The sequence below is a fragment of the Duganella sp. GW821-FHT01E12 genome (assembly GCF_059422325.1).
In genome coordinates this window covers 119,430-174,146 of sequence record NZ_JBWKWR010000006.1, presented here as the reverse complement: position 1 = coordinate 174,146, position 54,717 = coordinate 119,430, and the positions used below count along the sequence as shown (strand labels likewise).

Annotated in this window: 57 protein-coding genes (1 of these 57 cut by a window edge); 19 read left to right on the top strand and 38 right to left on the bottom strand. The window is 65.4% G+C overall.

Annotated features, from left to right (window positions below; genetic code table 11):
* The 3 genes from AC07WS_RS18460 to AC07WS_RS18450 all read left to right on the top strand — a co-directional run.
* A protein-coding gene (locus AC07WS_RS18460; RefSeq protein WP_494730481.1) for a transporter substrate-binding domain-containing protein crosses the window boundary here: on the top strand, positions 1-653 show its 3' portion. 151 nt of this gene lie to the left of the window's left edge; only the last 653 of its 804 coding nucleotides appear in the window; the start codon falls outside the window, past its left edge; its stop codon occupies positions 651-653.
* Between the two features lie 2 nt (positions 654-655).
* Positions 656-1,321, top strand: coding sequence for an amino acid ABC transporter permease (locus AC07WS_RS18455; RefSeq protein ID WP_494730480.1), 666 nt, complete (start codon positions 656-658; stop codon positions 1,319-1,321).
* 67 nt (positions 1,322-1,388) lie between these two features.
* A complete protein-coding gene (locus AC07WS_RS18450; protein WP_494730479.1) occupies positions 1,389-3,584 on the top strand; it encodes a putative bifunctional diguanylate cyclase/phosphodiesterase in 2,196 nt (731 codons plus the stop codon).
* Positions 3,585-3,599: 15 nt separating this feature from the next.
* On the opposite strand, the gene AC07WS_RS18445 is transcribed toward AC07WS_RS18450, so the two are convergent.
* The 12 genes from AC07WS_RS18445 to flgB all read right to left on the bottom strand — a co-directional run bounded on the left by AC07WS_RS18445 (position 3,600) and on the right by flgB (position 13,662).
* Positions 3,600-4,640 carry a hypothetical protein gene (locus tag AC07WS_RS18445; protein ID WP_494730478.1) on the bottom strand — a complete coding sequence of 347 codons (1,041 nt, stop codon included), beginning with the start codon at positions 4,638-4,640 and terminating at the stop codon, positions 3,600-3,602.
* Between the two features lie 18 nt (positions 4,641-4,658).
* Complete coding sequence (gene flgL, locus AC07WS_RS18440; protein WP_494730477.1) at positions 4,659-5,570, bottom strand: flagellar hook-associated protein FlgL; 912 nt, start codon at positions 5,568-5,570, stop codon at positions 4,659-4,661.
* 11 nt (positions 5,571-5,581) lie between these two features.
* Positions 5,582-6,955 (bottom strand): flagellar hook-associated protein FlgK, encoded by a 1,374-nt coding sequence (flgK, locus tag AC07WS_RS18435; protein WP_494730476.1) that lies wholly within the window; start codon positions 6,953-6,955, stop codon positions 5,582-5,584.
* 93 nt (positions 6,956-7,048) lie between these two features.
* Positions 7,049-7,507, bottom strand: coding sequence for a rod-binding protein (locus tag AC07WS_RS18430; protein ID WP_494730475.1), 459 nt, complete (start codon positions 7,505-7,507; stop codon positions 7,049-7,051).
* Between the two features lie 8 nt (positions 7,508-7,515).
* Complete coding sequence (locus tag AC07WS_RS18425) at positions 7,516-8,655, bottom strand: flagellar basal body P-ring protein FlgI (RefSeq protein ID WP_494730474.1); 1,140 nt, start codon at positions 8,653-8,655, stop codon at positions 7,516-7,518.
* A gap of 28 nt (positions 8,656-8,683) precedes the next feature.
* Positions 8,684-9,364 (bottom strand): flagellar basal body L-ring protein FlgH, encoded by a 681-nt coding sequence (flgH, locus tag AC07WS_RS18420; RefSeq protein WP_494730473.1) that lies wholly within the window; start codon positions 9,362-9,364, stop codon positions 8,684-8,686.
* Entirely contained in the window at positions 9,364-10,155 is a 792-nt protein-coding gene (flgG, locus tag AC07WS_RS18415) for a flagellar basal-body rod protein FlgG (protein WP_175041667.1), read from the bottom strand. The genes flgH and flgG overlap by 1 nt, the downstream gene beginning before the upstream one ends.
* A 31-nt stretch (positions 10,156-10,186) precedes the next feature.
* Positions 10,187-10,912, bottom strand: coding sequence for a flagellar basal-body rod protein FlgF (flgF, locus tag AC07WS_RS18410; RefSeq protein ID WP_494730472.1), 726 nt, complete (start codon positions 10,910-10,912; stop codon positions 10,187-10,189).
* A gap of 14 nt (positions 10,913-10,926) precedes the next feature.
* Positions 10,927-12,162 (bottom strand): flagellar hook protein FlgE, encoded by a 1,236-nt coding sequence (locus tag AC07WS_RS18405; RefSeq protein WP_494730471.1) that lies wholly within the window; start codon positions 12,160-12,162, stop codon positions 10,927-10,929.
* Positions 12,163-12,176: 14 nt separating this feature from the next.
* Positions 12,177-12,863, bottom strand: coding sequence for a flagellar hook capping FlgD N-terminal domain-containing protein (locus tag AC07WS_RS18400; RefSeq protein WP_494730470.1), 687 nt, complete (start codon positions 12,861-12,863; stop codon positions 12,177-12,179).
* A gap of 3 nt (positions 12,864-12,866) precedes the next feature.
* Entirely contained in the window at positions 12,867-13,289 is a 423-nt protein-coding gene (gene flgC / locus AC07WS_RS18395) for a flagellar basal body rod protein FlgC (protein ID WP_494730469.1), read from the bottom strand.
* Between the two features lie 10 nt (positions 13,290-13,299).
* Entirely contained in the window at positions 13,300-13,662 is a 363-nt protein-coding gene (gene flgB, locus AC07WS_RS18390) for a flagellar basal body rod protein FlgB (protein ID WP_494730468.1), read from the bottom strand.
* Positions 13,663-13,835: 173 nt separating this feature from the next.
* Between flgB and flgA the strand changes: the two genes are divergently transcribed.
* Positions 13,836-14,549, top strand: coding sequence for a flagellar basal body P-ring formation chaperone FlgA (gene flgA / locus AC07WS_RS18385; protein WP_494730467.1), 714 nt, complete (start codon positions 13,836-13,838; stop codon positions 14,547-14,549).
* Here the strand turns inward: flgA and AC07WS_RS18380 are convergent.
* The 17 genes from AC07WS_RS18380 to fliE form a co-directional block, all read right to left on the bottom strand.
* Positions 14,530-15,303, bottom strand: a complete 774-nt coding sequence (locus AC07WS_RS18380; protein WP_494730466.1) for a glycoside hydrolase family 73 protein — start codon at positions 15,301-15,303, stop codon at positions 14,530-14,532. The two genes, flgA and AC07WS_RS18380, sit on opposite strands and share 20 nt — an antisense overlap.
* Positions 15,290-15,742: a flagellar export chaperone FlgN gene (flgN, locus tag AC07WS_RS18375; protein WP_494730465.1), complete on the bottom strand. Its 453-nt coding sequence runs from the start codon at positions 15,740-15,742 to the stop codon at positions 15,290-15,292. Before flgN ends, AC07WS_RS18380 begins: the two co-directional genes overlap by 14 nt.
* Positions 15,739-16,014: a flagellar biosynthesis anti-sigma factor FlgM gene (flgM, locus tag AC07WS_RS18370; RefSeq protein ID WP_494730464.1), complete on the bottom strand. Its 276-nt coding sequence runs from the start codon at positions 16,012-16,014 to the stop codon at positions 15,739-15,741. Before flgM ends, flgN begins: the two co-directional genes overlap by 4 nt.
* 38 nt (positions 16,015-16,052) lie before the next feature.
* On the bottom strand, positions 16,053-17,075 hold the full coding sequence (locus AC07WS_RS18365; protein WP_161098006.1) for a flagellar motor protein MotB: 1,023 nt from the start codon (positions 17,073-17,075) through the stop codon (positions 16,053-16,055).
* Positions 17,059-17,979, bottom strand: coding sequence for a flagellar motor stator protein MotA (gene motA, locus AC07WS_RS18360; RefSeq protein ID WP_117011420.1), 921 nt, complete (start codon positions 17,977-17,979; stop codon positions 17,059-17,061). The genes AC07WS_RS18365 and motA overlap by 17 nt, the downstream gene beginning before the upstream one ends.
* Before the next feature lie 53 nt (positions 17,980-18,032).
* Positions 18,033-18,770: a FliA/WhiG family RNA polymerase sigma factor gene (locus tag AC07WS_RS18355; RefSeq protein WP_494730463.1), complete on the bottom strand. Its 738-nt coding sequence runs from the start codon at positions 18,768-18,770 to the stop codon at positions 18,033-18,035.
* Between the two features lie 45 nt (positions 18,771-18,815).
* Entirely contained in the window at positions 18,816-19,304 is a 489-nt protein-coding gene (locus AC07WS_RS18350) for a flagellar basal body-associated FliL family protein (protein ID WP_494730462.1), read from the bottom strand.
* Positions 19,305-19,311: 7 nt separating this feature from the next.
* On the bottom strand, positions 19,312-20,862 hold the full coding sequence (locus tag AC07WS_RS18345) for a flagellar hook-length control protein FliK (protein ID WP_494730461.1): 1,551 nt from the start codon (positions 20,860-20,862) through the stop codon (positions 19,312-19,314).
* Complete coding sequence (locus tag AC07WS_RS18340) at positions 20,859-21,137, bottom strand: hypothetical protein (protein WP_494730460.1); 279 nt, start codon at positions 21,135-21,137, stop codon at positions 20,859-20,861. The genes AC07WS_RS18345 and AC07WS_RS18340 overlap by 4 nt, the downstream gene beginning before the upstream one ends.
* Before the next feature lie 31 nt (positions 21,138-21,168).
* Positions 21,169-21,558 carry a flagellar export chaperone FliS gene (gene fliS / locus AC07WS_RS18335; RefSeq protein ID WP_494730459.1) on the bottom strand — a complete coding sequence of 130 codons (390 nt, stop codon included), beginning with the start codon at positions 21,556-21,558 and terminating at the stop codon, positions 21,169-21,171.
* Positions 21,559-21,590: 32 nt separating this feature from the next.
* Entirely contained in the window at positions 21,591-23,003 is a 1,413-nt protein-coding gene (gene fliD / locus AC07WS_RS18330) for a flagellar filament capping protein FliD (RefSeq protein ID WP_494730458.1), read from the bottom strand.
* Between the two features lie 100 nt (positions 23,004-23,103).
* On the bottom strand, positions 23,104-23,535 hold the full coding sequence (gene fliJ, locus AC07WS_RS18325) for a flagellar export protein FliJ (protein ID WP_494730457.1): 432 nt from the start codon (positions 23,533-23,535) through the stop codon (positions 23,104-23,106).
* The gene (fliI, locus tag AC07WS_RS18320; protein WP_494730456.1) at positions 23,532-24,842 is read right to left on the bottom strand and encodes a flagellar protein export ATPase FliI; all 1,311 of its coding nucleotides are present in this window, start codon (positions 24,840-24,842) and stop codon (positions 23,532-23,534) included. Before fliI ends, fliJ begins: the two co-directional genes overlap by 4 nt.
* Entirely contained in the window at positions 24,839-25,549 is a 711-nt protein-coding gene (gene fliH, locus AC07WS_RS18315) for a flagellar assembly protein FliH (protein WP_494730455.1), read from the bottom strand. Before fliH ends, fliI begins: the two co-directional genes overlap by 4 nt.
* Entirely contained in the window at positions 25,546-26,592 is a 1,047-nt protein-coding gene (locus AC07WS_RS18310) for a flagellar motor switch protein FliG (protein ID WP_494730454.1), read from the bottom strand. The genes fliH and AC07WS_RS18310 overlap by 4 nt, the downstream gene beginning before the upstream one ends.
* Positions 26,576-28,345, bottom strand: a complete 1,770-nt coding sequence (gene fliF / locus AC07WS_RS18305; RefSeq protein ID WP_494730453.1) for a flagellar basal-body MS-ring/collar protein FliF — start codon at positions 28,343-28,345, stop codon at positions 26,576-26,578. Before fliF ends, AC07WS_RS18310 begins: the two co-directional genes overlap by 17 nt.
* 21 nt (positions 28,346-28,366) lie before the next feature.
* Positions 28,367-28,711: a flagellar hook-basal body complex protein FliE gene (fliE, locus tag AC07WS_RS18300; RefSeq protein ID WP_494730452.1), complete on the bottom strand. Its 345-nt coding sequence runs from the start codon at positions 28,709-28,711 to the stop codon at positions 28,367-28,369.
* A gap of 591 nt (positions 28,712-29,302) precedes the next feature.
* On the opposite strand from fliE, the gene AC07WS_RS18295 reads away from it, so the two are divergent.
* The 7 genes from AC07WS_RS18295 to AC07WS_RS18265 are packed head-to-tail and all read left to right on the top strand — an operon-like array spanning position 29,303 to position 35,633.
* Positions 29,303-30,181: a FliM/FliN family flagellar motor switch protein gene (locus AC07WS_RS18295; RefSeq protein ID WP_494730451.1), complete on the top strand. Its 879-nt coding sequence runs from the start codon at positions 29,303-29,305 to the stop codon at positions 30,179-30,181.
* A gap of 4 nt (positions 30,182-30,185) precedes the next feature.
* A complete protein-coding gene (locus tag AC07WS_RS18290) occupies positions 30,186-30,557 on the top strand; it encodes a FliM/FliN family flagellar motor switch protein (RefSeq protein WP_175001393.1) in 372 nt (123 codons plus the stop codon).
* The gene (gene fliP / locus AC07WS_RS18285) at positions 30,554-31,324 is read left to right on the top strand and encodes a flagellar type III secretion system pore protein FliP (protein WP_161093166.1); all 771 of its coding nucleotides are present in this window, start codon (positions 30,554-30,556) and stop codon (positions 31,322-31,324) included. The genes AC07WS_RS18290 and fliP overlap by 4 nt, the downstream gene beginning before the upstream one ends.
* Before the next feature lie 18 nt (positions 31,325-31,342).
* Positions 31,343-31,615 carry a flagellar biosynthesis protein FliQ gene (gene fliQ, locus AC07WS_RS18280; protein ID WP_008449457.1) on the top strand — a complete coding sequence of 91 codons (273 nt, stop codon included), beginning with the start codon at positions 31,343-31,345 and terminating at the stop codon, positions 31,613-31,615.
* A gap of 13 nt (positions 31,616-31,628) precedes the next feature.
* Entirely contained in the window at positions 31,629-32,417 is a 789-nt protein-coding gene (locus AC07WS_RS18275) for a flagellar biosynthetic protein FliR (RefSeq protein ID WP_161093167.1), read from the top strand.
* On the top strand, positions 32,410-33,549 hold the full coding sequence (locus AC07WS_RS18270; RefSeq protein ID WP_494730450.1) for an EscU/YscU/HrcU family type III secretion system export apparatus switch protein: 1,140 nt from the start codon (positions 32,410-32,412) through the stop codon (positions 33,547-33,549). Before AC07WS_RS18275 ends, AC07WS_RS18270 begins: the two co-directional genes overlap by 8 nt.
* Complete coding sequence (locus tag AC07WS_RS18265) at positions 33,546-35,633, top strand: flagellar biosynthesis protein FlhA (RefSeq protein ID WP_494730449.1); 2,088 nt, start codon at positions 33,546-33,548, stop codon at positions 35,631-35,633. Before AC07WS_RS18270 ends, AC07WS_RS18265 begins: the two co-directional genes overlap by 4 nt.
* A 125-nt stretch (positions 35,634-35,758) precedes the next feature.
* Here the strand turns inward: AC07WS_RS18265 and AC07WS_RS18260 are convergent, their stop codons facing one another.
* The 3 genes from AC07WS_RS18260 to AC07WS_RS18250 form a co-directional block, all read right to left on the bottom strand.
* Positions 35,759-36,709, bottom strand: coding sequence for a hypothetical protein (locus tag AC07WS_RS18260; protein ID WP_494730448.1), 951 nt, complete (start codon positions 36,707-36,709; stop codon positions 35,759-35,761).
* Positions 36,710-36,810: 101 nt separating this feature from the next.
* Entirely contained in the window at positions 36,811-37,719 is a 909-nt protein-coding gene (locus tag AC07WS_RS18255; protein WP_494730447.1) for a flagellin N-terminal helical domain-containing protein, read from the bottom strand.
* Positions 37,720-37,999: 280 nt separating this feature from the next.
* Positions 38,000-39,676, bottom strand: a complete 1,677-nt coding sequence (locus AC07WS_RS18250; protein ID WP_494730446.1) for an electron transfer flavoprotein-ubiquinone oxidoreductase — start codon at positions 39,674-39,676, stop codon at positions 38,000-38,002.
* Between the two features lie 204 nt (positions 39,677-39,880).
* Between AC07WS_RS18250 and AC07WS_RS18245 the strand changes: the two genes are divergently transcribed.
* Complete coding sequence (locus AC07WS_RS18245) at positions 39,881-40,657, top strand: SDR family oxidoreductase (protein WP_494730445.1); 777 nt, start codon at positions 39,881-39,883, stop codon at positions 40,655-40,657.
* On the opposite strand, the gene AC07WS_RS18240 is transcribed toward AC07WS_RS18245, so the two are convergent.
* Positions 40,658-41,218, bottom strand: a complete 561-nt coding sequence (locus tag AC07WS_RS18240; RefSeq protein WP_494730444.1) for a LuxR C-terminal-related transcriptional regulator — start codon at positions 41,216-41,218, stop codon at positions 40,658-40,660. It lies immediately after the preceding gene.
* Between the two features lie 128 nt (positions 41,219-41,346).
* Between AC07WS_RS18240 and AC07WS_RS18235 the strand changes: the two genes are divergently transcribed.
* From AC07WS_RS18235 to AC07WS_RS18225, 3 genes are all read left to right on the top strand, one after another.
* Positions 41,347-42,045 (top strand): CoA transferase subunit A, encoded by a 699-nt coding sequence (locus AC07WS_RS18235; RefSeq protein ID WP_008449436.1) that lies wholly within the window; start codon positions 41,347-41,349, stop codon positions 42,043-42,045.
* A 21-nt stretch (positions 42,046-42,066) separates the two neighbouring features.
* On the top strand, positions 42,067-42,717 hold the full coding sequence (locus tag AC07WS_RS18230) for a CoA transferase subunit B (protein WP_494730443.1): 651 nt from the start codon (positions 42,067-42,069) through the stop codon (positions 42,715-42,717).
* 154 nt (positions 42,718-42,871) lie between these two features.
* On the top strand, positions 42,872-45,286 hold the full coding sequence (locus tag AC07WS_RS18225) for a DUF3857 domain-containing transglutaminase family protein (protein WP_494730442.1): 2,415 nt from the start codon (positions 42,872-42,874) through the stop codon (positions 45,284-45,286).
* A 224-nt stretch (positions 45,287-45,510) separates the two neighbouring features.
* On the opposite strand, the gene AC07WS_RS18220 is transcribed toward AC07WS_RS18225, so the two are convergent.
* A complete protein-coding gene (locus AC07WS_RS18220) occupies positions 45,511-46,869 on the bottom strand; it encodes a dicarboxylate/amino acid:cation symporter (RefSeq protein ID WP_494730441.1) in 1,359 nt (452 codons plus the stop codon).
* 49 nt (positions 46,870-46,918) lie between these two features.
* Complete coding sequence (locus tag AC07WS_RS18215; RefSeq protein ID WP_161098353.1) at positions 46,919-47,713, bottom strand: 3-hydroxybutyrate dehydrogenase; 795 nt, start codon at positions 47,711-47,713, stop codon at positions 46,919-46,921.
* Positions 47,714-47,847: 134 nt separating this feature from the next.
* Between AC07WS_RS18215 and AC07WS_RS18210 the strand changes: the two genes are divergently transcribed.
* The 3 genes from AC07WS_RS18210 to AC07WS_RS18200 are packed head-to-tail and all read left to right on the top strand — an operon-like array spanning position 47,848 to position 51,359.
* Positions 47,848-48,726, top strand: a complete 879-nt coding sequence (locus tag AC07WS_RS18210; protein ID WP_494730440.1) for an alpha/beta fold hydrolase — start codon at positions 47,848-47,850, stop codon at positions 48,724-48,726.
* Between the two features lie 16 nt (positions 48,727-48,742).
* The gene (locus tag AC07WS_RS18205; protein ID WP_117011392.1) at positions 48,743-49,093 is read left to right on the top strand and encodes a RidA family protein; all 351 of its coding nucleotides are present in this window, start codon (positions 48,743-48,745) and stop codon (positions 49,091-49,093) included.
* A 7-nt stretch (positions 49,094-49,100) separates the two neighbouring features.
* Positions 49,101-51,359 (top strand): RelA/SpoT family protein, encoded by a 2,259-nt coding sequence (locus tag AC07WS_RS18200; RefSeq protein ID WP_494730439.1) that lies wholly within the window; start codon positions 49,101-49,103, stop codon positions 51,357-51,359.
* Here the strand turns inward: AC07WS_RS18200 and gstA are convergent.
* Positions 51,356-51,955, bottom strand: coding sequence for a glutathione transferase GstA (gstA, locus tag AC07WS_RS18195; RefSeq protein WP_494730438.1), 600 nt, complete (start codon positions 51,953-51,955; stop codon positions 51,356-51,358). The two genes, AC07WS_RS18200 and gstA, sit on opposite strands and share 4 nt — an antisense overlap.
* A 93-nt stretch (positions 51,956-52,048) precedes the next feature.
* Here gstA and AC07WS_RS18190 point away from each other — a divergent pair, with 93 nt between their 5' ends.
* A complete protein-coding gene (locus AC07WS_RS18190; protein WP_494730437.1) occupies positions 52,049-52,912 on the top strand; it encodes a LysR family transcriptional regulator in 864 nt (287 codons plus the stop codon).
* Positions 52,913-52,991: 79 nt separating this feature from the next.
* Here the strand turns inward: AC07WS_RS18190 and AC07WS_RS18185 are convergent, their stop codons facing one another.
* Positions 52,992-53,633 (bottom strand): CatA-like O-acetyltransferase, encoded by a 642-nt coding sequence (locus AC07WS_RS18185; RefSeq protein WP_494730436.1) that lies wholly within the window; start codon positions 53,631-53,633, stop codon positions 52,992-52,994.
* Positions 53,626-54,573: a cation diffusion facilitator family transporter gene (locus tag AC07WS_RS18180; protein WP_494730435.1), complete on the bottom strand. Its 948-nt coding sequence runs from the start codon at positions 54,571-54,573 to the stop codon at positions 53,626-53,628. The genes AC07WS_RS18185 and AC07WS_RS18180 overlap by 8 nt, the downstream gene beginning before the upstream one ends.
* Positions 54,574-54,717 lie beyond the last annotated feature (144 nt).

Sequence of the window (54,717 nt, the reverse complement as noted above, 5' to 3'; positions counted from 1 at the left end):
CGCCGTTCAACTACAAGGACCAGAAGAGCGGCGAACTGGCCGGCTACGACGTCGACGTGGCGCGCCTGCTGGCCGCCAGGCTGGGAGTGAAAGTGGAGTTCGTCAGCAGCGAGTGGGCCGGCATCCTGGCCGGGCTGTCGGCCAATAAATACGATGTGATCGTTTCGCAGGTCGGCATCAATCCCAAGCGCGAACAGGCTTTCGATTTTTCGGCGCCCTACATTTACTCGATGCCGCAGCTGATCGTGCGCAAGGACGAGAAGGCGGCCTACAAGGCGCTGGCCGACCTCAAGGGCAAGAAGCTGGGCGTGGGGCAGGGCAGCGTGTACGAGCAGCAGGCCAAGGCGGTGCCGGGCATCGAAGTGCGCAGCTACGCGGCCGCGCCGGACACCATGGCCGACCTGGCCAGCGGCCGCATCGACGCGGCGCTCAACGACAGCCTGATGTCGGCCTATCTGCTGAAGATATCCAAGCTGCCGATCAAGGCCGGCGCGCAGGTGGGCGCGGTCGAGCGCATGGGCATCCCTTTCCAGAAGGGCAATCCGCAATTCAAGCAGGCGCTCGACAAGGCGCTGGCCGACGCGGCCGCCGACGGCAGCCTCAAGGCGATCTCGCTGAAGTGGTTCGGCACTGACGTCAGCAAGGCGCCCTGAGCATGGACTGGCAGGGGCTGCTGGAGCTGCTGCAAGAGGCCGCGCCGGTCATGCTGCGCGGCGCCGGCTACACGGTGGAGTTCGCGCTGGCCTCGATGCTGGGCGGCCTGCTGATCGGCTTCCCGGTGGCGGTGCTGCGCATCCTGCCCTACCGCCTGCTGCGCTGGCCGGCCGGCGTGTACGTCAGCCTGATGCGCGGCACGCCGCTGCTGGTGCAGATGTTCGTCATCTATTACGGCCTGCCCAGCGTGGGCATCGAATTCACGCCGGTCACGGCCGGCGTCCTGGCGCTGAGCCTGAACGCGGGCGCCTTCCTGTCCGAGAGCCTGCGCGGCGCCATCCTCGCGGTCAGCAAGGGGCAGTGGGCGGCCAGCTACAGCCTGGGGCTGGGCTACTGGCCCACGCTGCGCCACGTGGTGCTGCCGCAGGCGCTGCGCATCGCGGTGCCGGCCATGAGCAATACCTTGATCAGCCTGATCAAGGATACCTCGTTGGTGTCGGTCATCACCATGACCGAGCTGATGTTGTCGACCAAGGAAGTGATCGCGACCACCTTCCGGCCGCTGCCGCTGTACCTGGCCGCCGCCGCCATCTATTGGCTGCTCAGTTTGTTGTTTGAAGCGCTGCAACGGCGCGCGGAACAACGCTTGAACCGCGCGCATCGCTGAGGCGTCGCCGCGCGCTCGACAGTGCGCGGCTTAAATGCTAGTCTGAACACCTACGCAAAGGGGTGGTATGGAGAAGCCTACGCACAATACCGAACTGCATGGCGGCCGGCAGCCGATCTCCGCCGAGCGCATCGACGGCTTGACCAATATGGCTATCGTGGACGAAGGCGGGGCCATGGCGGCGTTCGGCGAGCCGCCCACGGCCAGCGAACTGAGCGCCGAGCAAGCCTACTTCAACGATATCTACCTGCTGGCGCCGGTCGGCTATTTCGTGCTGGGCTTCGACACCACCATCCTGCAGATGAATGTGGTCGGCTCCGACCTGCTGGGCCTGCCGCGCAACAACCCGGCCAAGGTGTCGTTCCGCCAGTTCGTGGCGCCGCGTTTCCATGACGACTTCGACCGTTTCGTGCGGCAGGCGCTGAACAGCGCCCATCCCGAGCAATGCGCGTTGCAGATGACGCGGGCCCGCAACCAGCAGGGCTTTCCGGTCACGCTGCGCGCCAGCGCCGACAGCAGCGGCCAGGCCATCCGCGTGGTGCTGGAGATGGCCGAGGGCAAGCTGGCGGCGCTGGAGCGCAGCGAGGAACGCTTCCGCCGCATCGTCCACAGCGCCGAGGAAGGCATCTGGGAAATCGACGGCGCCGCCCGCACCAGCTTTGTCAACCCGAAGATGGCGGCCATGCTGGGCTACACCATCGAGGAGATGCTGGACCAGCCGCTGGTGGCGTTCATGGACGACGAGGGCCGCGCCATCCTGGAGCGCAATATCGCGCGCCGCCAGCAGGGCGTGGCCGAGCGCCACGAGTTCAAGTTCCTGCGCAGGGACGGCAGCGAGCTGTGGGCCACGCTGGCCACCAATCCCATCTTCGACGCCGAGGGCGCCTACCTGGGCGCGCTGGCGCTGGTGACCGACATCACCGACAGCCGCGCCACCACCGAGCGCATCTGGCACCAGGCCAATTTCGACGAGCTGACCGCGCTGCCCAACCGCCACATGTTCCAGGACCGGCTGGGCCAGGAGGTCAAGAAGGCGCAGCGCGAAGGCATGCAGCTGGCGCTGCTGTTCATCGACCTGGACGGCTTCAAGCAGGTCAACGACACGCTCGGCCACGCGCATGGCGACACGCTGCTGGTGGAGGCGGCACGCCGCATCGGCGCCTGCGTGCGCAACTCGGACACGGTGGCGCGGCTGGGCGGCGACGAGTTCACCGTGATCCTGTCCGGCATCGAGCAGGCGGCCGGCATCGAGCGCATCACGCAGACCATGCTGACGCTGCTGAACCGGCCGTTCGAGCTGGGCGCGGCCAATCCGTCGATCTCGGCCAGCATCGGCATCGCGCTGTATCCGTCGGACGCGGTGGTGCCGGAGGACTTGCTGCGCCAGGCCGACCAGGCCATGTACGCGGCCAAGGAGTCGGGCCGCAACCGCTACAGCTATTTCACGGCCGACCTGCAGCTGGCGGCGCAGGCGCGCCAGCAGGTGACGCTGGACTTGCGCCTGGCGCTGTCGGAGCGGCAGTTCGAGCTGCACTTCCAGCCCATCGTCAACCTGCAGAGCGGCATGATCGAGCGGGCCGAGGCGCTGCTGCGCTGGCGCCATCCGCAGCGCGGCCTGCTGGCGCCGGCCGAGTTTCTGCAGCATGCCGAATCGGGCGGGCTGATGATGGAGATCGGCGACTGGGTGTTCCGCCAGGCGGCGCTGCAGGCGCGCCGCTGGCAGGACGAGCTGGGGCCGGGCTTCCAGGTCAGCATCAACCAGTCGGCCGCGCAGTTCCGCGGCGACACCGCCCTGTATGTCGGCTGGCTCAACTACGCGGCCGAGCTGCAGCTGGCGCCGCGCAGCATCATCATCGAGATCACCGAGGGCGTGCTGATGGACGGCATCGCCAAGGTGTCCGACCGCCTGCGCGAGTTGCGCGAGATGGGCGTGCAGGTGGCGCTGGACAATTTCGGCACCGGCTATTCGTCGCTGTCCCACCTCAAGCACTTCGGCATCGATCTGCTCAAGCTGGACCACAGCTTCATCCAGCACCTGGCCAGCGACAGCGGCGACCTGGCGATGTGCGAGGCGCTGATCGTCATGGCGCACAAGCTGGGCTTGCGGGTGGTGGCGGAGGGCGTGGAGACGGCGGCGCAGAGCGGCCTGCTGGCGCTGGCCGGCTGCGATTATGCCCAGGGCTATGTGTATGCCGAGCCGATGCCGGCCGCGCAGTTCAGCGAGCTGGCCAGGCGCGGCCTGCCGCGCCTGGTGGTGGAGTGAGGCGGGGGCTGCCGACTAGCGCAGGCTGAGCAGCGAGATCACGCGCTCGCGGCTGATGCCGGCCAGCGCCGAGGTGATCGACAGCAGCGACTGGTAGCCGGGCTGCTTGGCGGTCGAGACGAAGTTCTGCGCCACCTGGTCCATGCCGTCGGTGGTGTCGCTGGGCGTGGCGTCCTGCACCCGGGCGCTCACCTGGTTGAGCGCGGTGTGCACCGAGGCGATCGCCTGTTCCACCTGCGCCAGCGCCTGCACCACTTGCTGCAGCGTGGCGCGGATGGCGTCCACGTCCGAGGTCTGCCAGTTGTCGGGATCGACCGCCGGCGTCTCGGCCTCGGCCTTCACACGGTTCAGCTGCCCGGTCGGGAAGCGGATGCCGCCGCCCTGCACGGCGATGGTGTCGCGCACATTGGTCCAAGACGATTCGGGGGTGGAAAATTCCAGCTGGCCGTCTTCGTTGAGGTCGGCGCGCACGCCGCTCGGCGCCAGCGCGTCGTCGAAGCGCTGGGCGATTTCCTCGTCCGACAGGCCGGGTTCCAGCACCACCGAGCGCAGGTTCTGGCCGCCGCCCAGCGAGATCGCCAGCACTTCGCGGCCGCCGGTGCGCAGGTTGCCGATGTTCATGCCGCGCACCGTGAAGCGGGTGGTGCTGGCCTTGTTGCTGAATTTGAGGCGGGCGTCCAGCGTGCCGCCGGAGGCCGCGCTGCGGTTGCGCCAGGTGTTGCTGAACTGGCGCACCCGCGCGTCCAGCGTGCCGTCGGCGCGCTGGCGGTTGGCCAGGCGGGCGCTCAGGTCGGCCTTCAGGTTGCGCAGCTGGGCCGCGCTCTGTTCCAGGAAGTCGAGCGCCTGCTGGGCGCCGGAGATGTCGCCCTGCAACGGCTGGTCCCAGTTGTTCAGGCCACGGCGCAGCGGCGCCGCCGAGGTCGGCGTCGGCGTGACCGGCGTGGCGGTGGCGGCGTTCTCGCCATTGAGCCCCAGCGCGGTGCCGTCCACCGCGCTGGCATTGCTGGCGTGGCCAGGAACAATGACGGTCGGGTTGGTGTTGGGCGAGATTTGCATAGGGTGCTCGGGTTGGGATTACAGGATGTTGAACAGCGACAGATTGCTGATCTTGGAATACGCCTTGTACGACGATTGCAGCGCCAGATTATAGCCGTTCAGTTCGGTCGCGGCCTCGCCGTAGTCCAGTTGGCCGATGTCCAGGATGGCCGTCTTGTTCGACAGGCTGACGTTGGCGTGGTTGCCGTCCAGCGTCTCGAGCACGTTCTGGGCGCCGCCGAAGTCGGCGATCTTGCCGGCGATCAGGTCCAGCGTGCTGCTGGCGCCGTCCATATTGGCGCCCAGCGCGGCCGTCAGCGAGGGCGAACCCACCGTCAGCGTCGGCGACGACAGTTCGTCGATGGTCGTGTCCATCTGGTTGAGCAGGTCTTCCAGGCCCTTGACGTCGACGTTGGTGGTCTGCGTGATGCCGTTGCCGACCACGGTCTTCTGCTGGTTCTGGTTGCCGGTGAAAGTGTAGCGCGAACCGACCGGCGCCGTCGCATCGTAGGTGATGGCCGGGGTGTCGGTCATGGTGCCGGAGAAGATGTAGCGGCCTTCCTGGTCCTTCTCGTTGGCGCTGTAGAGCAGGCTGTCACGCAGCGACGTCATCGGCTTGACCATGGACTTCAGGTCGGCGGCGGTGTTGCTGCCGTCCGAGGCCCAGACCAGCAGGTCGTGGCTCTGGGTGATGTCGTTGGTCATGCTCTGCAGATAGGTCTCGTTGGTCGACAGGCGGATCTTGACGGCCGCGATGTTGTCGCGGTACTGGCCGACGATGGCTTCCTCGCGCTCCAGGCGCGACAGGCGGACGTTGCCGACCGGATCGTCGGACGGCAGCTGGATCCGGTCGCCGGACGCCATCTGCGAGGTGATCCGGGCCAGATTGCTCTGGTTCTCTTGCAGGCCGCGGTTCATGGTGGCCTGGAACTGGCTGGTGGCGATACGCATACAGGCTCTCCTTAACCGAACATGTGCAAGGTGGCGTCAAACAGGGTGTTGGCGACCGCGATCACCTTCATGTTGGCCTGGTACATATTCTGGAACTCGACCAGGTTGATCGCCTCCTCGTCGGTGTTGACCGCGCTGGTCGATTTCCAGTCGTCCTCGGATTGCTGGCGCACCGTGGTGGCGGTGTTGAGCTGGGCCTGGTTCTGCTGGCTGTCGATGCCCAGCTTGCCGACCACCTGGGTGTCGGCGTCGCCCAGCAGCACGCTGCCCAGCGAGGTCAGCGTGATCGGCTGGGTCTTGATGGCCACCAGTTGCTGCAGGTTGCCGCTGTCGCCGGGCAGGCCGTCGCTGGAGAAGGCCAGGTCGGCGGTCTTGAAGCCGCTGGTCACTTGCAGCAGGCCGGTGGCGCTGGCCGAGTTGAACGACAACAAGGCCGTGCCGGGAACGCCGGGGCTGGTGAAGCCGGCCGCCAGCTGGGTGTTGACCTTGTCGGACATCTGCTGGGCGATCTCGAAGATCGATTTCTGCAGCGGCTTCAGGGTGTTTTCCTGGTAGTCCGCCAGGCCGCCCAGCTGGCCGCCGACCTTGGTGTCGTCGAGCTTGAAGGTGGTGTTGGCAAAGCTCAGCGTCAGCTGCTGCGTGCCGCTGCTGCTGTCGAAGTTCAGCTTGCCGTACAGATTGCTGACCACCAGCGGCTGGCCGCTCTTGAGCGAGACGCTGGCGGTGCCGTCCGGGTTGTTGATCACCTCCACGCCCACCTGCGAGGCCACCTTGTCGATCAGCTGTTCGCGCTGGTCGATCAGGGCCGAGGTGTTGGTGCCGTTGGCGCCGATGGAAATGACCTGCTGGTTCAGCGCGGCGATGCCGGCCAGCGATTCGTTCAGGCCCGGCAGGATCGCCGAGCGCTGCTGCTGGACCGAGATCAGCTGGTTGGCGGTGACGTTGTAGATGCTGTTGAACTGCTGCGACATGGAGTCGGCCGCGGTGATGACCTGCTGGCGCAGCGGCGTCGAGGTCGGATCGACGCCGGCCGCGTTGAGCGCCTTGAAGAAATTGTCGATGCCGTAGCTGATGCTGGATTTGTCATCGCTCATGACCTTTTCCATCTGGGTCAGGTAGGGCTGGACCTGGGTGTGCTGGCCCAGGTCGGAGGCGGCGCGCCACATCTGCTGGGACTTGTAGGAGTCGCTGAAACGCAGCAGCGAGCCGATCTTGACGCCGTTGCCCGGGCTCATGCCGGACGAGCCGTCACCGGCGCTGGCCTGCAGCAGCACGCCCTGGCGGGTGTAGCCCTTGGTTTGTGCGTTGGCGATGTTTTGGCTGACCGTGTTCAGGGCAGCCTGGGCGGCCAGGGCGCCGGACAGTGCGTTGTAAGAGATGCTCATATTGCAAGGGTCTTTCCTGGTGAAGGCCGGAGGACCAGTCGCTTGCAGTGTCGAGGGGCGTCAACTGGTCCGTTAACCGTAAAAGGCGACGGTTTACTGCACCGGATTAAGCGTTACGGAAATATTTTGCGGCTCGGCAATATTCGACGCCGGCGCGGCGGCCCGGCCCGGCAGGCTGGCGTGCATCGCCGCCGGCGTGCCGCCCGGCGGCAGCAGCTGGCGCAGGATGGCGTCGGCCACGCCGAAGGCGCGCTGGCCGGCCAGCTGGTCGGCCACCAGGTTGTCGGCCATGTCCAGCATGTCCTCGTTGATCTTGTCCTTGAACACGCTGTCCTCGGCCGCCAGCTCGCGCGTGCCGGAACGCATCTGGTGCAGCATGTGGCCGATGAAGAAGCTCTCGAACTTGACCGCCGCCTCGGTGGCCTTGGCGCGGTACTTGGGGTCGACGCCGTCGTCCACGGCGGGGGCGGCCACGGCCGGCGTCTCGCTGAGCTTGTCGGCCACGCCGATGCGCATGGTGCTGCCGTCGAATTTGCTGGGATCGAAGTTCATGGCTTTCCTTAGATGACGACCAGTTCGCCTTCGATGGCGCCGGCCTGGTCCAGCGCCTGCAGGATGGCCATGATGTCGTCCGGCGAGGCGCCCAGGCTGTTGACCACGTCGATGATCGCTTGCAGCTTGGCCCCGGCCGGCCATTTGAACATCTGGCCCGAGCCCTGGTCGACGCTGACCTGCGATTGCGGCGTGGCCACGGTGTTGCCCTGCGCCAGGGCGTTCGGCTGGCTGACCTTGGTCGATTCGGAGATCACCACCTTCAGCGAGCCGTGGGTGACGGCGGCCGCGCGCACCCGCAGGCCCTCGGCGATCACCACGGTGCCGGTGCGCGAGTTGAACACCACCTTGGGCGAGTCGTCGCCGACGTCGATCGACAGCGCCTCCAGCTTGGCCATGAAGGCCACGCGCTGGGTCGGGTTGGCCGGGGCCACCACGTCGATGCTGGTGGCGTCGGTGGTGGTGGCGATGTCGCCGAAGCGTTTGTTGATCGAGTCGACGATGTTGATCGCGGTCTGGAAGTGCGGGTGGCGCAGCGACAGGCGCACGGTGGGCTTGGTGGCGAAGTCGGTGGCGATTTCGCGCTCGATCGCCGCGCCGCTGGGGATGCGGCCGGAGGTCGGGGTGTTGACCGTGACCGAGGAGCCGCTCTTGCCGGCCGCGCTGAAGCCGCCCACCACCACGTTGCCCTGGGCCAGCGCGTAGACCTCGTTGTCGGCCGCGCGCAGCGGCGTGAGCAGCAGGGCGCCGCCGCGCAGGCTCTTGGCGTCGCCCATCGAGGACACCACCACGTCGATGTTCTGGCCCTTGCGGTAGCCGGGCGGGAACACCGCCGACACCATCACGGTGGCCACGTTCTTGGACTTGGCGTCGGTGCCGTCGGGCACCTTGACGCCGAACTGCTTGAGCATGTTGATCACCGACTGGCTGGCGAACTTGACCTGGGTCGAATCGCCGCTGCCGTTCAGGCCGACCACCAGGCCGTAGCCCACCAGCGGGTTGTCGCGCATGCCTTCGACGGCCACCAGGTTGCGCAGCACCTGCGCGGCCTGGGCCGGCGCGGGGAGGGCGGCGCCGGCGGCGACACAGAAGGCCAGCGGCAGGGCCAGCAGGCGGTGGAGTAAGCTGAGGCGCTTGCGGAAATTCATGGGTTCACCTATCAAAAACTACGGCCGGTCAGAACGGCATCAGCGGACCGTTGAAGAAGCGCGACAGCCAGCCGGCCGACTGCGTGTCGGCCAGCGTGCCCTGCGCCGAGTAGGCGATGCGGGCGTTGGCGATGCGCAGCGACGACACCTGGTTGTCGGCGTCGATGTCGGCCGCGCGCAGGTAGCCGCGCAGGCGGACGAATTCCTCGCCCTGGTTCAGGGTCAGGGTCTTTTCGCCGGACACGCGCAGCAGGCCGTTGGGCAGCACTTCCTGCACGATCACGGTGATGGCGCCGGTCAGCGCGTTCTGCTGGGTGCTGGTGGCGTCGCCGGCGAAGGTGTTGGAGGCGCCGAGGCCGACCGCGCCCTTGCCGAAGGTCTTGCCCAGCAGGTTGGGGGCGACGATGTTGTCGGCCGAATTCTTGGAGTAGCTGGTGCCGGCCTTCTTGCTGGCCTGCGTGGTTTCCTGCAGGTTGACGGTGACCACGTCGCCGACGCGGAAGGCGCGGCTGTCCGAGGTCAGCGACAGGCCCAGGTCGGGGCTGTAGACGCCGCCCGACGTGCCTTTCGGGCCGATCACGCGCGACACGGTGGGCGGCTCGTCGGACGGGCCGGGCCGCACCGGCGGCGGCTGCAGCGCGGCGCAGCCGGCCAGCAGCGCGGCCAGCACGCACAGCGCGCCGGCCTGGGTGGAACGGACGGCTTTCATTATCGCGCGGCCTGCGACAGGTACTGCAGCATGTTGTCGGCGGCCGACAGCACCTTGGTGTTCATCTCGTAGGTGCGCTGGGCGGCGATCATGTCGACCATCTCCTCGACCACCTGCACGTTCGAACCCTCCAGCGTGCCCTGCTTGAGCTTGCCCCACTGGGCGTCGCCCGGCTTGCCGTCGGTCGGCGTGCCGCTGGACGGCGTCTCGGCAAACAGGTTCTCGCCCAGGGCCAACAGGCCGGTCGGGTTGATGAAGCTGGTCAGGGTCAGCTGGCCCAATTGGCTGGCGGTGGTGTTGCCGGCCAGCGTGGCCGAGACCACGCCGTCCTCGCCGATGGTCAGCGAGGTGGCGTTGGCCGGGATGGTGATCTGCGGGATCAGCGGCAGGCCGTGGGCGTTGACCAGGATGCCGTTGGCGTCGACCTGCAGCTGGCCGGCGCGGGTGTAGGCGGTCTCGCCGTTGGGCTGGCGCACCGACAGGAAACCGTTGCCCATCACCGCCACGTCGAGCTGGTTGCCGGTGGTCTGCAGCGAACCCTGGCTGAACACTTTTTGCGTGCCCACCATGTGCACGCCGTTGCCCAGCTGGACGCCGGACGGCGCCAGCGTGTTGTTGTCGGCGCGCTGGGTGCCGGGCTGCTGTTCGATCGAATAGAACAGGTCCTCGAACACCACGCGGTCGCGCTTGAAGCCGACGGTGTTGGCGTTGGCCAGGTTGTTGGCGATGGCTTGCAGTTTTTCGTCCTGCGCCTGCACGCCGGTTTTGCTGATCCACATTGCTGGATTCATGATTTCTCCCTTGTGTGTAACGTGGACCGGCTCAGCCGCCGATCAGGCGGTTACCGGTTTCGGCCATCGAATCGCTGGCCTTGAACAACTTCATCTGGATCTCGAAGGTACGGTTCAAGCTCATGGTGGCGACCATTTCCTCCACCGCCGAGACATTGCTGCCTTCCAGGTGGCCGGGCTTGACCACCACGGTGGCGTCGGTGGCCAGCGGCTGGCCGCTGCGCGCCACCAGCAGGCCGGCCTCGTTCTTGGTCAGCTCCGACGCTTCGGCCTTGACCAGCTTGAGCTTGTCGATGGTCTGCATGGTGGTGGTGCCGGGGCTCTGGATCGACACCGTGCCGTCGGCGCCGACCGCGATCTTGCTGTACTCGGGCAGGGTGATCGGGCCGCCTTCGCCCAGCACCACGTTGCCGTTGATCTTGAGCGTGCCGGTCTCGTCGAGCGTCATCGCGCCGGCGCGGGTGTAGGCCTCGCCGGTCGGGCCCTGCACCGCGAAGTAGCCGTTGCCGGAGATGGCCACGTCCAGGTCGCGGCCGGTGGCCTTGAGCGTGCCCTGGCGGGTCGACACCGCGTTGGCCTGCAGCTGCGACATGTGGCGGTCGTCGTAGCCGTAGCCGTTGACCGCCTGCGCCGCCGACAGCTCCATATTGGCGCGGAAGCCGCCGGTTTCGATGTTCGCCAGGTTGTTGGCGTGTACCTGCTGGCCGCGCAGGGCCCGTTCGGCCCCGCTCATGGCGGTGTAGATCAGCGCATCCATGGGTCAGCTTGTCCTTAGATGGCTTGCATCAGCGATTGCAGCATGGTGCTCTCGGTCTGGATGACCTTGGAGTTGGCCTGGTAGTTGCGCTGCGACGTCATCAGGCCGACCAGCTCGGAGGTGATGTCGACGTTGGACTGCTCCAGCGAGGCCACGGTGAGCGTGCCGTTCATGCCGACGCCGGGATTGTCGATGTTGGGCTGGCCGGAAGCCACCGACTCGATCCAGCTGGTGTCGCTGACCGCGGTCAGCGAGCCCTCGTCGGCGAAGGTGGCCAGCGACAGCATGCCGATCGGTTGCTTCTGGCCGTTGGTGTACTTGGCGATGATCGAGCCGTCGTCGCCCAGGTCGATGCCCTGGTAGGTGCCGGAGGCGTAGCCGTTGGCGTTGTTGGTGGCGGTGGTCGCTTCGCCGGCAAAGCCGGTGGTGCCGGTGTAGTTCAGCGCGATCGAGCCGAGCTTGGCGCCGTTGGCCAGCGTGAAGCCGGTCAGGTCGACCGCGAAGGTGCCGTTGTCCGGCGACGCGGCCGGGGTGGTCATCTGGCCGTTGGCGTCGGTCACGATGGTGGTCGAGGAGCCGGACGGCAGGCCGTCGACCAGGTAGTTGACGGTCACGTCGGTGGCGTTGGCGCGCGAGAAATACTGGGTCAGCGTGTGCTGGCCGCCCAGCGTGTCGTAGATCACGGTGGCCTTGGCCATGTTGAATGAGGCCGGGTCGGGCGGGGTGGCCGGGGTGGCGATGGTCGGGTCGAAGGCCACGGCCGGCACGGTCCAGTCGGCCGACAGGTTGCCGACGTAGTTCATTTTCTGCGTCATCACGGCCGGGATGGCGCCGGTCGGGATCTTCAGGTCGCCCTGGGCGCCCTTGACCGTGGTGCCTGGCGTGATGACGTTGCCCTGCACGCGGCGGCCGGAAGCGTCGACCACATAGCCGTCCTTGGAGCCGCTGAAGATGCCCACGCGGCTAAACTGCGTGACGCCGGTGTTGACGTCGCGCGAGACGAAGAAGCCGCGGCCGTTGATCGAGGCGTCCAGCGAGCGGCCGGTGTTGAGGATGCCGCCCTGCTGGTTGATGCTTTGCGTGTGCGAGCCGACCATGACGCCGGTCGGCTGGTCGCCCGCCACCAGCGACGAGAAGTTGGCGCGCGACGACTTGAAGCCGTAGGTGCCGGCGTTGGCGATGTTGTGGCTGGTAACGTCCAGCGCTTCGTTGATGGCCTGGATGCCAGACAATGCGATATCGAAACTCATGATGGATACCTTCCTTAGAGACTAGATTGGGTGGCAGAAGCGGAGGATTTACCGTTGAAAGCGGTGATGGCGGTCGGCGCGACTTCGCCGATGTTGCCGATGTTCAGTACGACGCTGCCGGACGAGGACAGGCGCACGCTGTTGAGGCGGCCCTGCAGGTCGATCGGCGGGTTTTCCTTGGTGCTGGTCTCGACCGTCATGGTGTAGCTGCCGGCCGGCAGACCCAGCGCGGTGGGGTCGATGGTGAACGGCACGGTGCCGGCCGCCGCCACGCCCAGCGTGACGTTGTGCTTGGTGCCGTCGCTGCCGGTCAGCACCACGCGGGTGTTGGAGCTGGTGGCCGCCAGCGTCATCTGGCCGCTGACCTTGGTCTTGCCGTCGGTGTTCAGCGTGCCGGTCTCGGCCATGACATCCGAACCAACCTGGGCGCCGAGCGCCAGCACCTGCATGCTTTGCAGCACGCTGGCGTTGGAACTGGTCAGCGTGGACAGGTTCTGCAGCGACTCGGTCTGCGACAGCTGGGTCAGCTGCTGGACGAACTGGGCCGGATCGGTGGGCGACAGCGGGTCCTGGTTCTTGATCTGCGCCACCAACAGCTTGGTGAACATGTCCGAGGTCGCGCTGGCGCTGTTGCCGGTGATGCTGCTGCCGGTGGCGGGGGCATTGGTGCTGCTGCCGTTGTTGAGGAGACTGACTGTCATGGCTTAACCTTCACCGAGTTTGAGGAGGGATTGCTGCATCGTGCGGATACGGCCCAGCACTTCGACATTGGTCTCGAAGGCGCGCGAGGCCGACATCATGTCGGTCATCTCGGCCACCTGGTTGACGTTGGGGTAGAACACCATGCCGTCGGCGTTGGCCATCGGATGGCCGGGCTCGTAGACCTTGCGCAGCGGCTCGTTCGATTCGACCACGTCCAGCACCTGCACCTTGCCGCCGCTGTTGCCCATGTCGTTGAAGTTGTCGGCCATGACGGCCGCGAACACCGGCTTGCGGGCGCGGTAGGTGTCGGCTTCGGTGCCGGCCACGGAATCGGCGTTGGCCAGGTTGCTGGCGATGGTATTGAGGCGCACCGACTGGGCGGCCATGGCCGAGCCGGCGATCTCTGAAATATTCTTGAAGGACATGTGGCGCTCCTTATTGACCGTTGATGGCCTTGGCCAGGCCCTTGAGGCTCATGTTGACGAAGGTCAGGCTGGTCTGGAAGTCCGAGGCGTTCTGCGAGAACGCCGCCTGCTCGACGCCGATCTCGACGGTGTTGCCGTCGCGGGTCGGGTGGAAGGGCACGCGGTACATCATGGCGGCATCGTCGTCGCCGCCGATGTCGCCGCCGGCCTCGGCCTGGGTGTTGGCCAGCGTGGCGGCGAAGTCCATGTCGCGCGCCTGGAAGCCGGGCGTGTTCTCGTTGGCGATGTTGGAGGCCAGGATGCGCGTGCGCTCGGCCCGCAGGTGCAGCGCGTCGGCGTGCACGCCCACCGCATCTTTGAAATTAATCGCCATGTTCTTCCCCTGTGTAAGCATTGCTGTAAAACGATGTTGCATGAGTGAAAACCGCCGGCGCCGGGGTAGAATGGCGCCCGGGTGCGGCATGCACCCAAGACGTTCCGGCTCCCGGCATCATAGTAGAGGTATTGCCCATGTTCAACAAAAGTATTGTAACCGCTTTGAGTGCAATGTTGCTGTTTTGCACTCCATTTTCTCCGGCTTTTTCCGCGTCCGCGCCGACCGCCGCCGAACAGGTGCCGCTGGCGGTGGAGGCGGCCGCGCGCACCCATGTGCAGCGCTGGGCCGACAGCAGCGGCCTGGTGGAGCCGAAATTCGAGCTGACCGTCGTGCGCGGCAGCAGGCCGCTGGCCGCATGCAGACAGGCTGTGACGGTCGAAGCGCTCGATACGCGGCTGCCCAGCCGCATGCGTTTCGCCGCCGTCTGCGCCGGCGCGGAAGGCTGGCGGTACGAGTTCGTGGTGCGCACGCAGATCTCGGCGCGCATTGCCGTCATGGCAAGCGATGTGCCATCGGGGAAAGTATTGACCGACGAGGACGTGTTGCTTGAGCGCCACGATATCTCCGGCCTGGCCGACAGCGTGTCCGATCCGCAGGAGGTGGTGGGGCTGGCCGGGCGGCGCGCGCTGCGCAGCGGCGAGGTGTTGCGGATGGCCTTGCTGAGCGAGCCCACCGTGGTCAAGCGCGGCGACGCGGTGCGCATCGTGGCCAGGCGCGAGCAGATCGAGGTCAGCATGGCCGGCGAGGCGCTCGACAGCGGCGCGCGCGGCACGCTGGTGCGGGTGCGCAACGCCAACGGCACCGTGATCCGCGCCCGGGTGACGGGCGCGGCGACGGTGGAGCCGGTCGATATGCCCGTGTCCACTAATTCCCCGACGCAGTGAGCTTGCCGCCGGCGCGTTGCAGCTGCGCCGCCAGTTTGCTGAGTTTGTCCGCGTAGTTCGGATCGGTGGCGTAGCCGCCCTGCGCCAGGCCGTGCGCGAAGGCGCGGGCGTCGCTGCCGGTGTTGAGCGCGGCCTGGTAGCGCGGGTTGCCGGTCAGCAGATCGGCGTAGTCGCGGAAGGCGCTGGCGGTGTCGGGATAGCTGCGGAAGCGCTCGACCTTCTTGAGCATGGCGCCGTGTTCGAATTCGGTGGTGCTGGCGGCCGCCACCGCGCCTTGCCAGCCGCCGCCGGCCTTGATGCCGAACAGGTTGTTGCTGTCGGCGCCGCCCTGGCGCAGCGGATTGCGGCCCCAGCCCGATTCCAGCGCCGCGTGGGCGGCGACGATGTCGGGCGAGACGCCCAGCTTGCCGGCGGTCTCCTCGGCCCAGGGCTTGATCGAGGCCAGGAATTGCTGCTGCAGTGCGGGATCGACGCCGCCGTCGATGGCGCCGGCGCCCTGGTGGCGCAGCGCCATGGCCTGCAGGTTCATGGCCGGCGTGGCGCCATTGGCGCCATGGGCGGCCGGGGCGGGGGAGCCGAAGCCGCCGCCCTGGGCGATGAAGGCGCTGAGGTCGTGCTGGACTTGCTGGAAAGTGGAGGCGAACGCCCCCGGCGACGCCATGCCGCCCAGCGCCGCGGTGGGGCGGCTGGCGCTCATGTTCGATACGGTGGCAGCCGTGGGTGCGGTCGATTGCATCCGGTCAAGCTGGTGCATAAATCTGCTCCTCGCCATGCAGCACGCGCTGCATGATGCTGTACTGTTCTACCAGCAAGTCGCTATTGCGCTTGCCCAGACGCTTGCATTCGATAACCATCTGTTCCAGGGTGGTCCAGTCGTTCTCCATTCTCTCCCGTGCCGAATTTTTCAGCAAGGCAAAAGCCTGCAACATGGTGCCGTCGGGCCCCAATAAGCGTTGTACCAGCGCCACGCGCTGCGTGCGGCGCGCCTGCATCACGTCCACCAGCGCGGAAATGGCCTCGGCCACGGCGGTCAGCTGCGGCCCCTGGTGGCGCACGGCGGCGTCGAATTGCTGGTCCAGCAGGGCGCGCAGCCCGGCGTAGGCCAGCAGGTCGTCGGCGACGCCGGCCAGCAGCTGGCGCATGGCGTCCTGGCGCGAGGCCGGGGCGGACGTCGGGCTTGCGGCATCGCTCACTTCTCGCTCCCGTGGAAGCGCTGGATCAGGCCGGCTAGCTTGGCCGGGTCGAACGGCAGCTCGCCCTTGGCCAGCGCGTCGCGCAGCTGGTCGACTTTTTCCTGGTCGATTTCCGGCATCTCGCGCATCGCCTGCAGCGCCGGCTGCATCACCGCCGATTGCAGCGGCGCCTGCGCGGCCGCCGGCGCGAGCGCCTCGGCGGCTTCGGCCGGGGCCGCTTCCGCCACGCGCTGGACGGCGACGCCGTCGGGACTTCCTGTGGAGATTCTCATACGTGTGCCTCGGGTTGGCTTGGTTTCCATACGTCGTATTATTTGTGGCGGCGCGGGTCGCGCAGCGGGCTGTCGCCGCCGAGCTTGCTGCGCAGTTTTTCCAGCAGGGTGGCGTCGGGCAGCGCCGTGTCGACATCCTCGGTCAGCGCGCTGCTGCCCTCCGGCATGCCGAACATGGTGGCGATCGACTTGGCCTGCGCCGTGGTCAGGATCAGCAATTCGATGCGGCGGTTGACGCCGGCGTCGGCGCGCTTGGTGTCGAGCGGCGCGCGGTCGGCCATGCCCACCACCTGCAGCACCGATTCCGGGTTCATGGTGCCGGCCAGCAGCTGCGAGCGGGCCGACATGGCGCGGTTGGCCGACAGCGTCCAGTTGGAGAAGGCCGCGTAGCTGCGGTCGGCGTACTGCAGCGAGTCGGTGTGGCCGACGATCAGCATCTGGTTCTCCATCTGCCGGAACAGCGGGCCCATCTTGCGCAGCAGGGCGCGGAACTTGTCGGTCGGCACGGCCGAGCCGCGCATGAACATGCCCTGGTGGTCGGTGTCGTGCAGCATCACGCGCAGGCCGTAGGGCGTGATCACCGATTCCAGGTTGCTGGTCAGGCCGGCCTCGGCGCTCATCTTGGTCAGCGCCTTGGACAGCGCCGCCAGGTCGCTCGGGCTGTCGTACTTGATCTTGGGCGTCTCGACCACCGGCTCGGCCTCGCCGGTGACCTTGGTGTGGGCCTCGCCCTTGGCCTTGGCGTCGCCCGGCTCCTCGGTGCTGCCGGTGTGCGGCATCGGGAAGCGGTCGATCAGGCTGCCGCGCGGGCCGCCCACCTGCTCGGGCATGACGCCCTTGCCCTGGTCGGTCTTGGCGCCGTCCGCCTCGGTCAGGATCTGCTCGAGCGACTCGAAGTTGCGGGCCGCCATCAGCCACAGCACCAGGAACAAGCACATCAGCGCCAGGCAGAAGTCCGCGAAGGCCACCTTCCAGGCGCCGCCGTGGTCGTCGTGCTTGTGCTTGCCACCGCCGCGCTTGACGATGGTTTGCTCATGGCCCTTGTCATGCGACTTTAGCACCGCGGCCTCCTCTGCGCGAGCTGTCCTCGGCCGGCGCGCTGTCGCGGCCTTCCAGGTCGTTGATCCAGCGTTCCAGCTGGGCGAAGCTCGGCTTGATGTTGAGCTGGACCAGGCGGCGGCCGGCGTCGATCGCCAGCAGCGGCGGCTTGCCGGCCACGTGCGTCACCAGCACCACCTTGACGGTTTCCTTGTTCGACGCTTCCTGGTTGACCAGCTGCTTCATCATGCTGGAGATCGGGTCGAGGATGCCGTAGCAGAAGAAGATGCCGATGAAGGTGCCGACCATGGCCGCGCCGACGTGCTCGGCGATCTCGCCCGAGGTCGCGCCCTCGCTGACGGTGTTCATGGTGATCACGATGCCCAGCACGGCGGCCAGAATACCGAAGCCCGGCATCGCCTCGCCGATCTTGGCCAGCGACTTGGCCGGCTGCTCGAGCTCGGTGTGGATGGCCTCCAGTTCCTGCTCCAGCACGCCTTCGAGCTCGTGGGCGTTGATCTTGCCCATGGCCATCAGGCGGAAGTTGTCGACGATGAAGGCGAGCAGCTTGGGCTCCTCCAGCACGCGCGGGTAGCGCTGGAACAGCGGGCTGTCCTTGGGCGCCTCGACGTGGGCGTCGAGCGCCTTGAGGCCGCCGGCGGCCAGTTGCAGCAGCTCGTACATCAGCAGCAGCAACTGGCGCTGGAACTCGGAGTCGTATTTTTTGCGGAACACGATCTTCTTGATCTGGGTGACCGCCTCCTTCAGCACGTGGCTGGGGTTGCCGATCACCAGCGCGCCGAAGCCGGCGCCGGCAATCACGATCAGCTCGATCGGTTGCCAGATCTGATGGAAGGCGCCGCCCATCATGAAGAAGCCACCGAAAACACTGCCTAAAACTATGAGGATGCCGACTATTTGCTGCATGATGATTCGCCTTTCCGCGTCATTTTTCTAATCTTGCTTGCGCCCGCTCTGGATCAGGCGCTTTGCAATACTGCCTTCATCTTGCCCAGCGCCGCCTTGTTGAGCTGACAGACGCGGGCGTCGGTCAGGTCCAGCACGGCGGCGATTTCCTTGTAGCTGAGCTCGAATTCGTAATACATCTGCACCACCCGCTGCTCGCGCTCGTCGAGGCCGCGCAGCGCCTGCTCCAGGCTGCGCCGCACCACCAGCTGGTCTTCCGGGCTGGGCGCGCTGTCGTGGCTGACGCTGTCCTGCAGCACCTCGTCGAAGCTGGCGATCAGCTCGGCGTTCTCGTCGAGCTGGTAGGCCTGGTAGGCTTCCGATGTCAGGTTCAGGCCGCTCATGATTTCCTGCTCGCTCGGTTCGTGGCCCAGGGTGCGGGTCAGCGCGCGCACGGCGTCGCGCAGCTTGTGGCTTTGCTGGCGCACCGCGCGCGGGCGCCAGTCCTGGCGCCGCAGTTCGTCGAGGATGGCGCCGCGCACCCGCAGGCTGGCGTAGCTGCCGAAGGCGGCGTCGGGTTCGCCGTAGCGGCGCAGCGCCTCCAGCAAGCCCATCAGGCCGATCTGTTCCATGTCGTCGCGGTCGATGGCGCCGGCGATCTGCGAATTGAGCTGGCGCACGATGCGCTTGACCAGCGGGGCGTAGGACAGCAGGTGTTTCTGCTCGTCGGCCACGCTGTGCGCGGCCGGCGTACCGCCGGGCTCGCCATAATTTTCGGCGTAAGCGTCCGCATATTGCTCTAGATAGGCCATGCCCGCTCCACTGGTCGCACCACTCGTTTTCATGCTTGCCGCAACCTACTCAATGATCAGCTTGCCAATCATGACTTCGGAAAAGGGTTTTTCCCGGCCCTCGTGCTCATAGGTGGCGTCGAAGGCTTTGTTCAGCTCGGCCGCGAACTGGTCGATGGTCATCACTTGCGCGGTGGCCATCGGCAGGTTGGACAGCGTGCGCACCGCCACGCTGCGCAACATCGGCAATTGTTCCTTGGCTTCCTTCTCTTTCTTTTCGCTGGTGGTGATCACCAGGTCGGCCGACATGTAGTGCGACAGCGTGTCGCCGGGCTGGCGCTTGAGCATGATGACCACCTTATCCACCGTCAGGTATTTCGGCGCCGACTTGTCTTCCTTTTCTTCCTTCTTGACCGGCTTCTTGGCCGGCTTGCCGTCGGCCGTGACCGCCGGCTCCTCTTTGCCTTTCGACATGTACCAGACTGCGCCGCCGGCCACCGCTGCGCCGACCACGGCCACCAGCACCAGCGTTATGATCATTTTCATGTTCTTCATCTACTGATTACTCCCGCTCGGACGTCATGGCAAAGGTGGTCGTGTCGTCGTCGGACAGGGCGCGGCCCGGCGTGCGGCCCTCGTCCTGGTCGCGCTGCTGGCCGTTGCGCCCGCCGCTGTCGGCCTGGGCCTGGGCGCGCGAGGACGAGACCGTGACCGAGACGTCGGCATACTGGCGGGTCGACAAGTCCTGGCGCACGCTGTCGCCGATGGTGTTGAGCTGGCGCAGCACCTCGCTGTGGTTGGCGCTCAGGTTCACCTGCAGCGAGCCGCCGCTGTGGCGGATCGAAATTTCGATGCTGCCCATATTGGGCGGCTCCAGCCGGATCACGGCGTGGTCGTTATTGCGTTGCAGCTGCACTTGCAGGCGGTCGCCCAGCGCTTCGCGCAGCGGCTGCTGCCACTGTTCCGGCGCGCCGGCCAGCTTGACCACGGCGGCCGGGGCCGGCGTGGCGCTCTGCGGATTCTGGCTGAAGCCGACGCTGTTGCCGACCGGGGCGGGCGCGGGCGCGCTGCTGCGGCCGACGCTGTCGTCCTTGGCTGCGGACGCGACGGCTGCGGTGGCGCTGGCGGCGCTGTAGTCGCTGGCATCGCTGGCGGCCGGGGCGGCATCGGCGCTGCGCGGCGCCACGCGCGGCAGGACCGGCGTGAAGGCGGCGGTCAGCACCGGCGCGGCGGCCGGGGCAGGGACCGGGCTGGCGGCGGGCGCGGCCGGAGCGGGACCGGCGGCCGGGGCCGGCGTGTCCGACTGGCTCTGCTGGACTTGCGCGCCCAGCGCGGCGCTGTTGGCCATGGCGTAAATGTTTTGCGGCGTGACCACCGGCGTGGCGGTGGCGGGCGCCGGCGTCGGCGTCGGCACGGCGGCGGTGACGGCGGCGTCGTCGCTCGACGGCGCCGGCGCGGACGGCAGCGGCGCCGCAGTGACGGCCACGCCGGCGGCCGACAGGTTCAGGCGGGTGGCGGCGCTGTTCAGGGTCGAGGTGGCGCCCACCGCATCGGTGCGCACGGGGCCGGCGGTGCCGGTGGTGCTCGGGCCGGCGGGCGCCACGGGCAGCGGCGCGGGATTATTCAGCAGCGCACCCAGCATGGCCGGCACCAGCGTATCGGCGGCGGGGGCGGCGGCTGTATCGGTGCCGTCGTCGGCGCCGGCCGCACTGTCGGCGCCGCTGGCGGCCGGGGTCCATGCGGTGTCGGACGCCAGCGGATCGGCCAGTTGCAGCAGCTGGGCAAACAGCGGCGCGCCGCCCTGGGCCTCGTCGGCGGCGGGCTCGGCGGCGTCGCGGGCCGGATGGCTGACCGGATCGTTCTGGCTGGCCGGGACGGCGCTGCGCGTCGTTTGGGCCGGCTTGGGCTGGGCGCTGACCAGCTGGGGTTTGTTGTTGCCGCCCTGCGGCGGCGCCTTGGGCGGAACCCGGCCGACCGGGCTGGCGCCGGCGTTATGACCGGGCAGCGGCGTCGGCATGCTGTCGCGGCCGCCGGGATTGGCGGCCACCGGAGCGGTCAGTTCGGCTTTCGCGGCTTTTGCCGCGGCCGTGGCGCTGGAGAGTGTCATGGTCATGCTTGGATTCCGGTTTCTAACTGTTCGCTGTCTAGGGCATATGCCAGCCAGCCTTCTTTGTTGGCCTGCATCTCGTGCAGGCGCCGTCCCAGCTCTTCAGTGGCGGCGTTGCATGCGCGTACTGCTTCTTCGTGGAGCTCGCGCAGCGCCGCCAGGGCGGCCCGCTCGCTGCTGCTCCACTGGCCCTGCGCCGCCATCTGCGGCAGCGCGGTGGCCATCAACGTGTTCATCGCCGCCAGCGTCTTCCAGTCCTGGGACGCGATGGCGGCGCTCATTTTTTGCGCCATCTGCAGCAAAGTGCGTTGCCTATCCATTTTTGGCCTGTACACCCAGCCAGCCCTTTTTGATGGTGGTCAGCAACGTCGTCACTTCGTCGATGATGGTCGGGTCCAGGCTGACGCCGGCCGTGTACAGGCGGCCGGCGCAGTAGTCGTACAGGCGGCCGAGGTTTTCCACCACCTCGCCGCCGTTGTCGAAGTCAAGCGAACTGGACAGACCGTTGATGATGTCGGTGCACTTGTTCAGGCTGTTGGCCTTGAGCTCGTAGCGCTTGCCGACGATGTGGCCGCGCGCGCGCGCCAGCTCTTCGAGCAAGCCGTCGGTCAGCACCAGCACCAGTTCGATCGGCGACGCCCGTGCCACCTGGGCGTCCAGATTGGTGGAGTGATAACTGCTGTAAGCTTCCTGGTTCAACATGGTGTTCACCGTACTGGTTGTGGTTCGTTAACTTAATTGCTGCTTGGCGAGAACATCGCCGTAAACATATTCGACGTGCTGGTCATCGACGCCTGCAGCTGCTGCAGCGCGCTGAACTGGGCCAGGTAGCGCTTGTAGGAATTGTCGAACTGGGTCTGCAGCGCCACCTGGCGCTTGGCGACGTCGTCCTGCACCTTGGTGGCGGCGGTTTTGCGGCCGCTGATCAGGCCGGTGGCGGAGTTGGTCCAGGTGGTCACCAGCTTGTTCATCTTGCCCAGCACGCCGGCGTCCACGCCCAGGCCGGCGCGGCCGAACAGCGTGTCGATCTTGCCCGGATCGGCGGCCACGGTCTTCTGCAGGCGGGTGGCGTCCAGCGTCAAGGTGCCGTCGCGCGCGGCGGTGATGCCAAAGCTGATCAGCGACTTGCCGCCGGTGACGGCGCGCAGCGTCGAGCCCAGCGCGGCGCGCAGCGCGGCCACGCCGGAATCGTTGTACAGCGCGGCGTCCTGCGAGCGCGGCGTGCTGTCGGTGGGCGAGGTGGGGGTGTGGTCGCCCGGCGCGGTCACCGCCTGGAGCACGCCCAGCAGCTTGTTGTAGGCGTCGACGAAGGCCTGCACGTTGGCGGCGGTGGTGGTGCTGTCGGGGCCGATGGTCAGCTGCACCGGCGTCGCGCCCGGCGTCTGCGCCTGCTTGATGGTGAACTTGACGTTGTCGATGGCGGTGAAGGTGTTGGAAGCCTGGGTGATCTTGGTGCCGGTGTTCTGGTCGCCCATCCAGACGATGGCGTCCTTGGCCACGGACTCGACTTTTTGGGTCGACAGGTCGGACTGCAGGCCGGCGTCGGCCAGGCCGGACACGTCGATCGACGCCACGGCGTTGTTGGCGCCGGTCTGGTTCGAGGTCATCACCAGCTTGGTCTGGCCGTTGACCGTCATGGTCGAGGCGGTGACGCGGGAACTGTTGGTGGCGGCCACGTTGATCGCGGCGGCGATCTCCTTGGCCGACAGCTTGCCGTCCATATTGCTGTCGGCGTTGGCCAGGTCGACCTGGAAGTTGGAGCCGTCGGCCAGCATCACCTTCAGCGAGCCGGCGTTGGTGGCGGCGCTGTCGTTGACGTTGTACGACACCTGGCCGGCGGTGGCCAGCTGCTCGACGTAGAAGGCGTAGGTGCCGGCCGCGGCGTTGGCGCTGGCGGTGCCGGTGGCGATCGCGGTGTTGCTGCTGGTGGCGGCGGCGGCGCTGACGGCGCTGGTGCCGGTCACCAGCGCCTGCATCGACGACTGGAAGGCGCTCAGCGCGCTGCCCAGCGTGGTGAGGGCGGAGACGGTGGCGGTCGCCTTGGCGTTACGGGCGTCCAGATTGGCCTTGGTCGGCGCCACATACGCATTGGCCAGGTTGGTTGCCGTGGTTTGCGGGTCGTAAGTTGGACTGCTGATGACTGCCATGATCGTGCTCCCGGTAAGGATGATTGAAGTGTACCCTGATATAAGGCGACCTTAATCGTTTCCCTATGAAAATATTTCTAACTATTTTTTCGCCACAGCCTTATTTCTGGCCGCGTATCCATAGTTGCGTTGCCAATTCATCATGTTGCTTGCGTTCCTGCACATTTTGCTGGGCCAGCACCACTTTTTGCTGCTTGCTGAGCACCTTGCCCAGCACCTCGCGCTTGGCCCAGGCCGCGTTGAGCGCCTGCTGCGACACGGCCATGTCGGCCTCGTGCATGTGCAGGTCGAGCCGGTGGTTGTCGGCCATCTGCATCACGGCCTGCTTGTAGTCGCCGCAGTTGCCGGCCAGCGCAGGATGCAGGTTGCCGCTGGGACCGCTGTTGGTGTACAGCCCGGTCAGACGCTCCAGGTTTTTCTGATAACGTTCCCGCAGGCTTTCCTTCTCCGCCAGCTCGGTTTGCAGGCGCTCCACCTCGGTGTTGCGCAGGGCCACGAGCGTGGACAGGTTACGGATGTTGTGTTGGCTCATGTCATCAGCTTTTCAAGTTGGTTGATGCACGGTGCGAAGGGCGCTTCTTCCTTGGTGCCCTGGCACAGGAAATCCTCGACCTTGGGGTGCAGCTGCACCGCCTTGTCGGTGACCGGGTCGGCGCCCGGCACGTAGGCGCCCAGCGGGATCAGGTCGCGCACGCGGTCGTGGCGTGCCATGCTGGCCTTGAGCGCGCGCGCCGCCAGCAGGTGTTCGTGGGTGATGACCTGGCTCATGCAGCGGCTGATCGAGGCGCCGATGTCGATCGCCGGGTAGTGGCCGCGCTCGGCCAATTCGCGGGTCAGCACGATGTGCCCGTCGAGCACGGCGCGGGCGGTGTCGACCACCGGGTCCTGCTGGTCGTCGCCCTCGGCCAGCACGGTGTAGATCGCGCTCATGCTGCCGTTCTGGTTCTCGCCGTTGCCTGCCGATTCGATCAGCTGCGGCAGCGCCGAGAACACCGACGGCGGATAACCCTTGGTGGCCGGCGGCTCGCCCAGCGCCAGCGCCACCTCGCGCAGCGCCATCGCGTAGCGGGTCAGCGAATCGACCAGCAGCAGCACGTTCTTGCCCTGGTCGCGGTAGTGGGCCGCGATCGAGTGGCACAGCTCGGTGGCCATGATGCGCATCAGCGGGCTTTCGTCGGCCGGCGCGATCACCAGCACGGCTTTCGACAGGCCGTCCTTGCCGAGCGACATTTCGACGAATTCGCGCACCTCGCGCGAACGTTCGCCGATCAGGCCGACCACCACCACGTCGGCCACGGTCTGCCGGGTCATCAGGCCCAGCAGCACGGACTTGCCGACGCCGGAGCCGGCCATCAGGCCCACGCGCTGGCCCTTGCCCAGGGTCAGCATGGCGTTGATGGCGCGCACGCCGACGTCGAGCGCCTCGGTGACCGGTTTTTTCTTCAGCGGATGGATGCGCGGCGGCAGCGGTTCGAGCGGGAAGTCGCCGGACAGCTTGCCCAGGCCGTCGATCGGCTCGCCCAGGCCGTTGACCATGCGGCCCAGCCAGCTCGAGCCTATCTGCAGGCTCACTTTTTCGTTGGACGGCAGCACGCGCGCGCCGGTGGTCAGGCCGATGGCCTTCTTGAACGGCATCAGGAACGACAGCTTGTCGCGGAAACCCACCACCTGCGCGTCCAGCCATTCGCCGCCGACTGTCTCAATCTGGCAACGCTGGCCGGTGTGCAAGGGACAACCGACCGCCTCCAGCAGCAAACCGGACGCCCCCACCAGGCGACCGGTCGGGGTCGCCATGGGCACGGAACCCAGTTCGAGATTGCGTAAGGCGTCAGCGATCACTCTTCGATCTCCGGTTCATCGCCGCCGTCGGCGGCTTGAAGTTGATTATCGACCTGTTCCATGACAGCCGCAAGACGTTGATGACATCCGGCATCAACTTCATTGTCGCCGGCCTTGATGCGGCATTCGCCCACTTCCAGGCGGGCGTCCGGGATCAGGTTCCAGCGCTTGGAGCGTTTCGGGTCCAGCTCGGCGATGCGCTTGAGCTCCTCCGGATTGAGGAAGACGTCGATCTCCTCGCGGGTGGGCGGCATCGACGCCAGCGTCTCCTCGACCAGGGCCATCAGCTGCACCGGCTGCAGCGCCAGCTCGGCGCGGATCACCTGGCGCGCCACCTTGGCCACCAGGTCGACCACTTCCTTGCGCTGGGCGGCGCGGTAGTCGGAACGCAGTTTTTTCAGGCTTTTCAGCATGGCGTCCACCGGGCGCGCCATCTGGTCGTAGGCCACCAGGGTTTCGTGGCGGCCTTCCTCGCGGCCTTGCTCCTGGCCGGACGCGCGGCCGGCCTCGAAGCCGTCCTCCTGGCCGCGCGCCAGGCCGATCTCGTAACCGTCGCGCTGGCCCTGTTCGAAGCCCTCGCTGACCGAGGCGGCCCACTGCGCGCCGCCGTCGCCGCTCTGGCTGTGGCTGTGCGCCACGGCGCGCTGGTGCGCCAGGTTGGTGAACTGCGCCAGCGGCGGGAAGCGGTAAGCGCGGAACTGCTTCATTCGATCACCTGTTCGGCGAACAGCTGGATCTCGATCTCGCCGACGTCGGCCAGCGCCTTGACGGTGGCCATGATTTCCTGGCGGGTCTGCTCGATGCGCGACAGCGGCATCGGGCCGGCGCGCCGCATCATGTCCTCGAAGGCTTGCGCCTGGCGTTTCGGCATGGTCTTGAGGATGGCGTCGCGGATCGACACTTCGGCGCCCTTGAGCGCGATCGCCCACTGCTCCAGCGGCACTTCCTCGATGATGCGGGTGATCGCCACCTCGGACTGGTTGCCGAGGATGAAGAAGTCGTACATCGACAGCTCGATCTTGGACACCACCTCCGGATCGTGGGCGCGCAGCAGCTCGACCATCTGCGCGCGGTTGCTCGGCAGGCGGTTGAGGATCTCGGCGGCCTGGCGTATGCCTTCCACGCTGGTGCTCTGCGAATCGAAGGAGGACAGGCAGCGCATCACCAGCTCGTCGAGTTCGAGCAGCAGGTCGCGGTCGACTTCCTCCATGCGCGCCAGGTTCAGCAGCACCAGGTCGCGGCCGTCGGCCGGCAGCGCGTCGATGATCTGGCCGGCCAGCGCCGGCGGCAGGAAGGCCAGGAACACCGCCTGCATCTGCACGTGCTCGTTGGAGATGTACTCGGCCAGCCACTTGGGCGAGGCCCACTGCAGGCGCGCCATCTTGGGCCGCAGCTCGTCGCCGTAGATGTTGTTGAGCACGGTGTTGGCGAGGTCGCCGCCCAGCGCCAGGTCCAGCGAGCGCTTCAGGTAGCTGCGCGAGGCGCCGTGCACGCCGGACTGCTGGCGGTAGTCGTCGAAGAAGGTCTGCATCGCGGTCTTGACGGACTCGACCTTGATGCCGCTCATGCGCGACATGACCTGGGTCACCTCCAGCAATTCCTCGCGCGACAGGCAGCGCAGCACGGCCGCGGCCGGCTCCTCGCCTATGCTCAGCAGCACGATGGCAGCCTGCTCCACCGGCGACAGCTGGGCGTTGTGGACTGCGTTGCCGTAGTCTTCGTCGTTCTGCATGTTATTGAGTTCGGCCATTTTTCTGCATCCATTGTTTGACGACTTCGGCGACACGTTCCGGTTCTTTGGCGGCCAGCACTTTCAGGTGGTCGACCATGACGTCGACGGCCGAGCCTGGCGGCGGCAGGTCGTAGTTTTCCAGCAGCGGCACCACCGGCATGCCCGGCTGGACGGTGGCGCCCGGCAGGGCAGGGGCCGCGCCCGGCGTGCCCGGCGCGCCCTGGCCGGCCAGTGCCGGCGCTGCCGCGGCGGCTGCCTCCTTGGCTTCCTTGGCGGCCGCCACGGCGGCCTGCTCGGCGGCGCGGCGCTCGGCGGCGATGCGCGCCAGTTCCTGCGGCGCCGGCGTGAAGCGCACCGTGGCCAGGCGCATCAGCGGACGCAGCAGCAGCAGGTAGCCGAGGATGATGCCAACCGCGTACATCACGTAGGAGCTGATGTCGACCACGTTGTCGCGTTCCTGCCACCATGGGGTCATCGCCGCTTTCGGCGGGAAGTTCATGGCCGACACCACCAGCTGGTCGCCGCGCTCGGTGTTGATGCCCAGGCCGTTGCGCAGGATCTTGTCGATGTTGGCGATTTCGTTGGCGCTCCAGCCGGTCTTGGGCGTGGGCGAGGCGGCCTGGGCCAGCACCACGGCCACGCTCAGCTTCTCCAGGCGGCCACGGCTGCGCTTGGTCTGGGTGATGCTGCGGTCGTAGGCGTACTGGCGGGTGGTGGCGTTCTTGCGCGCGGTGCCGTCGGCCGGGTTGTTGGGATCGTTGGCGGCGGCCGGCTTGGCGGCGTCGGCCGGATTGGCGTTGGCCGGCGGCGGACGGTTAGACAGCGTGCCCGGCACGCCCTGCGCCACGCGGTTGCGGTCCATCTCCTCGCGCATCGCCTCGCTGGTGACTTTCGGATCGGCGCCGTATTTCTCCACCGTCTCCTCGACCTTGTCGTTGTCGACCACGGCCATCACGCTCATGCGGAAGTTGTCGTCGCCGATGACCGGGCCCAGCAGGTTGCGGACGTTGGCCTTGACCTCGTCTTGGATGCGCTTGCCGTTCTCGTTGCTGGCGGCGCCGGCGTCGAAGCCGTCGGCCAGGTCGACGTGCGAGGACAGCAGGTTGCCGGCCTGGTCGACCACGCTCACGCGCTGCGGGCTCAGGCTGGCGACGCTGCCGGCCACCATGTTCACCACGGCGGCGATCGCCTCCGGCGCCATCGTGTGGCCGGGTTTCAGCGCCAGCACCACCGAGGCCGACGACTTCTCGCCGTCGGACGACACGAAGGAGGTCGACTTGGCGATCGACAGGTGCACGCGCGCGTGGGCGATGGCGTCCAGCGTCATGATCGATTGCGCCAGCTCGCCCTCCAGGCCGCGGCGGAAGCGCACGTCCTGCACGAACTGGGACACGCCCAGCGGGTCGTTCTTGTCCATCAGCTCCAGGCCGGCCGGCAGCTGGGCGGTCACGCCCTTGGCGGCCAGCAGCATGCGCACCTTGCCCAGCATGGAGTTGGGCACCAGCACCTGGCCGCTGTCGGGATGCAGGCGGTAGGGGATGTGGTCGGCGTCGAGCACGGTCATCATGTCGGCGGCGGCGACCTTCTCGTGCGCGCCGAACACCGGCTTGTAGCCCGCCTGCACGTTCCACAGGTACATCAGCACCATGGCGGTCACGCCTATCGCCAGCAACAGCAGCGGGTACAGGTTTTTCAGCAGGTTGGGCGGCAGGGACAGCGCGACGGGGCTGGCGCGCCAGCGCTCGAAGGCGGACTTGATGGGGTTGATCACGTTGGTGGCTTTCGCGAAGACTTACAGCGGTAATTTGATGAGTTCGTCCACGGCGCCCATCACTTTGTTGCGCACTTGCATCAACATCGAGAAGGACAGGCTGGCTTCCTGGCTCGACAGCATGGCGCCGACCAGGTCGTCGCTCTTGCCGGCGTCGACATCGGACATCTGCTGGGCAGCGTTGGCGTCGGCATCGTTGACCTTGTGGACCGCGTCCTTCATCGACTGGGCGAAGGAGAAGGCGGGCTGGGCGTCGCCGGCGCCGTACTGGGCGGCCGGGGCCACGGTCTGGGTGGCCAGGTTCTGCGCCGCGTTGGTGAGCGACGCGAGGTCGGCTTGTATCAGGTTAGAGATTCCGTTACTCATCTTGCTATCTCCCGTTCATGCAACGTTAGTCCCATATGTCTACCATAGCCAGATTGCCAGAAAGCAGCAAGTCCCGCGTTGTTTATCTGTGGGTAGCTGTTCTCAATCAAACGACATATCGATGTGTATGTCACAGTCTTGTAAGAAAGGCAGCGTATGGATGCCGATCCGGAGCGGGACTGTGGTGCCGCGGTGGAGTGGAAGTCACAATTGACGACACATAGGAGCGAAGCTGGGCGCCGTACCGCCGCCACGCGGCGCAGACTGTTTTCCTGTGGCAAATATCGTTATAAATCATTCACTAAGCGCCATTTATTCATGTGTGTTGCAGAGCAGCGTCAAACGACTGGAGCGGGTTAAGCTTACTGGCTAGCAATATTCTTGTAAAGGCTTATTTGCCACAAGGAATTACTCGTAAAATATTGTTGGTTGGAAATAATGTGAATTTTGATGTATCCTGTGCTACCGACATCGCATGACTTTAAGTTACGATAGGTAATATTCCCCAAATAGTGCGCTGGAAGTAACCAGTTTTTAGCTGGATAGTGCGATGATGGCGACGTAGCGAAGAATTTCCGACATGGCGAAAACATGACAACGACTAAACAGACAGCGCCACCTCAAGTTCTGGACCCATGCCTGCTGGGGCGGCCGGTGCACTTGCTGCACATCTTTGCCGCCCAGCTGCGCGACGACCTGTCCCAGGCCATGCGGCTGAACATGAACCGCCGCTACTGGGGCGGTTTCCAGGTCGAGGACGTGGCGTTCAGCCGGCTCGAGGGCGACGAGATCCGCAGCCGCTGGCTCAGCTTTGCCGCGCCGGCCGGCCACATCGCCTTCTCGCTGGAGCGCAAGGTGCTGCTGAGCGTGCTGAACTTCCGCTACGGCAGCGGCAAGGCCGACGCCGCCGCGCTGGACGAGAACACGGTGCGGGTCACCGCCACCGAGGAGCGCCTGGCAGTGGTGCTGGGACAACAGTTGGCCGGCACCCTGGCCGGCCGCATCGAGCTGAACCTGCCGGTGCTGGACAAGCCGGCCCCGGCCGAAGGCGAGCCGGAGGTGGCCGACAGCGAATTCAAGCCGGCCCCCGGCTCCCATCCGCCCAAGGGCAGCTGGATCATCACCGTCACGCTGGCCGACATCGCCAGCGGCGCCACCGGCAAGTACTGGTTCGCGCTGGACAAGGTGCTGATGGCCAGCGTGCTGCGCGGCCTGCTGCGCGACCGCGACGCCGGCAAGAAGGCCAAGGCCGTCGCGCCGCTGGCGCAGCGCCTGCAGGTGGGCCTGGTCGGCCGCCTGGCCAGCAAGGAAGTGCCGCTGGGCAGCCTCTACGATTTACAGGTCGGCGACGTGATCCCGATCAGCCTGAACAGAGCGGACGTGCTGCTGGAAGATTCCCGCATCTTCACGGCCGCCGTGACCGAACACAAAGGCAAACTCTGTTTAACCTCTTTTGAAGACGCCGAATAACATGATGAACATGAACGTAGCCAACCCTAGCGACGCCCTGTTGGAAGACCTGTCCGAAGAAATGATCATCGACCAGGTCGGCACCGAGCTGACCGACGTGCCGGCCACGCCGGTGCGGCGCGACCTGCCGGCCATGATGCGCAAGATCCCCGTGACGCTGACGCTGGAGGTGGGTTCGGCCCGCATTTCGCTGCAGGACCTGATGGCGATCGGCCCGGACAGCGTGGTCGAGCTCGACGTGCTGGCCGGCGAGCCGCTGGTGATCAAGGTCAACGGCACCGCCATCGGCCGCGCCGAGGTGGTGGTGGCGGGCGAGAACTACGGCCTTAAAGTGATCGACCTGGACGGCCTCAATCTCGACATGATGACTCCATGACCTGGAGCATGACGCCGCGCCGCCGCCTGGCCGGCCTGACTGGCTTGGCCGGCTTAGCCGGCCTGGCCCTGTGCGCCGCCGGTCCCGCGCACGCGGTCGACCTGCTGGCCAACGTGGTGCCCGGCGCGAAAACCGAGCTGACGGTCAAGACCCAGATCCTGATCATCATGACCTTGCTGGGCTTGCTCCCGGTGATGGTGATGATGATGACCAGCTTCACCCGCTTCGTCATCGTGCTGTCGCTGCTGCGCCAGGCGCTGGGGCTGCAGCAGGGCCTGCCCAACCGCATCATCACCGGCGTGGCGCTGATCCTGACCCTGCTGGTGATGCGCCCGATCGGCGACCAGATATGGAAGGACGCCTTCGTGCCCTACGACCAGGACAAGATCGGCCTGGAGACCGCGCTGCAGATCGCCGAGAAGCCGGTGGCGCGCTTCATGCTCGCCCAGACCAGCAAGGCCGCGCTGCAGCAGATCGCCCACCTGGCCGGCGAGGACAAGATCACCGAGCCGTCGCAGCACGCCTTCACCGTCAAGCTGGCCGCGTTCGTGCTGTCGGAGTTGAAGACCGCGTTCCAGATCGGCTGCATGCTGTTCATTCCCTTCCTGGTGATCGACCTGGTGGTGTCGTCGGTGCTGATGGCGATGGGCATGATGATGCTGTCGCCGCTGGTGATTTCATTGCCGTTCAAGCTGCTGCTGTTTGTGCTGGTGGACGGCTGGACCCTGACCGTCAACACGCTCGTGACCAGCGTGCAGGCGTACTGAAAACGATAGGCGGCTACTATGCTCACTCCCGAAGTTGCCGTCGACCTGGTGGTCGAATCGCTGCACATCGTCATGCTGCTGGTGGTGATCCTGGTCGTGCCCGGCCTGATCACCGGCCTGGTGGTGGCGCTGGTGCAGGCCGCCACGCAGATCAACGAGCAGACGCTGAGCTTTTTGCCCAGGCTGCTGGTGACGCTGCTGGCCATCATCCTGATGGGACGCTGGATGGCCGGCTACCTGATGGATTTCTGCGTCTCCATCTTCACCCGCGCGGCCACGCTGGTCGGCTAGCTTCCTCGCCGTCATGGAACCGATACTGAGCCAGCTGCTGCCCCTGCTCACCGCGCTGTGGTGGCCGTTCTGCCGCATCCTGGCGATGTTCATCGGCGCCCCGGTGCTGGGCGAGGCGGTCACGCCGGTCACGGTGCGCATCCTGATCGCGCTGGTGCTGGCCATTCTGATGCTGCCGCTGACCACCGGCGCCGGCGCCGCCACCATCGATCCCTTCTCCATGGGCGGCATCGCCGCCAGCGCCGAGCAGGCCTTGATCGGCTTCGTGCTGGGCCTGGCCTTCCACTTCGCCATGTCGGTGATCAGCGTGCTCGGCTTCATGGTGTCGTCGCAGATGGGCTTCTCGATGGCGGTGATGAACGACCCGATGAACGGCCAGTCGTCGGACGTAGTGTCGGCGCTGCTGTCGGTGCTGTCGATCATCGTGTTCTTCGCCATCGACGGCCACCTGGTGATCGCCAACGTCATCGGCCAGAGCTTCAAGGCCTGGCCGCTGGGCCACGGCTACCAGCCGCTGCTGCTCAACGCGATCGCCTACAACGTCGCCTGGATTTTTTCCGCCGCCATGCTGCTGGCCATCCCGGTGGTGTTTTCCACGCTGGTGGTGCAGCTGGGCTTCGGCCTGCTCAACCGCGTGGCGCCGGCGCTCAACCTGTTCGCGCTGGGCTTCTCGGTGATCACCATCTTCGGCCTGATGATGCTGGCCCAGGTGGTGCGCTTCATTCCCGATCACTATGTGCGCATGACCAATATGGTGCTGGAGCTGATCCGCCAGCAGATGCAGGCGGCGGTCCATGGCTGACCAGGACAGCGCCGACAAGACAGAGAAGGCTTCACAACAGAAGCTCAAGAAGTCGCGCCAGGAAGGGCAGGTGGTGCGCTCGCGCGACCTGTCGACCGCGATCGGCATCCTGGTCAGCCTGAAGCTGTTCGTCTACCTGCTGCCGGACTACCTGGCCGAGTTCCTGGAGATCTTCCATCAGAGCTATGGGCCGCTGGGCGCCACCGGTTCGATCGACAACGCCATGTCCACCGTGTTTAGCTCGTCGATGTGGTTGTTGATCAAGATGGTGCTGCCGCTGTTCGTGGTGCCGTTCTTCATCGTGCTGGGCGCGATGGTGCCGGGCGGCTGGGTGATCACCACCAAGCACTGGGAACCCAAGATGGAACGGCTGAGCCCGGCCGCCAACCTGGGCCGGCTGTTCAGCGCCAAGCACGGTGTCGAGTTCCTGATCTCGCTGGCCAAGGCCGGCGTGCTGATCGCCGTGCTGATCCACGTGGCCCGTTCGACCGTGCAGAACTACACGCAGCTGCAGCACATGCCGATGGGCCAGGCCATGATGTCGGGTTCGAATTTGATGCTCGACAGCTTGATGTCGCTGGTCGCGGTGTTTATCATCTTCGCTTTGATCGACGTGCCGGCGCAGGCGTATTTCTTCGCCAAGAACCAGCGCATGTCCAAGCAGGACCAGAAGGAGGAGCACAAGTCGACCGAGGGCCGGCCCGAGGTCAAGAGCCGCATCCGCCAGCTGCAGCGGGCGATGGCGCGGCGCAGCGCGCGCAAGACGGTGCCGACCGCCGACGTGGTGATCGTCAACCCGGAGCACTACGCGGTGGCGCTCAAGTATGACCAGAACCGTGCCGAAGCACCGTATGTGGTGGCCAAGGGCATCGACGAGATGGCCTTGTACATCCGCCAGCTGGCGGCCGAGTTCAAGATCGAGGTGATGCCGCTGGCGCCGCTGGCGCGCGCCATCTACAACACCAGCCAGGTCAACCAGCAGATCCCGGTCCAGCTGTACCAGGCGGTGTCGCAGGTGCTGAACTATGTATTGCAATTGAAGGCATTCCGTACCGGACGGCGCAACGCCGAGCCGGTGTATCCGAAAGAAGTCGATGTCCCCACATCCATGAGCGAGGCTAGTAAGTCATGAATTTTTTGAACAGGCTGGTCGCAGAAGCGCGTCGCCATAAGTTCGCCACGCCGGCATTCCTGCTGGTGATCCTGGCGATGATCATCCTGCCGTTGCCGCCGGTGCTGCTGGACGTGATGTTCACGTTCAACATCGTGCTGGCGCTGATCGTGATCCTGGTGTCGGTCTCGGCCCGCAGGCCGCTGGACTTCTCGGTGTTCCCGACCGTGATCCTGGCCACCACCATGATGCGGCTGACGCTGAACGTGGCCTCGACCCGGGTGGTGCTGCTGCACGGCCATGAGGGCACGGCCGCGGCCGGCCAGGTGATCGAGGCCTTCGGCAAGGTCGTCATCGGCGGCAACTACGTGGTCGGCATCGTCGTGTTCGTGATCCTGATGATCATCAACTTCATGGTGGTGACCAAGGGCGCCGAGCGCATCTCCGAGGTGTCGGCCCGCTTCACCTTGGACGCCTTGCCCGGCAAGCAGATGGCGATCGACGCCGACCTCAACGCCGGCCTGATCAACCAGGAAAAGGCCCAGGCCCGGCGCCAGGACGTTGCGGCCGAGGCCGACTTCTACGGCGCCATGGACGGCGCCTCCAAGTTCGTGCGCGGCGACGCCGTCGCCAGCATCCTGATTCTGATCATCAACATGGTCGGCGGCGTGGCCATCGGCGCGCTGATGCAGGACATGTCCTTCGGCGACGCCTTCCGCCAGTACGCGCTGCTGACCATCGGCGACGGCCTGGTGGCGCAGATCCCGGCGCTGCTGCTGTCGGCCGCGGCCGCGATCCTGGTGACCCGCATCTCGGACTCGGGCGACTTCGAACAGCAGGTCGGCGGCCAGGTGCTGGCGTCGCCGCAGGTGATGCTGAGCGCGGCGGGCATGATGCTGATCCTGGCCATGGTGCCGGGCATGCCGTGGCAGATGTTCGGCCCGTTCGCGCTGGTGCTGGCCTATGTGGGCTGGCGGCTGCTGCAGCGGGTCAAGGCGCCCGACACCAGCAACCTGGACGCCATCGAGGCGGCGCTGCGCGACGACCGCGCGCCCGAGCTCGACTGGCACAGCCTGCCGGCCGTGCAGCAGCTGCAGGTGGCGCTGGGCTACAAGCTCGTCAGCCTGATCGACAAGGCCCACGGCGAGCCGCTGACCAAGCGCGTCAAGGGTGTGCGCCAGAGCCTGTCCGAGGCCATGGGCCTGCTGCTGCCGCCCATCGTCGTGCGTGACGACCTGGGCCTGAAGCCCTCGCAGTATTCGGTGATGTTGTCGGGCAGCGTGGTGGCCCAGGCCGAGGTGTTCGCCGACCGCCTGATGGCGATCCCGTCGCCCAATATCTACGGCCAGATCGACGGCATCCCCGGCATCGAGCCGGCCTACGGCATGCCGGTGACCTGGATCGAGACCAGCGAGAAGGCCAACGCGCTGGGGCTGGGCTACCAGGTGGTGGAGGCGCCGAGCGCGATCGCCACCCACTTGTCCAAGCTGATCCGCGAATACCTGCCGGAGCTGTTCCGCCACGAGGACGTGCCGGCGCTGATGGACCGGCTGTCGGCGCTGTCGCCCAAGCTGGCCGCCTCGCTGGACAAGGCGCTGACGCACACGCAGATGCTGCGCGTGTTCCGCGTGCTGCTGGCGGAGAACGTGTCGCTCAAGGACATCGTGCCGATCGCCACCACGCTGGTCGACAGTTCCGAGACCACCAAGGACCCGATTCTGCTGGCGGCCGAGGTGCGCTGCGCGCTGCGGCGCCAGATCGTCACCGGCCTGTTCGGGCAGAAGACCGAGATGCAGGCCTTCAACCTGGGCGGCGACCTGGAGAACATGCTGCTGGGCTCGCTGAACCAGGCGCGCCAGAGCGGCAAGGTGGTGCTGGACAACTATCCTATCGATCCGCACCTGCTGGCGCAGCTGCAGGTCAATATGCCGGTGGCGCGCGAGCAGATGAAGCAGCAGGCCACGCCGCCGCTGCTGCTGGTGCTGCCGCAGATCCGGCCACTGCTGGCGCGCTACGCGCGGCTGTTCGCGCCCGGCCTGCACGTGCTGTCCTACAACGAGATTCCGGAAAACCGCGAGGTCAGCATTATCGGCACCGTCGGCTGACCCCGGCCGCGCCCGGCAAGATGCCGCCCCGTCCACGGACAGGGCGGCGTCGGCGCACTTGCCCGCCGCTGCCATATCGACCCGCCCGGCGCCAGCGCCCGGCGGGTTTTTTTATGCCGCAGGCTTCAGGCCGATTCGGAGAACAGGTCGTCCGGCGGCAGCGGCTGCGACAGCAGCACGGCCAGTTCCGCCATGGCCTTGAAGATGGCTTGCGTGAGCGCCGCCGTGTGGGCGCGGGTAGGGTGGGTGTGTTCGCCGCTGACGGCCGGCAGCTCGCGCCGCAGGCGGCAGCGCAGTATCGTCAGGCCGCAGCGGCTGACGGTGGCCGCCAGCTGCGGCAGCATTTCGCGCATGTGCTGCATGGCCGAGGTCTGGGCCGCGCCCACTTCCAGCGCCACGCCGTTGCCGGTGGTCGGCTCCATCTGGATCACCACCCGGCCCACGCCCGGCAGCATCAGTTCCAGCCGCAGCGCCACGCGCGAGCGGCGGCGGCGGTTGGCGCGGTCCTGTTCCTCGTCTTCCTTGACGATGACCTTGAGCACCAGCCGCTCGGCGCCCCAGGCGTAGACGGCGAAGCGCCACGGTTCCATCTCGGTCACCAGCGGCAGGCCGGGGCGGCCTTCGCGCATGGCGGCCGGCGTGTGGTCGGCCATGAACAGGCTGGACGGCACGTGCTGGCCGCTGGCCTGTTCCAGCCAGGCGGCGCGCTGTTCGGCGTAGGTGCGCACCATGACCTGCCACGAGGCGGCCATCATCTGGGTGTCGGGCGGTTGCCAGACCAGCTGGCGCGACAGGAAGACTTGATTGGGGCGCATCGCGGCCGGATCGGCGGCGTTCGGCACCTCGGCCAGCGCGGCGGCCAGCGCTTCGACCCCCGATTGCGGTAGCGGCAAGCCTTCGGGACCGTCCAGCAGCACGCCGACCGCGCCGGGACCGCCGGGCGCCAGCGGGCCGACCGGGTAGTCGACGTCCAGCGGTACTTCGCCGGGCGCGCGCGCAACCGGTCCTGGCTGCGTAGGCTGCCGGTCTGGGATGCCCAGCGGGCGCGAAGTAGGTCCGATGCGGTCTAAAGCCATCAAGCTCGCTCTCGAAAAAATCCGATGAAAAAAAAGCCAACCGATAATCCGGTTGGCTCCTTGTATTCCTGATCCGCGAGCAGATCAGGAAGGCGCTACGATTACTGCAGCAAGGACATAACCAGGGACGACGTGCTGTTCGACTGCTTCAGCATGGCGGTGCCAGCTTGCAGCAGCATCTGGCTGGAGGTCATGTTCGACGATTCCGAAGCGAAGTCGGTGTCCATGATACGGCCAGTTGCAGCTTTGGTGTTGGTCGAAATGTTCGACAGGTTGTTGTACACGTGGTCCAGACGGTTAGCGGCCGCACCCAGCGACGAACGCACGCCGCCGACCAGGTCGATGGCGGTGTTGATGACGTCGATGGTGTTGTTGGCGGCGGTCTGGCCGGCAGCGTTGCTGACCGATGCGGTACCGTCGGTGCCGTCGGAGATCTCGGAGCCGACCGTCGCGCCAGGTGCTGCGTAGCGGGCGGTAACGCCGCTCAGGCCGGTAGCGCCGGTCAGGGTGGTCATCGCGGCCGACAGGTCGATCGACATGGTTTCTGCCTTGGTGGCGCCGATCTGGAAGGTCATGGCCGAACCGATCGTGCCGCCGTCCATCAGCTTGGCGCCGCCGAAGGTGGTGTTCTTCATAACGTTGTTCAGTTCGTTACCCAGCGCGTCGAACTCGGACTGCAGAGCAGCCTGGTCTTTTGCGGTCGACGAGGCATCGGCTGCCTGGGTGGCCAGGTCTTTCATGCGGGTCAGCATGGTGGTGACTTCGTCAAACGCGCCTTCGGCGGTTTGCAGCATCGAGATCGAATTCTGGGTGTTGCGCATAGCCATGGCCATGCCGCTCGATTGTGCTTTCAGGCGGGTTGCAATTTGCAGGCCGGCAGCATCGTCCATGGCCGAATTGACACGGAAACCGGTGCTCAGGCGAGTCTGGGAGGTCGACAGCGCCATCTGGGTGCGGGAGATCGAGTTCTGTGCGGAAAGGGCCGCAGCGTTAGTGTGAAGGCTCAGCATGAAATAACTCCTGGTAGGTGGATTCAGTTCGGAGCAACGGATCCTTTGTGCTCTCCCAAGTACAAGACGACCGTATCTGGAAGGACATTAAATGCTTTGTGGAAATTTATAAAATATTTTTCCATGGAGGCTGGAATACCGCTGTTTTGGCCTGCTGCGCAGCCTGTCCATCGCTCGATTATGAGACGGTTTTGCCGCGCCGGCGCAATAAATCGTTCCTGGAATAAAAAAACAGCGCGCCACCAAGGACGCGCTGTCGAGCTGTTGTTGCTTTTTTGTCTTACATATTCGGATAGTTCGGGCCGCCGCCGCCTTCCGGCGTTATCCAGACGATGTTCTGGGTCGGGTCCTTGATATCGCAGGTCTTGCAGTGCACGCAGTTCTGGGCGTTGATCTGCAGGCGATCCGCGCCCTCGTCGGTCTTGACGAACTCATACACGCCGGCAGGGCAGTAGCGCGCTTCCGGGCCCGCGTACTGGGCCAGGTTGACGTCCACCGGCACGCTCGGATTCTTCAGGGTCAGGTGGACGGGTTGGTCTTCGGCATGGTTGGTGTTGGAGATGAACACCGACGACAGGCGGTCGAAGGTCAGCTTGCCGTCCGGCTTGGGATAGCTGATCGGCGTGAACTGCGAGGCCGGCTTCAGGCATTCGTGGTCGGCGTGGCTGTGGTGCAGCGTCCACGGCGCCTTGCCGCGGAAGACCAGCTGGTCGATGCCGGTCATCAGCGAGCCCAGGTACAGGCCCTTGTTCAGCCATGGCTTGACGTTGCGCGCCACGTGCAGTTCCTCGTGCAGCCACGACTGCTCGAAGGCGACCGGGTAGGAGGCCAGCTCGTCGTGCTGGCGGCCGGCGCCCAGCGCCTCGAACACCGATTCCGCGGCCAGCATGCCGGATTTGATGGCGGCGTGGCTGCCCTTGATGCGGCTCATGTTGAGGAAGCCGGCGTCGCAGCCGATCAGCGCGCCGCCCGGGAACACCAGCTTGGGCAGCGACTGCAGGCCGCCGGCGGTGATCGCGCGGGCGCCGTAGGATATGCGCTTGCCGCCTTCGAAGAAGGTCTTGATGGCCGGGTGGGTCTTGTAGCGCTGGAATTCCTCGTACGGCGACAGATAGGGATTCTCGTAGTTCAGGCCGACCACATAGCCGACCATGACCTGGTTGTTTTCCAGGTGGTACAGGAAGGAGCCGCCGTAGGTCTTGCTGTCGAGCGGCCAGCCGGTGGTGTGGACCACCAGGCCCGGCTGGTGCTTGGCCGGGTCGATTTCCCACAGTTCCTTGATGCCGATGCCGTACGACTGCGGGTCCTTGCCCTTGTTCAGGTCGTACTTGGCCATCAGCTGCTTGCCCAGGTGGCCGCGCGCGCCCTCGGCGAACAGCGTGTACTTGCCGTGCAATTCCATGCCCAGCTGGAAGTCCGAGCCGGCTTCGCCGTCGCGCTTGACGCCCATGTTGCCGGTCGCCACACCCTTGACCTTGCCGTCTTCGGAATAAAGAATCTCGGCGGCGGGGAAGCCGGGGAAGATTTCCACGCCCAGCGCCTCGGCCTGCTGGCCCAGCCAGCGCACCACGTTACCCAGCGAAATCACATAGTTGCCATGGTTTTCGAAGCAAGCCGGCAGCAGGAAGTTCGGGGTCTTGATGGCCTTGGTTTCGGTCAGGAACAGCACGCGGTCTTCGGTGACGGCGGTGTTGAGCGGCGCGCCTTTTTCCTTCCAGTCCGGGATCAGTTCGGTCAGCGCCTTCGGGTCCATCACGGCGCCGGACAGGATGTGGGCGCCCAGTTCGCCGCCTTTTTCCAGCACGACGACCGACACTTCCTGGCCTTTTTCCGCGGCCAGTTGCTTGATCTTGATGGCCGCCGACAAGCCCGCAGGGCCGCCGCCGACGATCACGACGTCATACTCCATCGCGTCGCGTGGGCCGTACTGTTCAACTAGATTTTGTGGCTGTGTCATGGTCTGTTCTTATAGTGGTCAAATAGGTGGAGGAAAATTTAAGCACGAGTGTGCTTCTTTTTCGTCCGGAATGCAATGTGGGCGCCATTTTGAGGGACATTATTAGACACTGCAATCTAATACTGGCGATTTGTGTAATCATAACGATTCGACAGTCTACGCTGTCGGGAATTCGTCACCAATACCAAATACTAGGAGTAGCTCGTGGGCATAGAAGTCAACTTTGAGGGAAAAATTGCGCTGATCACCGGCGCCTCCAGCGGTCTCGGAGCCCGGTTTGCCAAAGTGCTGGCCCAGGCCGGCGCCCAGGTGGTGCTGGCCTCGCGCCGCACCGAGCGCCTGAAGGAGCTGCGCGCCGAGATCGAGGCCGACGGCGGCGCCGCCCATGTGGTCAGCCTGGACGTGACCGACTACGCCAGCATCAAGTCGGCCATCGCCCATGCCGAGACCGAGGCCGGGCCGATCGACATCCTGGTCAACAACTCGGGCGTGTCGACCACCCAGCGGCTGGTCGACGTGACGCCGGAGGATTATTCCTTCGTCATGGACACCAACCTGCGCGGCGCCTTCTTTGTGGCCCAGCAGACCGCCAAGCGCATGATCGCGCGCGCCAAGGGCGACCCGAGCAAGAAGCACCGCATCATCAACATCGCCTCGGTGGCGGGGCTGCGGGTGATGCCGCAGATCGGCGTGTATTGCATGAGCAAGGCCGGCGTGGTGCAGATGACCAAGGCCATGGCGGTGGAGTGGGGCAAGTATGGCATCAACACCAACGCCATTTGCCCCGGCTATATCTCGACCGAGATCAACGAGGAATATTTCGCCAGCGAGCAGGGCCAAAAGCTGATCAACATGCTGCCGCGCAAGCGCCCCGGCAAGCCGGAGGACCTGGACGGGCTGTTGCTGCTGCTGGCGGGGGAGGATTCCAACTTCATCAACGGCGCCATCATCTCGGCGGACGATGGCATGACCGCGACCTGATCAGAGCTGCAGGCCGACCAGCTTGTGGACCAGTTCCGACGAGGTGGCGGCCGAGAATTTGCGCATCAGCTTGGCGCGGTGCATCTCCACCGTGCGCGGGCTGAGGTCGATCTGGCGGGCGATGGTCTTGCTGGTCTTGCCCTCGACCAGCAGGGCGGCGATTTCCCGCTCGCGCGGCGTCAGCTCGGCCGTCACCGGGCGTTTTTCGCTGACGTCCTCGAAGGTCCAGATGCCCGGCCCCAGCGGTTCGGACGCCTTCATCGCATGGCCGGTGACGTGGCACCAGAACAGTTCGCCGTTCGCGCGGCGCATGATGCGCTCGTCCGAATAGCGGCCCCTGGCGTTCATGATGGGGATGATGCGGTCGCCGGTGCGCAGGAACTCGTCCATGGTCGGATACAGCACCACGAAGGACTGGCCCTGCAGCTGTTCGCGGGGGTGGCCGAACATCGCCGCCAGCGCCTCGTTGCAGGACTGGATGACGCGGTTTTCCGAGATGCACATGCCGACCGGCGCGTGCAGGAAAATGGATTCGTAGTCGATGACCGGGGCTGTGTTCATGTGTGGTGGCGGCAGGTAGTTCTACGGTATTGTGCTTTTGATTTGCGTATTCTATGCTGAGACGCCTCGTCGCTAGTGCATTTAACAATGTTAGCAACGTATTTAGCAACATAATATAAGGGACACCCATGAACAAGATCTATCCTGACGCCGCCGCAGCGCTGGCGGGCGTCGTACAAAACGGCCAAACCATTGCCGTCGGCGGGTTCGGACTGTGCGGCATCCCTGAGGCGCTGATCGGCGCGCTGCGCGATTCCGGCGTCACCGGCCTGACCGCGATCTCCAACAACGCCGGCGTGGACGGCTTCGGCCTCGGCCAGCTGCTGGAAACCCGGCAGATCAAGAAGATGATCGCCTCCTACGTGGGTGAGAACAAGGAGTTCGCGCGCCAGTACCTGGCCGGCGAGCTGGAGCTGGAATTCACGCCGCAGGGCACGCTGGCCGAGAAGCTGCGCGCCGGCGGCGCCGGCATTCCAGCCTTCTTCACCAAGACCGGCGTCGGCACCATCGTCGCCGAGGGCAAGGAAATCCGCGAATTCGACGGCGAGCAGTACGTGATGGAACGCAGCCTGGTGGCCGACGTGGCGCTGGTCAAGGCCTGGAAGGCCGACAAGGCCGGCAACCTGGTGTTCCGCAAGACCGCCCGCAACTTCAACCCGAACGCCGCGATGGCCGGCAAGATCACCATCGTCGAAGTCGAGCAGCTGGTGGAGATCGGCGAGATCGACCCGGACGCCGTGCACCTGCCGAGCATTTTCGTGCACCGCATCGTGGTCAACGCCACGCCGGAAAAACGCATCGAGCAGCGCACCGTGCGCGCCAACTAAGAACAACGGAGAGCAAATATCATGGCATGGACTCGTGACGAAATGGCCGCGCGCGCGGCGAAGGAATTGCAGGACGGTTACTACGTCAACCTCGGCATCGGCTTGCCGACGCTGGTGGCGAACTACGTCCCGGCCGGCATGGAAGTGTTCCTGCAATCGGAGAACGGCTTGCTGGGCATAGGCCCGTTCCCGACCGACGACGAGGTCGACGCCGACCTGATCAACGCCGGCAAGCAGACCGTGACGGCGCTGCCGGGCGCGGCGTACTTCAGCTCGGCCGACTCGTTCGGCATGATCCGGGGCGGCAAGATCAACCTGGCAATCCTGGGCGCGATGCAGGTGTCGGAACATGGCGACCTGGCCAACTGGATGATACCGGGCAAGATGGTCAAGGGCATGGGCGGCGCGATGGACCTGGTGGCCGGCGTCAAGCGGGTGGTGGTGCTGATGGAGCACGTCGCCACCGCCAAGGACGGCACGACCTCGCACAAGCTGCTGAAGCAATGCGACCTGCCGCTGACCGGCGTCGGCGTGGTGGACCTGATCGTGACCGACCTCGGCGTGATGGAAGTGACCGGCAAGGGCTTGAAGCTGACCGAGCTGGCGCCCGGCGTCAGCAAGGAGCAGATCCAGGCCGCCACCGGCGTGCAGCTGGACACGTCGGCCGTGTAAAGCTGGCCAGCGCGACAGGAAGGCGCGCCTCGGCGTGCCTTTTTTATTGGTAAAACAACAGTGTTTTGCTGGTTGCCTTGGCTTTTTTCTAAAACCCTTGCGGCTGGGAAATATCCCCACTAAAATGTTGAGTAATTAACTACATAATTTCTCAATGAAAACCTCCCTTCCGCGCACTGCGCTATGGTGTTTGGCCAGCTGCCTGTTGTGCATGTGGAGCCCGGGGACGCTGGCCAAAGAGGCTGCGTACAAGACTGCTGAGGCCGGGGCATGGGTGGTTCCGGTGTCGCCACTGCATGCCGCTGCCGCCAAGGCGCCGTCGCCGCGCGGCGGGGTCGCATACCTGTTGCAGGACTACCAGACACGGGTAGACCAGCGCAGCAAGACTTCGTATGTCCACACGGCCAAGCAGGCGCTTGATGGCGCTGGCGTGCAAAACGTCGCGAACATCAGCATCAGCTTCGACCCTTCCTATCAACGCCTGACGTTGCACGCGATAAATGTCATCCGTGCCGGCGCGATTTTGCCGCGCCTGCCTGGTGCCGATGTGCATTTACTCCAGCGTGAAAAAGAGCTTGAATACCTGATCTACGATGGCAGCATGACTGCCAGCGTCGTGCTGGACGATGTCCGGATCGGCGATATCGTCGAATACGCCTACAGCGTGGAGGGTAACAACCCCGTCTTTCAGAACAAGGTCACGGGCAAGGCGGACCTGGAATGGAGCGTGCCGGTCGAGCATGCGTTTGTGCGTCTGCTGCTCCCTGCAGACCGTCCGATCCAGATTACTCTGCGCAATAGCAAGTTGCAGCCCAAGCTCAGTGAAGCGGGGGGCTACCGCGATTATCGTTGGGAGCTGCGCGACATCGCGGAGCTGCGCCCGGACAGCGGCGCGCCTGCATGGTACGAGCCCTATGCCTCGGTGCGGTGGAGCGAATTTCAGGACTGGGCTGCGGTGGTGCAATGGGCCTCGCCCTTATATCAGCCGCAGCGCGATATGAGCCCGACGCTGCGCCAGGAGATCGCGCGCATCGCCCAGATGCACCCTGAGCCGGCGCAGCGCATCGCTGCCGTGTTGAAACTGGTGCAGCGCGAAATCCGCTACATGGGCATAGAAGTGGGGGCCGGATCGCACGCGCCGACCGCGCCGTCGATCGTTTTCCAGCGCCGCTTTGGCGATTGCAAGGACAAGGCGCTGCTGATGGTGACCATGCTCGACGCGCTGGGCCTGGAGGCTGCACCGGCGTTGGTGAATACTGTCGCCACGCGCGACCTGGTGAACTGGGAGCCGACGCCGGCCGCCTTCAACCATGTGATGGTGCGTGTCAGGCTGGATGGCAAGGTCTACTGGCTGGACCCGACGCGCGCCGTGCAACAGGGCGACCTGAGGCACCTCTACCAGCCTGACTACGGCTACACGCTGGTGCTGGAGCCAGGCGCGCGCGGCTTGACTGCGATGCCGTCGGCGCAGTCCAACCAGAGGACGGTTCACACCTTGTTCGACGCCAGCGCCGGCATTGCGAAGCCGGTCAGTTTCACGGTGACCAGCACGGTGCTCGGGAGCGGCGCCGACGGTCTGCGCGAGCAATTGGCTGGCAACAAGGCAGATCTGACCACGCAATATCAGAATTTCTATGCACGCCGCTATGCCCGCATCCGGACTGACGAGCCCTTGCAGATACGGGATGACGCGGTTGCCAATGCGCTGACGCTGGTCGAGTCCTATCAGATCCCCGGTTTCTGGGAGCGCAGCGGCAAACCCGGCCGGCTGGAGGCTAGCATCGAAGCGTCGGAGATCATGGCGCCGTTGAAGGCGCCGGATGCAATCAGCCGCAACGCGCCGCTGCGCCTTGATTATCCGAACGACATCACAGAAGAAACGGAAGTGCGCTTGCCCAGCAGCTGGACACTGAAACAGCGCCGCACTGCCGTCAGCGACCCGGCTTTCGAATTTTCCTACGAGGTGCTGCCGCAGGCCGACAACAAGAGCGTACTCATCAGAGCCACTTACCGGGCCTTGCGCGACCACGTCGCGCCTGGCGACATGGGTAGCTATGTCGCCCATCTGAAAACAGCGCGCGAGTCGCTAGGCTATCAGCTGAGCACAAATGACGACGGCGCGCCGTTTGCGGGGGAGTCGGCGGAATCGAATTCGGCCAGATCCGGCCAGTGGACGGCGCTATTGATGGTGGCCGGGGTGCTGCTGCTGATTTGGCGGCCTGTCGCGGCGCGCTGGCGCGCCGCCGCACCGGAACACCATGAGGTCAACCAGCGCCTGGCGCTGGCACTGCTGCCGCCGGTGGCGACGGCCGTGTTGATCTTGCTGCCAGCGGTATCGCTCGAGTTCTCGCTGTCGGCGTCCGCAGTGATTTGGGCTTTACTGTCGCGGTATATGTGGCGCACCGTATCCATGGTGCCGGCAACGCACATTGCCTATGGCTGGGCGCAGCGCTGTTATCGCTTGGGTAACGATGAATTGCTGATTTTCTGGCTGTCGTTGGCTCGAAAACTGCCACCGCTGATCGGTTGGTGCGTCATCGGTGGCTTCGTCGCCAAGCTGCTGGCTTGACCCGTTACACTCGCGCAGGCACGCCCGTGCTGGGTCTTGCCGACGGCTGCCTGCAAAACAGTTTATACAGTATGGCGATTTCGCTGTGGCCGTCGTGGTGCAGGTCGCCGATGCGGATGGCGGATAGGATCAAATCGGCGAGTGGGTTTCCTTCCCGGAATGTAAAGGAAAAACGCCCCGCAGGCCGTCATGCGGCGTGCGGGGCGTGGCCGGGCCAAGGCTGATCAGTGCGCGTGGCGGGTCAGCGGTTGCAGGTCCGGGTCGGTCACGGTCGAGCCGGGATTGTTCAGTTCCTTGTGCAGCGTGTCGTGGTTGAGCTCTTTCTCCCAGTGCGACACCACCACCGAGGCGACGCCGTTGCCGACGAAGTTGGTCAGCGCGCGGCATTCGCTCATGAAGCGGTCGATGCCCAGGATCAGCGCCATGCCGGCCACCGGTATGGTCGGCACCACCGCCAGCGTCGCCGCCAGCGTGATGAAGCCGGCGCCGGTGATGCCGGACGCGCCTTTCGAGGTCAGCATCGCCACGCCGAGGATGGTCAGTTCCTGCGTCAAGGTCAGGTCGGTGTTGGTGGCCTGCGCCACGAACAGGGCGGCCATGGTCATGTAGATGTTGGTGCCGTCCAGGTTGAACGAGTAGCCGGTCGGAACCACCAGGCCCACCACGGACTTAGAGCAGCCCAGGCGTTCGAGCTTGGTCATCAGCGAAGGCAGGGCGCTTTCCGAGGAGCTGGTGCCCAGCACGATCAGCAGTTCTTCCTTGATGTAGTTGATGAACTTGAAGATCGAGAAGCCGGTCAGGCGGGCCACGGTGCCCAGCACCACCACCACGAACAGGAAGCAGGTCAGGTAGAAGCAGCCCATCAGCGTGGCCAACGGTTTGAGCGAGGCGATGCCGTATTTGCCGATGGTGAAGGCCATCGCGCCGAACGCGCCCAGCGGGGCGACTTTCATCACGATGCCGACCACGCCGAAGATGGCCGACGACAGGTCGTCGATCAGCTTGGTGACCGGCTTGCCGCGCTCACCCAGCAGCGACAGCGAGAAGCCGAACAGGATGGCGATCAGCAGCACTTGCAGGATGTCGCCCTTGGCGAAGGCGTCCACCACGGTGTTCGGGATGATATTCATCACGAAGTCGACGGTCGACTGGTGTTTGGCTTTTTCGGTGAACTCGGCGATGGACTTGGTGTCCAGCGTGGCCGGGTCGGCGTTGAAGCCGGCGCCTGGGCGGATGATGTTGGCGACGAACAGGCCGATCACCAGCGCGAAGGTGGAGATCACCTCGAAATACAACAGCGCCTTGCCGCCGACGCGGCCGATCTTCTTGATGTCCTGCATGCCGGCGATGCCGGAGACCACGGTGCAGAAGATCACCGGTGCGATGATCATCTTGATCAATTTGATAAAGCCGTCGCCGAGCGGTTTCATGGCGACCGCGTCGGAAGGGTAGAAGGCGCCCAGCAGGATGCCGCATGCGATGGCGAACAATACCTGGACGTATAGAACTTTATAAAACGGCTTTTTCACGGGGTCTCCTCGTGTTCTTGTGAGGAGGCCATCATCCGACAAAATAAGAGACATCACCATTGTGGTTAACCGCATTCACAACAGTGATATCCCTTATGCAAGGTTACTGGGCTACCCAGCCGCCATCCATATTCCACGCCACGCCACGCACCTGCTTGGCCGCGTCGCTGCACAGGAACACTGCCAGCGCGCCCAGTTCCTCCGGCGTGACGAACTCGCCGGACGGCTGCTTGTCCGCCAGCAGGGCCTTCTTGGCGTCCTCGTTGCTGATGCTGTCCTTGGCGGCGCGGGCGTCGACCTGCTTCTGCACCAGCGGCGTGAGCACGAAGCCGGGGCAGATGGCGTTGACGGTCACGCCGGTGGTGGCGGTCTCCAGTGCGCTGGCCTTGGTCAGCCCGATCAGCCCGTGCTTGGCGGCGACATAGGCCGACTTGCCGGCCGACGCCACCAGCCCGTGCGTGGAGGCCAGGTTGATGATGCGGCCCCAGTTGTTGGTCCGCATGCGCGGCAGCACCAGGCGCGAGGTGTGGAAGGCCGAGGTCAGGTTGATGGCGATGATGGCATCCCACTTCTCGACCGGGAAGTCCTCGACGTTGGCCACGTGCTGGATGCCGGCGTTGTTGACCAGGATATCGACGCCGCCGAACTTGTCGCCGGCGAAGGCGATCATGTTTTCGATCTCGGCCGGCTTGGACATGTCGGCGTTATGGTACGCCACCTGCACGCCGAATTCCGCAGCCAGGCCGGTCTGCAGCTGGGCGATCTCGGCGGCGTCGCCAAAGCCGTTCAGCAGCACGTTGGCGCCTTCCGCCGCCAGGGTGCGGGCGATGCCCAGGCCGATGCCGGAGGTGGAACCGGTCACCAATGCCGTCTTGCCGCTCAAAGTCTTGTTTGCCATAGTGTCCTCAGTGGGGTTGGAGATTAAAGTCGTGCTGCGCTACACTTCGGTAGGATTTTAAGCGTAACGCCCGGTAAAATGGTATTTCTAAACAGCATTGCACAAATCACTATAAAAACCACCAAGGAAGTCGCATGTTCGAAGCAAAAATAAAGTCTGTTCAATGTCTGTCTCTGGCTGGTTTGCACCGCATGTCGTACAAGGAATGGGGAGATGAGAGCAACCCGAACGTGCTGGTGTGCGTGCACGGCGTCACCCGCGTCGGCGACGACTTCGACAACATGGCGCGCGCGCTGGCCAGCGACTACCGCGTGATCTGCCCCGACATCGTCGGCCGCGGCCGTTCCGGCTGGCTGAAAAATCCGCAGCTGTACCGCATTCCGCAGTATGTCAGCGACATCGTCACCCTGCTGGCGCGCGTGCTGCCGGACGGCGAACAGGCGAGCGTCGACTGGTTCGGCACCTCGATGGGCGGCCTGATCGGCCTGGGCCTGGCCTCGCTGCCGGACAACCCGATCCGCAAGCTGATCCTCAACGACATCGGCCCGGTGCTGGCGCCGGTGGCCTTGCAGCGCATCGGCGACTACATCGGCCAGGACCTGCGCTTCGAAACGTTCGACGACGCCGCCAAGTTCATCCGCGACGTCTCGCTGACCTTCGGCCAGCACACCGAGGCCGAATGGCATAAACTGGCGAGCGACGTGCTGCGCCAGGATAAGGACGGCAAGTGGATACGCCACTACGACATGGGCCTGGCCCTGCCGTTCCGCTCGGCCACGCCGGAATCGGCCGCGGCCGACGAGGCGATGCTGTGGGCGGCCTACGACGCGATCCGCTGCCCGACGCTGCTGGTGCGCGGCGCCGAGTCCGACCTGCTGACCGCCGAGACGGCGGCGCAGATGACGCAGCGCGGCCCGAAACCGGCGCTGGTGGAAATCGCTGGCGTCGGCCACGCGCCGACCTTCATCCACGACGACCAGATCGCCATCGTCAAGCAATTCCTGTTGGGTTAATGTAAAGAAGAAAAGTATGGAAATCAAACGACTGCATGTAGGCAAACGCTTGTCCGAAGCGGCCATCCACAACGGCACCGTGTATCTGGCGGGCCAGATCGCCGACGACAAGACCCAGGACATCCGCGGCCAGACCCGCGAAGTGCTGGGCCACATCGACCGCCTGCTGGCTGAAGCCGGCAGCGACAAGACCTGCATCCTCAGCACCACCATCTACATCGCCGACCTGGCCGACTTCGCCGGCATGAACGAGGAGTGGGACGCCTGGGTGCCGAGCGGCCACACGCCGCCGCGCGCCACCGTGGAAGCCAAGCTGGCCGATCCGGCATGGCGGGTAGAGATCATCGTCGTCGCGGCGCAGCGCTAGGGGCATCATGGTTTCTATCACCGCGCTCACGAGCGCAACGTCGGAGCAGCTGGTCCAGGGCCTGTCGCCCGACGACAGCGCGCGCATGCTGGCGGCGCTGGACTTCGCCAGCGGCGCCTACGGCGACAAGGTCTGCGCCAGCGGCCAGCCGGCCATCGACTTCGCGGTCGGCGTGGCCGGCACGCTGGCCTTCATGCGCACCGACGTCGAGACCCGCATCGCCGGCCTGATGTTCGAGCTGACCCTGCTCGACACGGCGCAGGCGCCCATCATCGAACCGCGCTTTGGCCAGGAGGTCAGCGACCTGGTGGCCGGCGTGCGCCAGCTGATACGCCTGCGCGAACTGACGCAGACCCAGGGGCAGGGCCAGCCGGGCGCAGTCGCGCGCGGCCGCAACGCCGCGCAGATGGCGGTGGCGCAGGTCGAAACGCTGCGCAAGATGCTGCTGGCCATGGCCTCGGACATGCGCGTGGTGCTGGTGCGCCTGGCGTCTTGCGTGACGACCCTGCGCTACTTCGCCGACATCAAGCTGTTCAACGAGATGACCAGCGCCTACGGCCGCGAAACGCTGGACCTGTACGCGCCGCTGGCCAACCGGCTGGGGATCTGGCAGCTCAAGTGGGAGCTGGAGGATTTGTCGTTCCGCTTCATCGAGCCGGAGGCGTACAAGCGCATCGCCAAGATGCTCGAGGAAAAGCGCATGATGCGCGAAGGCTTCGTCACCTCGTCGATCGCGCGGCTGCAGTCGGAGATGTCGGCGGCCGGCATCCGGGCCGAAGTGTTCGGGCGTCCCAAGCACATCTACTCCATCTGGAGCAAGATGAAGGGCAAAGAGCTCGACTTCACCGACCTGTACGACGTGCGCGCCTTCCGCGTGATCGTGGCCGACGTCAAGACCTGCTACACGGTGCTGGGCGTGGTGCACAACATCTGGACCCCGATCCCGAAGGAATTCGACGACTACATCTCGCGGCCGAAATCGAACGGCTACCAGTCGCTGCACACGGTGGTGACGGCCGAGGACGGCCGGCCGCTGGAGGTGCAGATCCGCACGCAGGAGATGCACAGCTTCGCCGAGTATGGCGTGGCGGCGCACTGGCGCTACAAGGAAGAGGGCGGCTCCAACTTCGCCGGCCAGAAGTATGACGAGAAGATCGCCTGGCTGCGCCAGCTGCTGGCGTGGAAGACCGACGTGGCCGACGCCGTGGTCGGGCAGGAAGAGCAGCAGCGCGAGTGGGTGGAGAAGCTCAAGTCCGCCGCGCTGGACGACCGCATCTTCGTGCTGACGCCGCAGGCGCGCGTGCTGGAGCTGCCGGTCGGCGCCACGCCGGTGGACTTCGCCTACCACCTGCATAGCGACGTCGGCCACCGCTGCCGGGGCGCGCGCGTGGACGGCGTCATGGTGCCGCTGAACACGCCGCTGAAGAACGGCCAGACCTGCGAGATCATCACGGCCAAGGGCGCGCCCGGCACGGCCGGTCCATCGCGCGACTGGCTCAGCGATGAGTACACGGTGGCCACCCGCACGCGCTCCAAGATTCGCGCCTGGTTCCATGCGATCGACATGCAGGAGACGCTGTCGCATGGCCGCGCGATGGTGGAGAAATCGCTGCAGCGCGAAGGCAAGACGGCGGTCAACCTGGAAGCGCTGGCCAACAAGCTGGGCTTCGCCAAGGTGGACGACCTGTTCCTGTCGGTGGGCAAGGACGAGTTCAGCCTGCGCCACGTCGAGCAGGCGCTGCACGACACCGGCGAGCCGGCCGAGCCGGAAGACGCCGTGGTGCTGGGCAAGAGCAAGGCGTCCAGCGTGGACCAGGGCGCCAAGTCGGGCGTGCTGGTGGTGGGCACGGACGGCTTGATGACGCAGCTGGCCAAGTGCTGCAAGCCGGCGCCGCCGGACGGCATCGTCGGCTTCGTCACGCGCGGCAAGGGTGTGTCGATCCACCGCACCACGTGCAAGAACTTCGCCGAGATGCGCGCCAAGGCGCCGGAGCGGGTGATCGTGACCGAGTGGGGCCGGGCCGGATCGGACACCGTCTACCCGGTCGACATCTTCATCCTGGCGGGCGACCGCCAGGGTCTGCTGCGCGATATTTCCGAGATCTTCTCGCGCGAGAAGATCAACGTCATCGGCGTCAACACGCAGAGCGCCAAGGGCTTCGCGCGCATGACCTTCACGGCCGAGATCGGCGCCACCGCGCAATTGCAGAAAGCGCTGAACGCCATCGCCGAAGTGACCGGTGTCCAGGAAGCCCGGCGCGCCTAAGCTTCGGCCAGCATCGCGGCCCGCACCGAGGGGCGGGCCGCGATGCGGCTTGAATAGTCCGCGACGGCCGGCCAGTTGTCCAGGCTGATATCAAAGAAGGCAAACCATCCCAGCACCGTGTACAGATAGGCATCGGCCACGGTGAACTTGTCGCCCATCAGATAGTCCTGCTGTTGCAACGTGTGCTGCAGGAACGTCATGCGCTTCTGCAGCTTGTCGCGGAAGATGGCGGTGGCGGCCTCAGGCATCGCGCGATTGAACAGCGGCGCGGCGCCGGCGTGGATTTCGCTGCCGATGAAATTCAACCACTCCTGCAAGCGCACGCGCTGCCAGCTGCCTGGCGGCGGCGCCAGTCCGGCCGACGGGTTCAGGTCCGCCAGATATTGAACGATGGCCACGCCTTCGGTCAGCACCTCTCCATTCTCCAGTTCCAGCGCGGCGACATAACCTTTCGGGTTGATGCTGCGGAAGTCCCTGCCCTCGGCGGTCAGCTTGGTTTGATTGTCGACGCGTACCAGCTCGTAAGGCAGGCCCAGCTCCCGCAATACGATGTGCGGCGAGAACGAGCAGGTATGCGGTGCGAAATATAGCTTCATATTGGATTCCTTAAAAACGATGAGGCTACACTGTAGGCGCCGGGTTGTTGGCTGTAAAATTAATGTTTCATAAGCTAGGTATTAGGTTTTCTAATGATGAATTTGGCCCATTGGCGCCTGCTGCTTGCGGTCGCCGACACGCGCAACATCTCGCGGGCGGCGGAGCAGGTCGGCATCACGCAATCCGGCGCCAGCCAGGCGCTTGCGCAAATGGAGGCGTCACTGGGCGCGCAGTTGTTGATACGCGAGCGGCGTGAGGTCAGCGTCACCGCGTTCGGGGAGCAGGTCGTCGCGCATGCCCGCGCGATGCTGGTGGAGTTCGATGCGATCCGTTCGCTGGCCCATGCCGCGCAAGGCTTGCATGCCGGCCGGATTCGGGTGGCCGGCTTCCCGTCCGTGATGACCACCGTGCTGCCGCCGCTGCTGCAGGCCTTCAAGCGCCGCCATCCGGGCATCGACGTCGTGGCGTTGGAGGGGACGGACGATGAGGTGGAGCAGTGGCTGGCGGATGACACGGTCGAGTTGGGTGTGGTGCTGAATCCCGCGCCGGGGCGGGAGGCTATCATCATCGGCCGCGATGCCTGGGTGGCGGTGGTGCCGACCCATCATCCGCTGGGGCGCCGCTCAAGCGAGCAAGGCATCGCATTGGCCGAGTTGGTCAATGAACCGTTCGTGCTGGCGACCGGCGGCTGCACGGTGCATGCGCAGAGCCTGGCCGAACAGGCCGGCGTCACGCTGACCGATATCCGCGTCACGGTGCGGGACCTGGGCAGCGCTGCCGTGCTGGTCAGAGAAGGGCTGGGCGTGTCGATCATACCCGAATCGGCGTTGCCGGAAGACCGGCGCGGACTGCGCATCATGCAACTGCAGCCGCGCCTGTATCGCGAGTTCGGCCTGCTCCGTTCGCAATCCGGCCGCGCCTCCGCTGCCGCCCAAAAACTTTGGGGTCAAGTCTGACATTCGGACACGAGCTCTTCCGTAGCGGGCATGCTACAGAAGAGCTCGTGTCCGAATGTCAGACTTGACCCCACCGGTTTTAAGCGATGATTTTCGCGACGCGCGCTTCGATGGCTTGGGCCAGCAGGTGGATGTGGTAGCCGTCGACGAAGCCGTGGTGGGCCAGCACCGACATGGTCATTGTCAGCCTGCCGTCGGCGCGCGGGTCGCTGAAACGGCCCCAGGCCAGCGAGGGAATGTCGTAGTTCTCGTGGCGGTAGATCGGATGCTCGATCGCCACCAGCTTCAGCCACGGCATGCAGGTGATGTGCACGTTGCGCTTCTTGTCGAGCGGGCTCAGCGCTTCGGTGGTGTTGATCAACGCGTCGCTGGCTTCGGCGATCTTCTTGGCCTCCACGCTGCGCGCCACGAACTCGCGCAGGTCCGACGAGCGCGTGAAGCGCGCGAAGTTCAGGTTGTTGTCCCGGTTGAGCACAGTGTACGACGCCATGAAATCGTCGATCTTGATGACTTCGCCCTCGTAGACGCGGTACATGAAGTTGTCGTTTTCCTTGAGCGAGTTCAGCACGCAATACAGGAAGAAGTGGAACGGCGGCAGCTTGTGTTCCTTGCAGTAGGGGCGGAAGTCCGCCACCTCCAGTTCGAAGCTCAGGTTGACCAGCGGGTTTTCAAATGAGGCAAAGGCATTGTATCGGTCGCGGCGTTTTTCAAAATTATGCATCGTGGGTTACTTCTGCTTGTAAGGTGATGTGGTCGATGCCGTGCTTTTCCAGCAGCATGGACTTGATGTTGAACAGGATCTCGGGCCAGCACGCGAGGTCGGTGATTTCGACATGGCCGATCAGCGCCGGGTGGCCTGGCGACATGTCCCACACGTGCAGGTCGTGCACCGAGCGGACGCCGTCTATCTTGCCCAGGTCGGCGCCGACGCTCAGGTAATCGATCTGCTCCGGCACGCCGCCCATCAGGAAGTGATACGACTCGCGCAGCACGTCGACGGTGGATTTCAAAATCAGCAGCGCGACAAACAGCGACAGCAGCGGATCGATCTGCATCCAGCCGGTGTAGTAGATGACGGCGCCGGCGATCAGCGCGGCCACCGAGCCCAGCAAGTCGCCGATCACATTGACCAGCGCGGCGCGCGTGTTCATATTGCTGTCGCCGCGCGACAGCATATAGGCCAGCACCACGTTGATCAGCAGGCCGATGCCCGCCACCACAAACACGGTGCCGCCTTGCACCTGCTCCGGCTGGGAGAAACGCTGCACCGCCTCGAACACGATCCAGCCCACCAGCAGCAACAGCACCAGGCTGTTGACGAAGGCCGCCAGCGCCTCGGCGCGGCCGAAGCCGAACGAATGGCGTGCCGACGGCGGCCGCTTGGCGATCAGCTGCGCCAGCAGGGCCAGGCCCAGCGCGGCCGCGTCGGTGACCATGTGGCCGGCGTCGGAAATCAGCGCCAGCGAGTTGGACATGAAGCCGGTCACGACTTCGACCACGGCAAATCCCAGGGTCAGCGCCAGCGACCATGCCAGCACCGACTGGCTGCGTTGTACATTGTAGTGGGCGTGCTGGGCGTCGCCGTCGCGGTGCTCGTGCAGGTGGGCGGACGGCGAGGGCGGCTGCTCTACGCTAGTGTTGGCGCGGGTTTCGGCTTGCATCGGCTTCTTGTTGTAGTGGGAACTCCCATAGTTTAAAGGATGTCGATGACTAGCGTATGGCATCCTCATAGTGCAATTTGTAAATGTTTCCTATGAATGCCCTTGTTTTTCTTCGGATCGCTCTCTATAATGCTGGTCTTCGGG

Bases quoted from the DNA above. Each gene is read 5' to 3' on its own strand.
- AC07WS_RS18250 (WP_494730446.1), bottom strand. From the start codon at position 39,676: ATGACACAGCCACAAAATCTAGTTGAACAGTACGGCCCACGCGACGCG.
- AC07WS_RS18345 (WP_494730461.1), bottom strand. From the start codon at position 20,862: ATGACCATGACACTCTCCAGCGCCACGGCCGCGGCAAAAGCCGCGAAA.
- flgG (WP_175041667.1), bottom strand. From the start codon at position 10,155: ATGAATCCAGCAATGTGGATCAGCAAAACCGGCGTGCAGGCGCAGGAC.
- flgF (WP_494730472.1), bottom strand. From the start codon at position 10,912: ATGGATGCGCTGATCTACACCGCCATGAGCGGGGCCGAACGGGCCCTG.
- flgL (WP_494730477.1), bottom strand. From the start codon at position 5,570: ATGCGTATCGCCACCAGCCAGTTCCAGGCCACCATGAACCGCGGCCTG.
- AC07WS_RS18400 (WP_494730470.1), bottom strand. From the start codon at position 12,863: ATGACAGTCAGTCTCCTCAACAACGGCAGCAGCACCAATGCCCCCGCC.
- AC07WS_RS18205 (WP_117011392.1), top strand. From the start codon at position 48,743: ATGGAAATCAAACGACTGCATGTAGGCAAACGCTTGTCCGAAGCGGCC.
- AC07WS_RS18200 (WP_494730439.1), top strand. From the start codon at position 49,101: ATGGTTTCTATCACCGCGCTCACGAGCGCAACGTCGGAGCAGCTGGTC.
- AC07WS_RS18350 (WP_494730462.1), bottom strand. From the start codon at position 19,304: ATGAAGAACATGAAAATGATCATAACGCTGGTGCTGGTGGCCGTGGTC.
- flgH (WP_494730473.1), bottom strand. From the start codon at position 9,364: ATGAAAGCCGTCCGTTCCACCCAGGCCGGCGCGCTGTGCGTGCTGGCC.
- AC07WS_RS18210 (WP_494730440.1), top strand. From the start codon at position 47,848: ATGTTCGAAGCAAAAATAAAGTCTGTTCAATGTCTGTCTCTGGCTGGT.
- flgC (WP_494730469.1), bottom strand. From the start codon at position 13,289: ATGTCCTTCAAGAATATTTCAGAGATCGCCGGCTCGGCCATGGCCGCC.
- AC07WS_RS18230 (WP_494730443.1), top strand. From the start codon at position 42,067: ATGGCATGGACTCGTGACGAAATGGCCGCGCGCGCGGCGAAGGAATTG.
- AC07WS_RS18430 (WP_494730475.1), bottom strand. From the start codon at position 7,507: ATGAACTTCGATCCCAGCAAATTCGACGGCAGCACCATGCGCATCGGC.
- fliP (WP_161093166.1), top strand. From the start codon at position 30,554: ATGACCTGGAGCATGACGCCGCGCCGCCGCCTGGCCGGCCTGACTGGC.
- AC07WS_RS18185 (WP_494730436.1), bottom strand. From the start codon at position 53,633: ATGCATAATTTTGAAAAACGCCGCGACCGATACAATGCCTTTGCCTCA.
- AC07WS_RS18405 (WP_494730471.1), bottom strand. From the start codon at position 12,162: ATGAGTTTCGATATCGCATTGTCTGGCATCCAGGCCATCAACGAAGCG.
- AC07WS_RS18340 (WP_494730460.1), bottom strand. From the start codon at position 21,137: ATGAGCGCCGCCATCGCGTCCCAGGACTGGAAGACGCTGGCGGCGATG.
- AC07WS_RS18215 (WP_161098353.1), bottom strand. From the start codon at position 47,713: ATGGCAAACAAGACTTTGAGCGGCAAGACGGCATTGGTGACCGGTTCC.
- AC07WS_RS18380 (WP_494730466.1), bottom strand. From the start codon at position 15,303: ATGCACCAGCTTGACCGGATGCAATCGACCGCACCCACGGCTGCCACC.
- fliJ (WP_494730457.1), bottom strand. From the start codon at position 23,535: ATGAGCCAACACAACATCCGTAACCTGTCCACGCTCGTGGCCCTGCGC.
- AC07WS_RS18190 (WP_494730437.1), top strand. From the start codon at position 52,049: ATGATGAATTTGGCCCATTGGCGCCTGCTGCTTGCGGTCGCCGACACG.
- flgM (WP_494730464.1), bottom strand. From the start codon at position 16,014: ATGAGAATCTCCACAGGAAGTCCCGACGGCGTCGCCGTCCAGCGCGTG.
- AC07WS_RS18235 (WP_008449436.1), top strand. From the start codon at position 41,347: ATGAACAAGATCTATCCTGACGCCGCCGCAGCGCTGGCGGGCGTCGTA.
- flgK (WP_494730476.1), bottom strand. From the start codon at position 6,955: ATGAGCATCTCTTACAACGCACTGTCCGGCGCCCTGGCCGCCCAGGCT.
- AC07WS_RS18270 (WP_494730450.1), top strand. From the start codon at position 32,410: ATGGCTGACCAGGACAGCGCCGACAAGACAGAGAAGGCTTCACAACAG.
- AC07WS_RS18310 (WP_494730454.1), bottom strand. From the start codon at position 26,592: ATGGCCGAACTCAATAACATGCAGAACGACGAAGACTACGGCAACGCA.
- AC07WS_RS18290 (WP_175001393.1), top strand. From the start codon at position 30,186: ATGAACATGAACGTAGCCAACCCTAGCGACGCCCTGTTGGAAGACCTG.
- AC07WS_RS18445 (WP_494730478.1), bottom strand. From the start codon at position 4,640: ATGCAAATCTCGCCCAACACCAACCCGACCGTCATTGTTCCTGGCCAC.
- fliD (WP_494730458.1), bottom strand. From the start codon at position 23,003: ATGGCAGTCATCAGCAGTCCAACTTACGACCCGCAAACCACGGCAACC.
- flgB (WP_494730468.1), bottom strand. From the start codon at position 13,662: ATGGCGATTAATTTCAAAGATGCGGTGGGCGTGCACGCCGACGCGCTG.
- AC07WS_RS18295 (WP_494730451.1), top strand. From the start codon at position 29,303: ATGACAACGACTAAACAGACAGCGCCACCTCAAGTTCTGGACCCATGC.
- AC07WS_RS18225 (WP_494730442.1), top strand. From the start codon at position 42,872: ATGAAAACCTCCCTTCCGCGCACTGCGCTATGGTGTTTGGCCAGCTGC.
- AC07WS_RS18240 (WP_494730444.1), bottom strand. From the start codon at position 41,218: ATGAACACAGCCCCGGTCATCGACTACGAATCCATTTTCCTGCACGCG.
- AC07WS_RS18265 (WP_494730449.1), top strand. From the start codon at position 33,546: ATGAATTTTTTGAACAGGCTGGTCGCAGAAGCGCGTCGCCATAAGTTC.
- fliE (WP_494730452.1), bottom strand. From the start codon at position 28,711: ATGAGTAACGGAATCTCTAACCTGATACAAGCCGACCTCGCGTCGCTC.
- gstA (WP_494730438.1), bottom strand. From the start codon at position 51,955: ATGAAGCTATATTTCGCACCGCATACCTGCTCGTTCTCGCCGCACATC.
- AC07WS_RS18260 (WP_494730448.1), bottom strand. From the start codon at position 36,709: ATGGCTTTAGACCGCATCGGACCTACTTCGCGCCCGCTGGGCATCCCA.
- AC07WS_RS18255 (WP_494730447.1), bottom strand. From the start codon at position 37,719: ATGCTGAGCCTTCACACTAACGCTGCGGCCCTTTCCGCACAGAACTCG.
- AC07WS_RS18450 (WP_494730479.1), top strand. From the start codon at position 1,389: ATGGAGAAGCCTACGCACAATACCGAACTGCATGGCGGCCGGCAGCCG.
- fliH (WP_494730455.1), bottom strand. From the start codon at position 25,549: ATGAAGCAGTTCCGCGCTTACCGCTTCCCGCCGCTGGCGCAGTTCACC.
- motA (WP_117011420.1), bottom strand. From the start codon at position 17,979: ATGCAGCAAATAGTCGGCATCCTCATAGTTTTAGGCAGTGTTTTCGGT.
- AC07WS_RS18455 (WP_494730480.1), top strand. From the start codon at position 656: ATGGACTGGCAGGGGCTGCTGGAGCTGCTGCAAGAGGCCGCGCCGGTC.
- fliS (WP_494730459.1), bottom strand. From the start codon at position 21,558: ATGTTGAACCAGGAAGCTTACAGCAGTTATCACTCCACCAATCTGGAC.
- AC07WS_RS18220 (WP_494730441.1), bottom strand. From the start codon at position 46,869: ATGTCTCTTATTTTGTCGGATGATGGCCTCCTCACAAGAACACGAGGA.
- AC07WS_RS18425 (WP_494730474.1), bottom strand. From the start codon at position 8,655: ATGAATTTCCGCAAGCGCCTCAGCTTACTCCACCGCCTGCTGGCCCTG.
- flgA (WP_494730467.1), top strand. From the start codon at position 13,836: ATGTTGCTGTTTTGCACTCCATTTTCTCCGGCTTTTTCCGCGTCCGCG.
- AC07WS_RS18355 (WP_494730463.1), bottom strand. From the start codon at position 18,770: ATGGCCTATCTAGAGCAATATGCGGACGCTTACGCCGAAAATTATGGC.
- AC07WS_RS18275 (WP_161093167.1), top strand. From the start codon at position 31,629: ATGGAACCGATACTGAGCCAGCTGCTGCCCCTGCTCACCGCGCTGTGG.
- fliQ (WP_008449457.1), top strand. From the start codon at position 31,343: ATGCTCACTCCCGAAGTTGCCGTCGACCTGGTGGTCGAATCGCTGCAC.
- AC07WS_RS18180 (WP_494730435.1), bottom strand. From the start codon at position 54,573: ATGCAAGCCGAAACCCGCGCCAACACTAGCGTAGAGCAGCCGCCCTCG.